Below are 55193 nucleotides of genomic sequence, written 5' to 3' on the forward strand. Positions count from 1 at the left end.
GAGTAAGAGTCCCTGAAATGACATAGGGAGTTTGTTGTTGAGGGGCCTCTGTTGTTTGTGAAGAAAGAGGTTGTTCAGAAAGAGATTCAGGTGTTTCAAGAACTTCTGCTGAAGAATGCATAGGAAAACCTAGGGAATAGTTTTTAAAGCTTTTTGACACTGTTTGCTAAAACGTCTGGTTAATGTCCATTCTCCATCTCTATAAAACTGTTCAAATTCTTGAAATAGAGGGAGACCTTTTAATTTTTCAAAATCTTTTGTGGTATCTTGGTTTAAAATTTCTTTAAGTTCTATGATGCGCAGCAAAGTTAGAAATTGCAATGTTGAGTAATTAGGTGAGACTGAAGAGATTTGTAAGAGCTCTAATGATTTATTTAGGGCTTTTTCATATTGTTGGGCAGCTTGAATTTCAGAAATTTCCTTTAATAGGGTTTGAATAGGATTAGGAAGACAGGATCCTAAACTATTTTGATACGCTAGGCTGGCGTAATATGCTCCCCGTAACGGCTCATTATGTAAATAGAAACATGCAGAAAGAAAGCTAGCATAGGGGTGTGTAGATTTTTCTCCCATGTGATAAGCATGCTCTAAGGTTGGTAGTGCTGTTGCTGGAGGGAGAGAACCTTGGCTTGAAGCAAGCTCTGCAGCTTTCGTCAATAAAAGAATACTAGTCCTTTTCTCTCTAGAATGGGATGTGGTATTTACTATGATTTTTATAGTTAGAAAGATCGCAAGAGAGCACAATAATCCCATAATGCTGGAGTAAGAGCAAACTTTTTTCCATGTAACAGAGGATAATTTTTGCATATTACTAACTATAAAATATCAAATTTTTTAAGTGCATATAGAAAGATTTTTTCTTAAATCTTTAAGATAAAAGGTTTTTATCTTTTTGTATATTGAAAAAAGACTTCCTTTCTACAACGGCTTTTGATAGAAAATTCTTATGATACTATAGTCTCAATCATATAGATCTTTAAAAAAAGAATTTTTATTTTCTCCTACAAGACATTAGGAAAGCTATGAGCATAGAACAAACGACGAATTTAGAAGGCACCACAGATAGCATCATTGAAGTCGCTATTGAATCAATTAGAGTCAGCCCTTTTCAACCTCGTAAAATTTTTTCCGATGAAGAATTAAATGAACTTGTAGTGTCGCTAAAATCTGTTGGATTAATACATCCTCCAGTAGTTAGAGAAATTTGTAATGGAGATCAGATACTGTACTATGAATTGATTGCTGGAGAACGCCGTTGGCGTGCTATGCAAAAGGCCGGTTATAAGACTATCCCTGTAGTGCTGAAGCAAATTATTACAGATAATGTTGCTGCAGAAGCTACATTAATAGAAAATATTCAAAGGGTAAATTTAAACCCTATAGAAATGGCAGAAGCTTTTAAACGGCTTATACATGTTTTTGGTTTAACTCAAGACAAAGTTGCTTGTAAGGTTGGGAAAAAACGCTCTACTATTGCAAACTACCTTCGTCTTTTAACTCTTTCTGAATCTATTCAAAAAAGTGTTTGCCTTGGAGAAATTACTCTAGGGCATGCTAAAGTTATACTGACCCTTGAAGACCCAGTATTGCGAGAGAAACTTAGAGAAGCCATTGTGCAAGAGGGTTTAGCTGTACGAGAAACTGAAGTTTTAGCAAAAGCCTTATTAAAGTGTGATAGTCCTATTAAAGAAATGATGACGCAACATACAAAATCATATCAAAATACTGAGAAATATCACGATTTACAAAAGCATCTTAGCGAACACTGTGGATATAACGTGAAAATAAAACCTTTGGGAGAGGGTATGAGTGTTTCTTTTCATTTGAAAAGTTCACAAGAGCTCGATGCTTTACAATCTTGGTTACTGAGAGAATAATAAATTCTTTTTGGTTTTCTAAATTATTTATACAGAGATAAGCAGCTTTTTATAAGGTATCTTTTAATTCTGAACTATAAATTAACTGACTAGAAGTTCTCTTTTCTGGGGAGTCCGGTAGTTGAGAATTTAACAGCATCTTAGTATAGGAATGCTGTGGATTGAGAAAAATTTGTTCTGTGGGTCCTGCTTCTACAATTTGTCCTTTGTACATGATAAGAACTTCGGAACAAAAGGATCGAACTATAGCCAAATCGTGAGAGATAAACAAATAGGTAAAGCAAAGGCGTTTTTGAAGATTCGAAAGCATATTTAGAATTTGTGCTTGCATGGATAAATCTAGAGCAGAAACAATTTCATCACAGATAATAAGTTGAGGAGCTCCCAAAAGAGCTCTTGCTATAGAGATTCGCTGTTGTTGACCCCCAGAAAGTTGATGGGGATAGCAATATATGTAAGCTTCAGAAAGCCCTACGAGATCCAAAGATTCTGTAATTTTTGAATAGAGTTTTTCTTTAGTAATTAACTTGTGGTAGAGAAGCGAGTGACCTAAGCTATCAAATATTGTTTTTCTAGGGTTTAATGATGCTTGAGGATTTTGAAAAACCATTCGAGTTTGTGAGCGTAGAAGCTTGCGACCATGTTTGGAGTGTATATCAATAGGAAGATCATTAAGATAAATAGATCCTAAAGTTAAAGGAAGTAACCCAGCAAGACTCAAAGCTAGAGTGCTTTTCCCTGATCCTGATTCTCCAATTAATCCAATAACTCGCTCCGGATAAAGAGAAAAAGAAATGTTGTCTATAGCTTTTGTTGCTACAGTTTTTTTGCAGAACCAATGAGAACGTTTATAATAATATTTGGATAGATTGTTCGCTTGAATAAGAGGGGGAAGGGTATTAGTCATAGAGCCAGCACTTTATTTTATGTCCTTCACGAACAGTACTTTCTTTAGGAATTTGCGAGTGACATTTACTGAGTAATCGAGAACATCTGGGGTGATAAGCACAACCTGAAGGGATATTCGTGTAATGAGGGGGCTGACCAGGGATTGGCACGAAGGGTGTTGATGTTAAGTCTTGAAAAGAAGGACGAGAAGCTAAGAGATCCCGAGTATATGGATGAGCAGGATTATAAAATAATTGTGTTACAGAAGCTTTTTCAGCCATACGTCCTGCGTACATAACTAAAACTTCATCAGCAGTTTCTGCAACGACACCCATATTATGGGTAATTATAAGCAAGCTCATGCCTGTTTTATTTTGTAATGCTTTAAGTAGTTGTAGAATTTGATACTGTACAGAGACATCTAAAGCTGTTGTTGGCTCATCTGCTATTAATACCTTAGGAGAGCATAGTAATGCCATGGCAATACATACTCGTTGCAACATTCCTCCAGATAACTGGTGAGGATAAAGCTTGAGACAGTTTTCAGGATTATGAAACCCTGTTTCATTCAAAGCTTGTAAGATTCTAATTTTTTCAGCTTCTTGAGATAGATGCAGGTGTGTCCGGATAATCTCTTGAAATTGTTGTTCAATAGTGAAAACAGGGTTCAATGATCCATGAGGATTTTGAAAAATCATGGCTATCTGAGTTCCTATGATTTGCTTAAACTTAGACTTGGGGGTAGTGAGGAGATCTTTTTCTTGAAAGCGAATCGATCCAGAAATTGAAAATGGAGGGGTTGGCAATAATTGTAAAATTGATTGCGCTGTAACAGATTTCCCAGACCCAGATTCTCCAATAATAGCAAGAGTTTGTCCTTTATGAAGCTGAAAAGATAAAGAATCTACTATAGAGTAAGCTATACGTTGCTTTGTAAAAGTTATAGATAAATTCTCTACTTGTAAAATCGGTTCTCTAGTCATAAGTCGTTTACAAGATCATCAAACCAGGCTATTATTGCTAAAAAGGCTATTCTTATGCAAACTCTTGCGCGTCTATTTGGACAGTCTCCCTTTGCTCCTTTACAGGCTCATTTAGAAATAGTCACATTTTGTGTGCATCAAATGCTCCCTCTTTTTTCCGCTCTCAGAGATGGGCAGCATGGTGTGGTTGCGGAGATTGCAAAAGCAATTTCTGAGAAGGAATATCAAGCAGATTGTATAAAGAATGACATGCGGAATCATCTTCCTGTGGGATTGTTTATGCCTATATCACGAGCTGGTATTTTAGAAATTATTTCAATCCAAGATAGTATTGCAGATACCGCTGAGGATGTCGCAATTTTACTTACAATTCGACGTTTATGTTTTTATTCGTCCATGGAAAAACTTTTCTTTCAGTTTTTAGAAAAAAATTTAGAAGCTTTTGAGTTAACAATGACCTTGCTTCACGAATTTAACAAACTTTTAGAAAGTTCATTTGGAGGAAGAAAAGCAGACAAAGCTCGCTTGCTTGTTGGGCGTATTGCAAAAGCAGAACACGAATCCGATGTCGTGCAAAGAGAGCTTATGCAAGTCATCTTTTCTGACGAGTTTGTAATCCCTGAAAAAGAGTTTTATCTTTGGTTGCAAGTGATTCGAAGAACTGCAGGAATTTCTGATAGTTCTGAAAAGCTTGCTCATCGGATTAATATGACATTAGAAGAAAATTAAGCATGCTGATTCTTATCATTTTTGTGTTTCTGTGTGGTTGTTACACTGCTTGGAATATAGGCGCTAATGATGTCGCAAACGCAGTAGGACCAAGTGTTGGATCGGGAGTTTTGACGTTACGTCAAGCAGTTATTGTCGCTGCTATTTTCGAATTTTTAGGAGCAATTCTTTTAGGAGATCGAGTTGCCGGAACTATAGAAAGCAGTCTCGTATCAGTTTGTAACCTTACTCCAGAAGATTATATTTATGGAATGACAGCAGCCTTATTAGCTACAGGTGTATGGTTACAGCTTGCTTCTTTTTTTGGATGGCCAGTTTCAACAACTCACTCTATTGTAGGTGCTGTTGTTGGGTTTGGCTTAATTTTAGGTAAAGGTTCTATTGTTCACTGGGGATCTATAGGAACAATTTTAATTGGGTGGTTACTTTCTCCTTTAATAGGAGGTGGTGTCGCCTATTTGGTGTTTTCTTTTATTCGTCGACATGTTTTTTATAAAAATGACCCTGTTCGAGCTATGATTCGTGTTGCTCCTTTTCTTGCCGCTCTGGTTATTATGACCTTGGGGGTAATCATTGTATTGGGAGGTGTTATCTCTCGATTTGTATCAAAACCTTGGTCTTTAGGAATCGTTTTTTGCTTGGGGATTGTTGCATACTTAATAACTTTTTATTACGTTCATACTCCTCATTGTTCTTACATTGCCGATATTCCTAAGGAAGGAAGCCTTACTCATCGCTTAAAAGCTTGTGGTGGGGATTATGGTAAAAAATATCTTGTTGTTGAGCGAATTTTTGCATATTTACAGATAATTATCGCATGTTTCATGGCTTTTGCTCATGGTTCAAATGACGTTGCAAATGCAGTGGCACCCGTAACAGGGGTTTTGCGTCATGCTTATCCAAAATTGTATACTTCGTATACTTTGACTATTCTTATGGCTTTTGGTGGTATTGGGTTAGTTCTTGGCTTGGCAGTTTGGGGCTGGAGGGTTATAGAAACTGTTGGCTGTAAAATTACTGAACTTACTCCATCTCGAGGTTTTTCTGTAGGAATCGGCGCAGCTTTAACTATCGCTGCTTCTTCGGCTATGGGCTTGCCCATATCAACGACTCATGTCGTTGTTGGTGCTGTTTTGGGAATAGGCCTTGCTCGGGGAATTCGTGCTATTAACTTAAACATTATCAAAGACATTGTGATGTCTTGGTTCATAACCTTGCCAATAGGGGCTATTCTTTCGATTCTCTTTTTCTTTGCTTTAAGAGCTCTATTTCATTAAAAATACGAGAAACTCTTTTGCACAGGTTCTTGAAGGTATGGACAAGCTAACAGTACAAGATCTTTCCCCTGAAGGAAAAAAAGTCCTCGTACGCGTGGATTTTAATGTCCCAATGAAGGATGGAAAGATATTAGATGATATTCGTATTAAAAGTGCTATGCCCACTATCAATTATCTTCTAAAAAAAGACGCTGCAGTAATTCTTATGAGCCATTTAGGACGACCTAAAGGAGAGGGCTTTGAAGAAAAATATTCTCTTCAACCTGTAAAAGAGGCTTTAGAATCCTATTTGGGTATACATGTTCCATTAGCTCCTGATTGTGTTGGAGAAGTTGCTCGTCAAGCTGTTGCACAGTTATCTTCAGGAAGAGTGTTGTTGTTAGAAAATTTACGTTTTCATCTTGGAGAGGAGCATCCTGAAAAAGATCCTGTATTTGCTGCGGAATTATCATCTTTTGGGGATCTCTATGTTAATGATGCTTTTGGATCTTCTCACAGAAAGCATTCTTCGGTCTATATTGTTCCCCAAGCTTTTCCAGATGGAGCAGCGGCGGGGGTTCTAATGGAAAAGGAGTTGAATTTTTTAGGAAATCATTTGCTTGGAAATCCTAAGCGCCCATTTACTGCGATTCTTGGCGGAGCAAAAGTCTCATCTAAAATTGGGGTAATAGAAGCTCTTATATCTCAGGTTGATACTTTATTGTTAGCTGGAGGTATGGGTTTTACATTTTTGAAGGCTTTAGGAAAATCTTTAGGAAATTCTCTTGTTGAAGAATCTGGAATAGGTTTTGCTAAGCAGGTTTTGAAAATGGCAGAAAAGCATAAGGTTCGTATTGTTTTGCCTCAAGATGTTCGCATCGCAGAGGCATGTACCCCTGGAGTTTCTTATTCCGAGGTTCTCATAGACCAGGGAATCCCTGCTGGCTTGTCAGGCTATGATATTGGTTCTAAAACACTGGCTGAGTTTTCTCGTATTATCGAAGAATCTGAAACTATATTTTGGAATGGTCCTGTTGGGGTTTACGAAGTTTCTCCTTTTGATGAAGGCTCTTTGGGTATAGCTCATGCTCTTGGGAGACATCCTTCTGCTACTACTGTCGTTGGTGGTGGAGATGCTGCTGCAGTTGTTGCTCTAGCTGGTTGTGCCATGAAAATCTCTCATGTTTCCACTGGAGGTGGCGCTTCTTTAGAATTTTTAGAACGGCGTTCTTTACCTGGGATAGAAGTTCTTTCCTCTATAATTCATTAACTTAATCTATAAATTTTCTTTTCTATAAAAAGCTTAAATACGTTCGTGTTTCTCCATAATTTGATGCTTATTTATTATTTTGTAATAGTTGCATTAATAGTTTGAGAATTAGATATTTAAACCATTATTATTTTGTTTATTTATAATTAATTTAAAAAATAAACATTCTCCTTAATTAACTTTTATTTTTAAAATTAAAAAAAGTATTTGGGGGAAAAAATGGTTAATCCTACAGGAGGAAATAATCAAGGACCTTGGGGCGTTGGATCAAACCAGAACCAACAAGATGACTCATCAAGTGTTCAAGGTTCTCAGAGTAGTAGTAGTACTAATGGTCATAGCGTCTCTAGTTCTTCTACGGGTGGATTGGGAGGTTTAGCAAGAAGAATCTCTAGTTTTTTCCAATCACTGTTTAGAGGTGGATCCTCGTCATCTTCTCGACGTTCTAGTGTAAGCTCGTCTTCTTCCTCAGGATCTGCTTCAGCTCATTCATTGACTCCTAAGCGTTCTGCACCTCCACCACCAACTAGCGGAGCTGCTGGTGGTCCATCTCCTTTAGCTCGACCTCCAATTAAGCGTCCTGCGCCGCAACCTCCAACTGGAGGAACTGCGCCTAAACGTCCTGCACCTCCACCACCAACTAGCGGAGCTGCTGGTGGACCATCTCCTTTAGCTCGGCCTCCAATTAAGCGTACTGCGCCACAACCTCCAACTGGAGGACCTGTGCCTAAACGTCCTGCACCTCCGCCTCCAAGTACAGGCAAAGGTATTGTTGATGGGTTAAGAAAAGCTGTTTCTGAGCACGAGGCTTCACGGGCTTCTGGAGCTTCTACTCCCGAGAGACAAACCCCATTAGATAAGATTTCTAATCAATTAAGAGATCAGTGGATGAAGTACGAACGTGAGGATCCTGTAGGATATAAGCTCTCGGGAGTAAATGTCCTTCTGCAGAGCTTAGAACTTTCTCTAAGTGAACAGGTCTTTTTATCTCCGGAAGGAGGTAAAACACCTCAGAATTTTGGTCCTATAAAAGAACAAGGCATAAACCTAATGCGATATGGTCTTAGAAATATTTTGCAACCTGGACCTACGAAGGAATCTAGCTCAACATTGTTGAAGACTCTAGTGAGCGTGATGTTGGAAGGACCTCATTTATCTCCTGGAGAGTCTTTAGAAGATTTTGTTCAAGAGAGATCTGAAGATTTTAATGTTAATGAGGACCCAGATCCTATGCAGGGACGGATGCAGGAGATTATGAATTTTGCTCGGCAAATAGATGGGATGCGAACACAACATCCTGGGCAAATGCCTAGATTGTGGGCATCGCTTACTCGTCAGATGACAGTTCAATTGCGTAGTTATGGGAATAATGTTAAAGCCACCAATAGGGGTAATTATGATGCTCAGCGAGTTGAGATAGAATTTCGTGATAGTATGAATGCTTTAAAGCTTATGGGTGATATGGACAGCAGTGTCCAACTGCAGACTTTAGCTATTTTAGCTAATGATGTAATTGCCGGTAAATATGAGTAAGAAATTCTAGAGAAAAAGATGGGATCCCCCATATCGGGTGATGATAGTGACCCGAGTCCGATTACAGATTCTTTTAGTAGTGAAGCATCTCCTTCTTCTAAAGAAGAAGGAGATGCTGAATTAGACGAAAGGATAACAGAAAGCGCTTCATATGCTATGGAGAAGATAGTTGATTCTGGAATTCCAGAAACGACACCTTCTGAAAGTATGAATAGAGATCTTCTTAATAGGATAGAGTATGAAGAACCTCAAGAAGGGGTGATTACTTCTATATTGATTCGGATTCGTAAAAGTGTCACAAAAGTTCTTAGAAATTTGTTTTTTAGAAAGCCTCAAAAGAGTGAGAGTTTTTCAAATAAAACTCTTACAGAGCTTCTCGAGACTACAAGTTTACCTAAAACATCTTCAACATCAGCTTATTTTGATTCTTTGCAAACTTCTTTAGTCTCTTGTCGTAGTTTTTTTTATCATATATTTCTACGCCTCTTTACTTTTTTACGTCGCGAGCATCCTTCTGCTCCTATAGATCTTTGTGGAACAGATCCTTCAAGTCCTGAAGCTGCTGTCGCTTTTGCTTTAATTTTGCGTTCTGCTTGCAGATGGGTAGCGACAATCGCTGTTAAAGATGGCTGCTTGCCTTTGGAAATAATAGAAGAAGCTGGAGTTTATAATGCCCTTTCTTTAGACAGTATTAATGCAATTGAAGGTATTTCCCAAGGGATTACAGAGTTACTTTATTCTCATACAAGAGTAGATGGTTTGGCTAATATTCGGGGATTAACAAAAATTGTTTGTAATTCTTCTTATGTAGGAGAAATACAATGTTTCTCTGCTATTGAGAATTTGAGTCAATATGATATCTCACACAATTACGGCCAAATTATGGCTATGGCAATACGTATAGACGAGTTCTCTAAAAAGGGGGATAATGAAGCTCTCATTGTAAAGAACCTTCTATATTTAATTCGCCAGGATCGCAGTAAGGAACTCGGAAATTTTGTAATGATGTGGTCTGGAGAATATGCTTCCGAAGTAAATTATGATATTGTTACGGCCATTCTTGAAACAAATCTTCCTGCTTTTGAAGAGGACTTTCGTGCGAATCCTGAAGCTTATCAAAAAAAACTTAACTATGTAATTTGTCAGCTTTTTTGTAACGAGGAGCTATTTTTAATCGCATTGAAAGAGTAATCTCAGGGTGTTTTTCTTTTTTTTAAGAGGTCATATTAAAAAAATGAGATTCTGTTTTTAGAATAAATATAATGCAATAATATTTCCTTCTAGAGAATAAGTCCGAAAAAGCTTTTTAAGCATAAATTCTGTTATGATTTTAGATTTTCAATTTTCAATAGATTACTATCTTCGTATAATAGAACTCGCTATTCGTGATGCTTCTCGAAAGCTTGTTTATGACAGAAAACGACATCTCTTAGATACTTGGCCAGTGTATAAACCTCTTCCAGAGGAATACGATGCTAACATATCTACACTACAAAAAGCTCTCCAAGAACTCTTTGCCTCTTCCTCTATTTCGTATTCTATTTCAGGAAGACTTCTAGCAGTTATAGAGGTTCGATTACGAGAAGAGTCTCTTCAAACACACTGGTTTTATTGGATTTTTCGCCATAATGTCTATTTGCAAAAGAAAGATATCGTAGAAAAACTCATCATGCTTAAAACATTGATTTGTTTTGAGCGTGAACGTCCTTTGGATAAAATTTCTAAAGCAACGAGTAAGGTCTTTGCAAAAAAGGGAAATTTTTCTTGCTGGGAAGATTTTTCTCATGAGGTTCAAATGATGACGCCCGCGCCTCCTTTACAGGATAGTGTAAAGGGAAGTCTTTCTGCAGATACAGAGTCTCAAGATATCATAGAAGCCTTGCTCACAGTTTTTGAAAGTCACTCTTCTTTTCTTCCTATAAGTGTAGAACTTCTGGATCTCTTTTTAGCAGAACGTGCGAAGTCATTTCAGATTTTGTCAGAACATAGTTATAAACTGCTTCATGAATTACAATTGTTGTTTATTTCTAATTACGAAGATTTTCAAACAATTGTTACCGGAATTGTTTCTACCTCTCTTTCTGATTCTCTTGCGAATCCTATTGTAGGTCATCAACTTCTCTCCCCCCAAGGAAAAATTGTTGCTCAGTTTTGGCAAGATTCTCTAAAAAATTCTCCAAGAGATGTTGCCTTATCTCAGAGTTTTCTTTCAGAAGTTGTTCGGAGAGTTGTTGTTAAAAGTTCTTCGCTTCAAGGTGGAGTAACCCCAGAACAGATTGGAAATATTTATAGTGTGCGTGATCGCAGTCTTTCTTTATGGACTAAGATGATGCGGATGTTATTAACACGTTGGTTGTTGGATTTCGATAGAGAAGTATTTTCTATGTTGAGAAGATCTATAGATTATTACAATCCTCAGCCATCTTTTTTTCGACAAATCCTACGTTGTCTAAAGCGAAATCTTTAACTAAAGATTTTATTTTATAGTAAGCTTATATCTTTGTTTTAACAGAAATTGGTATAAAGATGTATCCTTTTAGGAATTATGATTTCCTTTCGTTTATATCACGCATATCAATTGTTACAGCAACTCTTTACGTCTCCGATTTCAGAAGCCGATCGAATTGCATATTATTGTAAGCAGAATCGCGCTTTAGGGTCTAAAGATCGTAAATGGTTACGCGAAATAGTTTTTTCTATTATACGTCACCGTCGTCTTCTTGAATTTTTAATTAATCATTCTGGAGAAGAAATTTCCCCATCCACTTTAGTAGCACTTGTTGATGGAGGAGCCTTGGATGATATAGAAGCTTATAGTGATATTCCATGGCCAATACGTTATTCTATTTCTGATGATCTTGCTCAGGTTCTTACAGAAGATTTTGGAGAGATTGAAGCTCAGAGATTAGCTAAGGTTTGGCTTACAGAGGCTCCTATCACGATTCGTGTGAATACTCAAAAAATTTCTGTTGCAGAATTAAAAAGAAAATTAGGCTATCCCTGCTCGGAAGGGAAAGTTTCAGAAGCCTTGCATTTTAAGCAACGTTATCCTTTGCATAGTACCCAAGCCTTTAAACAAGGATTATTTGAAGTTCAAGATGAGACTTCTCAATATATTGCTCAGAATATTCCTATTACAGAGAAAGATTGTATTTTAGATTTTTGTGCTGGTGCTGGTGGAAAAAGCTTGATTTTTGCACAGAAAGCTAAGCACGTTGTCCTTCACGATAGTCGTAAAGATGCTTTGCAACAGGCAAAGCATCGTTTGTTACGAGCGGGAGCAAGAAACTTCTCTTTATCTATGAAAGAGGATTTACGAGAACATAGCTTTTCTACTGTTGTTGTTGATGCTCCTTGTTCGGGATGCGGTATTTTTCGAAGACACCCTGAAAAGAAATGGCAATTTTCAAAGAGATTATTAAAAAATTATTGTCGGGTGCAGAGAAATATTCTTAAACAAGCAAGTCAATATGTCCGTTTTCATGGGCAACTTGTCTACATTACCTGTTCTATGCTAACAGCTGAGAATGAAAAGCATATTGCTTATATGCAGTTATTGGGATGGAAAAACGAAAAAACCATTTCTTTTCCTTTAGAGATCGGTGAGGGAGATGGTTTTTTCGTTGCTTATTTTCGAAGAGCTTAGTTTTATTATTTTTAAATAGAATTTTTTGTAAGTAGAGTTACTATCCGATGACGAATAACGTGTATGACAATTTCTCGACACTCGTCTGTTTCTTCGGGGAACTTTCGGAATTGAGAGAGGATATGTAAAAGATTTTGGGGATCGTTCCAAATATCTGGTCGTCCTAAAGCATGTATTACTTTCTTAAGAAATTCATTATACTGAAATTCTTTAATATCTTCAGGTTTTTGCCAAAAATTTGATAATTTATATTGAACTTTTTTTTGCAGATACGGCGATTCCAAAATACAACCTTCGGAACTCCATAAAGAACTACTGAAAAGAATGAGAGAACAACACAAAATTTTGCGCATAAATTCCTTCGTGCTTGATATGATAAAGAATCATTCTATGGAAGAAGTCTCTTTTCTTATAAGCTAAAAGAAAATTTTGATCTTAGGAATAGTATGTTGAGGATTTGCGGCGACGTAAGCGGAATCTACGATGATATAATATTCCTAGGATTATGAAGATATAAGTACGGTAAGAAGCTAATGCCCGTCTCCCATAATATGAACATTTTTGTATGAAAGTTGGCTTTAGAGTGTAAGAAGCATAGAGAGGTTGTGTAGATATTTGTTGTTTACATTGGTTACAAAAAATCCACTCTCCTAAGAGGTCTCCTTTCTGAATAGGCAAAGTCTGAGTTGCTTGTTTGAAAGAAACTTCTAGAAAAGGATCTTTTTCAGAAGAGTAAAAGTCATAGTAAATACCCTCTGGTAAAGATACTGAAATATTTCCTAATTTCTTCAAATGAAGAGTATAATTTTCGTTTGGGGGAATAAGATATTTTCTTGATAAGGGTTCATTGAAGAGGGTCTCACATAATGCGATCACATCTTGGTAAAGCTCTCCAACGGGTCCTGAATATCCCGTGACAACAGTCACAATAGTTCGATTGTGTTTTTGTGCTGCCATGACAAGATTTTTCCCTGCATCTTTGGTTGTCCCAGTCTTTCCTCCAAGAGCTGCTGGATAATAGTAGGTAGACCCTTGTAGCATAAGTTTATTAGTTATTGTAAGAGTTCTTTCGGCGCAAAGATTGGTTGCTGCCATTTTATAACTCGTTGTTTTAATAACTTGTTGAAATTTGGGGTTTTTTAGTGCGTGACGCATCATATTTGCCAAATCTTTAGCTGTAGTATAGTGATTTGGGTGGTGTAAGCCATGAGGGTTATTAAAGTGAGTATGAAGACATCCTATTTCTTTGAGAAAAAGGTTTACTTGTTGCATAAATGCTTCTACAGATCCGCAACAGGCTATAGCCAAAGTATTTGCTGCATCATTAGCTGAACTCAGTAATAGAGCATGAAATAAATCCAAACCAAAAACTTCCTCTTTCAGCTGTAGTTGAATGGTTACTCCGTCAGTTTCTAACCAGTGAGGAGGATTACGATATCCTGATTGTTTTTTTGCTTGAGGAGTAATTGACGCTATAGCATCTTGAGTAACAGTGATTAAACGATCTAAAATCTCAGGATGATGTTGTAAGATGAAAAGAGCAGTAGCAACTTTTGTCATGCTAGCGGGATAGATCATTGCATCAAGATTTTTCCCGTAAAGGATTTGTCCTGTCTCTGCGTGAACCATCGCAGCCGAAGATCCCCGAATTTTAGGGAATGAAAGCTCGGCATGTAGAGGAGAAGTGAGCCCTAATCCAAATAGAATTATAAAAAATTTTTTAAGAAAAGTTTTTATCATTTTTCTGTTTTTGATGCTTGGTTACTTAGAACAACATGATTTGTGGAAAAGAGAAAGTTCTTGACGAGTCTTAAAATAAAGAATTACCATAAATCAGAGGAAAAACACCATGAATTTGGATTTTTTAGAAGAATTTTATCGTCAATCGATACTCAACAAAGATATGGCCTTTCCAGAAGGTTATGTAGATATCTCTGAGGTGCTTGCGCATCCTTTTTCTGAGTCTACATCAGATTCTTTTGATCGACAAGTTAACGACTTTATCATTGCAGAATCCGAAGATAAACTCACTTTATTTAATGCAGATTTTGCAATTTGGTTAGTCCCAGAGCTTATTCAGGGAGAAGCAGTAACTCGAGGATATATAGCTCTTCATCAATCTGGAGAGGTATATGCTCCTGAAATGGCTTTCGAAGCTTCCGGGCCTTACAACCAATCTCCACTGATTTTGGAAGCTCTTCAAATTTATTTAAAAAAAATTAAAGATACTGAGGCTATGTTAAAATCAGTTCGTTTTTCTCAAGACTCTTAAAATTTGAATATTCTAATATTTATAAATTTTTAAACTAACGATATTATTATCTTCTTCTCTAGAATAAAAAAATTCATCTACGGAATTTTTAGCTAAAAAAATCCCGAGACCACCAAGCTTTCTTTCTTCTAAAGGTAGATGTTCTTGCATGTCTACAAAGGCTGTTAAAGGATTAAAATAAGGACCATGATCTTTGATAATGACTTCAAAACAGTCCTTTTCTTCATGACAAAATAAGGATATTGTTCCTGGAGAGGGTTCTGCAAGATAAGCATAGGAAATAATATTTACCAATAGTTCTTCACATGCTAACTCAAGTTTTAGAAGTTTTTCTTGTGGATACTTTTTTTGCTTACCTGTTCTTCTTATTAGGTCTAACATATTGTGAAGTTCACTTAATACTGCAGGGAAAATAGTTTCTCCTTCAAAAAAGGTCATAGTATACCTGTTGAACAATTGTCTCTGCTAAACTTATATACAGAGATCTCCAAGCACTTTTTATTGCTTCACTATGCATCTCATATTGACCTAGGGATAATTGACGTGAGTTTGTTGTTCCTAAATCTGGCTCAAAATCAAAGGAAACTGATTCTCTTGATATACATTGATCGATAACAACTTGTCCTGTTTGGCTATGAATAAGTTGTACGTTAGCAGATAAAGATAATCGTCCTTCGTTAGAAACTATGAAATGACTCGGAGTTTTGTCCCCTAGTTTACTTGGGGCATACATAAAACCTATGTTCTCGTCAATAGCATTCAAAACTTCTATTTTGAGAATATATCCTATAGAACTTTTATTTATAGGAAGAGAACGTTTGTTTAATTCATAAGTAAGAGCAGAAGTAAGTTGGCCTTGAGAGTCTTTAGTTATGGGAGCCACGTGTATCCCTTCAGAATACACATTCTGCCCTAGAGAAGAAAATTGTGAATTCTTAAGAACACCATATCCCCAACACGAAGAAAGCAAAGTTAAAAGAAAAACATATGCTAAGCTGACGAGGGTATATCTCATGTACTATCTTTTTAAGAGGAATGTTTGGATATTCTCTCGAGCCGTTTATTACACTTCGCTACTAAAGAGGTCTGAGGATAGCTTTCACGTGCTGTGTTATAATAAATTATAGCTGCTGAAGGTTTCTTTTTCTTCTCATAAAAACGGCCAGTGGCGTACAACCCTGAGGCATAACGCTCACACATTGCCTGAACATTTTTAGCAACCGTTAGGTTTAAAGGGTGGGTAGGATGCTGTTTTTTCATGGTCTCTTCATTAAGGTGAGCTAAGCTTAAATAATGTACGTTATGAGGTTCCTTTTGAGCTTGTTGAAGGTATATCTCTGATAATTTTACAAAAGCTTGAGAAGATAGTGGATGGGAAGGGAACTGTTGAGTAAGCTTTTTTAAAATTTTCTCTGCATTCATGAGATCTTTTTTGATAATGAGCAGAATAGCTTTACTGTATAAAGCTTGTGCTCCTAAGTCTTTGTTAGGGAAAGCTGTTAACACTTCATCATAAATGCGTAAAGCATCTTCATCTGCATTTTCTAACTTCGGAAATCCCTCCATAAGAAAAAGGTGTTTGCGTTTTCCTTGGGAGAAACTTTCTGCAATAGAATATTTCATAGAAAAAAGTTCTTCAGAATACTCAGCATCAGGTTTTTGCAAATAAGCGGAAAACATTTTATCTGCAAGATCAGGTTGGCTCTGTTTAAAGTAACATTCTCCAGCAAGAGCAATAGCTTGAGTATGTAAGGGATCTGTTGGGAAGTGATGCAAGATAATTCCGAAACATAGTAAAGCTTTTCTATAGTTTTTGTTTTGTAAAAACTCTTGTCCTTGAGAGAAATATTCTTCTGCAGAGTATTTTGGAGTGAATTTCTGAGGCGAAAGTTTTCCTAAAAATGGTTCAAAAGAAACCAGACGAGCATCACATCCAAAACTTATAAGAATAAAAAACAACAGTGTTGTAAGGGATTTCATGATGGAGCAATTGGGTAAAAATGAAAAACGCCATCATAAAAAAGAAAAACAGAATTTGTCAAATGCCTTGTTTCTGTTTTATTTGTGATTTATTAAATTTTTATTTGGTAAAACGTTTTTTTATTTTGTAAAATAGATAAAAAGGTGTTTTATGAAAAAAATAATCTTAGGTTTTTTTGTTTTTGTTGGTTTTCTTTTTTCCAGTATTTTTTTATGGGATAATGTTCCCATAGCGCATAAAGCTATGCGATTTGCTGCGGATCAAAGTGCCGGTGTTCTTTCAAAAAGCTATCGTTTCATGCGAAAAATTGCAGGAATTGAAAGATTAGAAGTTTTTGAACGCCATATTTCTGCTGAACAAGCTTTAGCTTTATTTCCAGAGTTTCGAGAAAAAAAAACATTTGTAGAACTTAATTTTATTCCTCATGTTCTCATGCGTGTGCGCTTTTCTAAGGAAGACTTGAGTAAAAGAAATATGGTGAGTCAAGAGGGAGAAATTCTTTGGAGTCTAGTCAATGGAGAAATGGTTTTAAATACTGGAACATGGGCTTGTTCTAAAGGATTTCAAGAATGTCTTTTGCTCAATGCTGACAAACAAGATATTTATGTAATGCAAGCTTTAGCAGGTCTTGGTGGTGCTGCTTCTAAGGATTCTTTGATACAAGCTTTGGCTATGAAAAATCTTAGAGCAGAAAAAGTTATTAAAGAGTGTCACAAGAAAAAATTAGTATTTGCTTCTGGTAGTCACATCAGTACTCATTTTCAACAACTTCATCCTATTAAAGGTTGTATCACAACTTTACATAACCCCCCTGTTTGGTTACAAAAGCCTGTGGGTTCCGTCTTTTTTCCTGCACAATATTCTGAAGATAAAGTATTGCGTTTAGTTCGTATGATTTTTGGGAGTAATTTTTTAATTCTACGTAGTTCTACTGTGTATGTTCCTGTATACAAGGTATTTCTTGTTTCTTCGGACAATAGTGTTCGTATAGAGTATGTTAATGGTGTAACAGGGAAACTTTTCTACGATATCTGATAGGAACTATACTGTAATGACTTGAATAGGAAGATTTTCTATTTTTAATTCATTACAAAGAGCTGAAATATCTTCTGAAACAAAGTATTCTGTATCTGGAGATATAGAAGCTATTCTCTCAAGATCTTTTGTAAAAACTAAAGATAGGGGTCTTGATCCTGGATATTTCTTCACAATCTGCTTTAAGATACAAAGATGACTGTGGTGTAACTTATTCATATTTAAAGATAAGACTAGAGGTGCTGTTGCTTGCATCTTCGGTGGTTTAGAAGTTTCTACAGGTTTTTGTTGCTTATTTTGAATATTATTAGAGGATGTCATATATGAATATTTCTGTACTTGTGTCTTAATCTTATCGAAAATTTCGTCATATTCTCGCAATATTTGATCATTTACTGTTGTAAGATCTGTCATCCAACGACAAGATACTCGTAAAGAATCACTACGTTTATCAATTAGAAGAATCGCATAAATAAGTCGATCTTCTTCTAATAATTCCTGATATTTCGCATACATTTCCGGCCAAATAGGTAATTCATAGGAGTCTATGCCATCACTGACTCGAAGAATAGCAAATTTTTTTTGTCCCTTAGAGGAAAGCTTGGTAGAAACTTTATCTATAACGAAAATAGTTCGTATTACAGAACCATGGGAGAGATTTTCAAATTCTCCAGGAGGAACAACAGACAAACGAGGTAAAATGTCGCGAACGGCATCTATAGGATGCTCTGTAAGATATATTCCTAGAAGTTCTTTTTCTTTTTTAAGAATTTCTTTTTTAGAGCGGAAGACAATATCTTTTGGTATGCCGCTGGAACGCTGATTTTGGTGATGCATAGCTTCTAAAGAGAAAAAAGTCATCACTCCTGTTGCAGCTTCTTTTTTTTCTTTAGACACTGAGTCATAAAGAGACTCCATAGTTGCAAGAACTAAGTCTCGATTTGGTTCGAAGCAATCGAAGCAACCAGCATCAATAAGATTTTCTATATTTTTTTTAGAAACTTTTTTGAAATCCGAGCGTCGAATAAAATCTTGGATGCTTTGATAAGGTCCATGAAGATTTCGTTCTTCTACAATACTCTCAATAAGACCTTTCCCAACTCCTTTGATAGCTCCCATTGCAAAACGAACACCTTCGTCTGTAGCAACAAAGTTGTTGTTAGAAATATTTATATGAGGTGGTAAGATAGAAATATCCATACTCTGGGCTTCTCGGATAAGTTTTCCTACCTTCTCAATGTCGTCAGAATCGCAAGTAAGTAATGCTGCTAACCACTCCTTGGGGTAATTGGCTTTAAGATATGCCGTTGTATAGGTTATAAGGCCGTAGGCAGCAGCATGAGATTTATTAAATCCGTAGGAAGCAAATTTTTCCATCTTATCAAAGATTAACGTTGCAACCTTGGAATCGATATTATTGTTACAAGCTCTTTCACAGAATTTTGAACGTTCTTGAACCATTTGTTGCAAATCTTTTTTCCCCATAGCACGACGCAAGACATCGCCTTCCCCTAAGGAATAGTTTGCTAAGGCTCCTGCAATTTGCATAACCTGTTCTTGATAGACCATGATCCCATAAGTTTCTTTTAGAATTGGCTCCATAAGAGGATGATCGTATTCAATTTGTTCTCTACCGTGTTTACGATTAATAAATGAGGGAATCATATCCATTGGGCCAGGACGATATAGAGCACAAATAGCTATAATTTCTTCAAACAAATCTGGGCGAAGATTTTTTGCCAATTCTTGCATTCCCTTGGATTCCATTTGAAATACGCCCATGGTTTTCCCTTGGTGTAGAAGAGAGAACGTTGTTTTATCATCCAATGGTAAGGTTGCCATAGTTAATTTTTTGTTTGTCTTTCTTTGAATTTCAGACATAGCAAGATGAATGCTTGTCAGAGTCTTTAATCCTAAGAAGTCAACTTTAAGCATACCAACACTCTCTACAGGCTTCATAGAGTATTGTGTGGTAATCATAGATGAATCTTTAGAAATACAAATGGGAATGTGATGTGTAAGAGGATCTCCGCAAATGATGACACCTGCAGCATGAACTCCTGTATTTCTTATAGACCCCTCGAGACGTAATGCCATATCAAGGACTTGTGCAGATTCTTCGTCATCTACATACAGTTGATGTAAGTCGGGATCTGTTTCTAAAGCTTTTGATAAAGTTGTGTTCAGTTCTGGAATATGTTTAGCTATGTAATTTACTTTAGATAAAGGCATATCTAAAGTTCTGCCAACATCTTTGATCGCCATTTTGGCTTTCATAGTTCCAAAAGTAATGATTTGAGCTACGTTATCCTTCCCATGTCTTTCAATGGCATAGTTAATCACATGTTCTCGACCTTCCATACAAATATCAATGTCGATATCAGGATAGGAAATTCGTTCTGGATTGATAAATCTTTCAAAGAATAGATCAAAGCGTATAGGTTCTATTTCTGTAATACCAAGAAGAAATAACATTACAGACCCTGCCCCTGACCCTCTCCCAGGACCGACAGGAATATTATTTGCTTTTGCCCAGTGAATGATATCCCAAACGATTAAAAGGTAGTCGCACATTCCCTTAGGAATGATAATGGACATTTCCATTTCCATTCTTCCTCTTACGAAATCCAAAGGATCTTGATTTGGGAATTTTCTGGCGACATGAGCAAGAGCTTCTGGAGTATATTTTGTCGTTAAACCTTTTTCGCAGAGCTCTCTTAGAAATGCTGAAGAAGCTTCATATCTATCTTGTTCTGTGTAATTTCCTTTTGTCTTTAGAGAATCTGGAACATAGATAGGATAATGCTTTGTTGTGAAATCGAGTTTTAAATTACAACGTTGAGCAACTTGCAGAGTGTTTGTAACGATTTCAGGAATATCTGCAAAGAGTTCCAACATCTGTTGAGGAGATTTAAAATAGAATTCACGACTACTATAAACTTTCCGTTTGGGGTTAGGAATATATGTATTTTGTTTAGCCGTTCTTACTGTTTCTCCAGATTGTATATTCAATAAGATTTCATGAGCTTTCCAGTCTTCGGGATTAATATAATGAATATCATTAGTTGCTACGGAAAGGATTCCTAAGCGTTGACTTACTGCCAGTACAGTAGTATTGATACGCGTTTGTTTATCTATGAAACTATAGTATTCTTGTTTTAGCCACTCTTCATTTAAGTTGGCGATTTTTTCTTCTGACATTTTGTGTAACTGTATTTCAGAAAAATAATCATCTTTGAAGAGTTCTTGATACCAACGAAGTTCTCGTTCCAAAGCATCTTCGGATTCTAAAGCTGCTTCAGATATAGAACTAGACATGCATGAAGATAAACAAATGAGGCCTTCAGAGTATTGTTTTAATAGTTCTTTGTCGATTCTTGGGACGTAGTAAAACCCTTCTACAAAGGCTAAAGAAGTTAACAAACAGAGATTACGGTAACCTTGTTCATTTTTACATAAAAGAATAAGATGATTTGCTACTCGACTTCTCTTTTCTTTTTTCTTATCAAAACGAGAACTTGGTGCTATATAACATTCACAACCAATAATCGGTTTGATTTTTTGTTGAGAACAAGTCTTATAAAAATCAACAGCTCCAAAAAGATTTCCATGATCTGTTAATGCTAACGCGGGAATTTCGTATTCTTTAGCTTTTGCAACAAAGTCTTTGATGGAGCAGGTCGCATCAAGGATAGAATATTGCGAATGGCAATGCAGAGGAATCCAAGACAAAAAAACTCCAGAGCTAACTATACTTTATGTTCTATAGCATTCCATGTTGGTAAAAACAACATGAGAGCAATAAGAGAACAACATAATAAAGCTAAGAAAAATCCTTGCCAACCCCAATCTTGAGCAATTTTTCCTAAAGGATAACCAGCAAAAGCTGCTCCAAAGTAAGCAAACCAACCAGCAAATCCACTAGCAGTTCCTGCAGCTTTTTTATGAGAAAGTTCTGCAGCAGCAAGACCTATCATCATTTGAGGTCCGAATAAGAAAAAGCCAATAACAAAAAGAAATGTTCCATCAAGCCACCACAAAGTAGAAGAACGACTATACCACATTCCTAAAATAGTAAATAAAAGACCGAGTGAAAAAATAACATTCATCGGGCCTCTTTTCCCCTTGGAGATTTTATCAGATAGCCATCCAGCAATAAGCATCCCAAATAGACCTCCAATTTCAAATAAAGATACACAGAAGTTTGCTTTAACAGCGGCGTACTTTTTGACTTCAATGAGGAACAGAGCACTCCAATCATTTACAGCCATTCTAACGACATAAATAAAGAAAGAAGCAAAGGCTAAAAGCCATATCCATTTATTTGTCAGTACATAAGAAAATAGAATTTCTCGTGTAGAAAGTTCTTGTTCGACTTCCTCTGTAGGCTTTTCTTTCTGGAGAACATTTTTTTTGTGGTTTAATTTATATTTCTCTATAGGGGGGAGTCCTAAGGATTGTGGTGTATCTCTTAGACGATTAATTAAAATAAGTCCCATACCAATGCAAAAAATGCCTGGAATAAACATGGCTCCTCGCCAACCACAATAATCGATAGCTAAACCTGTGAGAATTGGAATGAGAGCTCCTCCAATGTTATGAGACGTACTCCATAGACTCCACCAGGTCCCTCGTTCATATTTTGCATACCAGTGTGTTAGCAATCGTGCACATGGTGGCCATCCCCAGCCTTGAAACCATCCATTGACCCCCCACCATAAAGCAAAAAGGAAAATAGAAGAGGACATTCCGAAAAAGATATTTGTAAGTCCCGTGATAATTAAACCTAGAGCCATGAAATATCTGGGATTAGATTGATCTGATACGACACCGCTTACGAATTTGCTAATTCCATAAGAAATATAGAGAGTGCTTCCAATAATACCTAGCTGAGCCTTATCAAATCCCAAATCGGTCATTAATGTTGGCATTGCAAAAGTAAAGCTTTTTCTTGTGAAATAGTAAAAAACGTATCCTATAAACATGCTATAGAAAATACGAGATCTCCAATATTTGTATTTTCTTTTGATTAATTCAGCATCTTCGAGTTCTTTAATATGCTGTGGAGGTTGGAAGAATTTTGTCCAAATATTCATCGAAATTCCAGTTTTAAAATCTTTATATTGCAGAGAAAAAATGCAAAACAATCCTCAGATTAACATAAGGTATGGCAAAAAACAAGAAAGGAATAGAGAGTTAACATGTAGACAAACCTTCTGAGAATATGAATTTTACTTGGTTATTTATGGTCTTTGCAAAATAATAATGAAACGTTTTGGGAAACGAGATCATTAATATTGATTAGAGATCTTAATAGAAGCGCTGTAAACCACAATTAGCAAATGAAATGGTCTAAATTTATTTTGTTAAGCTTGTTTTTGTCTCCAATAGGAGTAAATGTTAACCAGGAGTCAAGACCTTTAATGACGCTTCGGTTTTCCCTAGAAGGGTGCGTATGCATGCTGCAAGATAATTTTCCTATATACGAAATTATAGAACCTATTCATCCAGAATGTCTCGTTTATTACGAAGGGTGGGTTTGATTTTGCTCTTTATCTAAATTTTGGATATTCTAGCTTACTATTAAGAAAAAAGTTCTCAACCTGAAAGTGAAAGACTGTGTGTGACTATAGATTTGCCTAAAGGGGTATTTGATGTATTCCCTTATTTGACTAATTCGAAGCATTTGTGGCGACTTTCTACACTATGGCTAAGTGTAGAGAATGCCATTCGCAAGCTTTGTTCTCTGTACGGATTTAGTGAGATCCGTACACCTGTTTTTGAAAAGACAGAATTGTTTTCTCGTATTGGAGATTATAGTGATATTGTTAAAAAAGAAATGTATTCTTTTTTAGATAAAAAAGGTCGTTCATTAACTTTAAGACCAGAAGGTACTGCGCCTGTTGTGCGTGCCTTTATAGAGCATTTCTCAGATCGTCGTAGCGATAATAAATTTTATTATATTCTTCCAATGTTTCGTTATGAGCGTCAACAGTCTGGAAGATATCGTCAACATCATCAATTTGGTGTCGAGGCTATAGGAGTAAGACATTCTTTAAGAGATGCAGAAATTCTAGCTTTACTTTGGACTTTTTATAAGCAAGTTGGTTTGCAGCACATGCATATACAACTTAATTTTCTAGGTTCTGCTGACACAAGAAAGCGCTATTGTGAGGTTTTGCGAATCTATTTTGAAGAACATTTTAATCTTTTATCAGACTTAAGCAAAGATAGATATAAAACGAATTTATTGCGAATTCTAGATTCAAAAGAACCGGAAGATCAAGAAATAATTCACCACGCTCCCCCTATTTTAGATTATGTTTCTGATACAGATCGAGAGTATTTTGATGAGATTTTACGAGCTTTATCTCTTTTAAATATTCCTTATACAATAAACCCTCGCTTGGTTCGAGGTTTAGATTATTATTCAGATCTAGTTTTTGAAGCTTTCTCAACGTTTCAAGGGCATGTATATGCTCTAGGAGGAGGAGGGCGTTATGATAATTTAATTGCTGAGTCTGGTGGACCTTCAACTCCTGCATGTGGTTTTGGAATTGGATTAGAGCGGGTAATTCAAACTTTATTAGCTCAAGGACAAATTACTATTGATGTTCTCCAGAAATTTCGTTTAATTCCTTTGGAGCTGGAGGCAGATAATTTTTGTTTCATGTGGGCACAAAAATTACGTGATTTGGGAATTCCGACAGAAATCGAATGGTCTCATAAAAAAGTAAAAACCGCTTTGCAAGTTGCTAGTGCTGAGCAAGTTTCCCATGTTTGTTTGGTTGGGAAAAGAGAGTTAAGCTCTCAGCTTTTAACTGTTAAAAATATGTTTTTGCGGCAAGAGTTTTCCGGATCAAAAGAAGAAATAGAGCAGAGGTTGCTATATGAAATACAGAACACATCATTGTAATGAATTATCAATAAATCATGTTGGTAAGTGTGTTCGCCTTGCTGGTTGGGTACATCGTTTTCGAAATCATGGTGGTGTTGTTTTCATTGATTTACGGGATCGTTTTGGGATAACACAAATAGTTTGTCGAGAAAAAGATGATCAAGAACTACATCAGAGGCTGAATGCTGTGCGTTCTGAGTGGGTTCTTGCTGTTGAGGGGAAAGTTTGTTCTCGTTTGTCTGGTATGGAAAACCCTAATATTTCTACTGGAGATATTGAAGTTGAAATTCAGAAATTACAGATTTTATCAAAATCTCAAAATTTGCCTTTTTCTATTTCAGATGAACATATTCAAGTTAACGAAGAGTTACGTTTACAATATCGTTACTTAGATATGCGTCGAGGAGAAATTCTTGATAGATTAACATGTCGTCATAATGTCATGCTTGCTTGCCGCTCCTTTTTGAGTGAATTAGGCTTTATTGAGGTAGTCACTCCTATACTAGGGAAATCTACTCCTGAGGGTGCTAGAGATTATGTTGTTCCCTCAAGAATCTATCCTGGAGAATTTTATGCCTTGCCTCAGTCTCCTCAAATTTTTAAGCAGCTTCTTATGGTCGGAGGATTAGATCGCTATTTTCAAATAGCAACTTGTTTTAGAGACGAAGATTTGCGTGCAGATCGCCAACCTGAATTTGCACAAATTGATATTGAAATGAGTTTTGGGGATACTCAAGATCTGTTCCCGATAATAGAGAAGCTTGTGGCTTCAATATTTGCCGTCAAAGGCATAGAGATTTCTCTACCTTTGCTTAAAATGACTTATAAAGATGCTATGGATTTTTATGGTACGGATAAGCCTGATCTTCGGTTCGATCTTCGTTTAAAAGATTGTCGCAATCATGCTAAAAATTTTTCTTTTTCTATTTTTTTAGATCAGCTTGCTCAAGGAGGGACAATTAAAGGTTTTTGTGTTTCTGGAGGAGCAGATATTTCACGTAAGCAATTGGATAGTTATACAGAGTTTGTAAAACGTTACGGTGCTATGGGGCTTGTCTGGATTAAAAAACAAGAGAGTGGAGTGTCTTCTAATGTTTCAAAATTTGCTTCAGAAGAAGCTTTTGAAGCTATGTTTGATGATTTTGGAGCTCAAAATCAAGATATTTTATTACTTATAGCTGCTCCAGAGTCAGTGGCAAATCAGGCTTTAGATCACCTGCGTCGATTAATTGCTAAAGAGCGTCAGCTTTATGATGAAAATCAGTTTAATTTTGTTTGGATTACAGATTTTCCTTTGTTTACTCTAACAGAAGGCGAGCTTAGTGCTGAGCACCATCCTTTTACAGCTCCTTTAGAAGAAGATATTTCTTTATTAGATTCTAAACCATTATCTGTTCGTTCATCAAGTTATGATTTGGTTCTTAATGGATACGAGATTGCTTCAGGGTCTCAGCGTATTCATAGTGCAGAATTACAAAATAAAATATTTGCTTTACTAAAGTTATCGCCGCAAAGTATAGAAGAAAAATTTGGTTTCTTCATAAAAGCTTTAAGTTTTGGTACACCGCCACATTTAGGTATTGCTTTAGGATTAGATCGACTTATAATGGTGTTAACTCAAACGGAAAGTATTCGAGAAGTTATTGCATTCCCTAAAACTCAAAAAGCTGCTGATCTCATGATGAATGCTCCTGCAGAAATAATGTCTTCCCAATTAAAAGAGTTAAATATTAAGGTAGCTTCTTAAATGAGTTATAGTTGTATTTAGCATACCTCAGATAAGTTCAATGATAGGAGAAAAAATGAGTAAGCGATGGAATTTAATTTTAACAACAGTAGCTATGGCTTTTTCCATCTCTTCTTGTGATCCAAGTTCTACTCGCAGTCAAAAGCCTCGAGTTGAACAAGAGCATGATGATGACGAAGAAGAATTAGTAGAAAACCAGAAGCTATCAAGAACTTTTGGTCATTTGTTAGCGAGACAATTACGAAAATCTGAAGATGTCGTGTTTGATATTTCTGAAGTGGCTAAAGGGTTACAAAGAGAACTAGCTTGTAAAGATGCTCCACTAACAGAAGCAGAATATGAAGAGAAAATGGCAGAAGTTCAAAAAGTGATATTCGAAAGAAAAGCAAAAGAAAATCTTTCTCTTGCAGAGAAGTTTTTAAGAGATAACAGCAAGAATGTTGATGTTGTTGAGGTCCAGCCTAATAAACTACAGTATAAAATTATAAAAGAAGGCACTGGGAAGGCAATTTCTGGTAAACCTGAGACTTTGTTACATTACAAAGGTTCCTTTATTAATGGTCAGATATTTAGTAGTTCTAACGATAGTAAAGAACCTATTTTATTGCCTTTAAATCAAACTATTCCAGGATTTGCTTTAGGAATGCAAGGAATGAAAGAAGGAGAAACCCGAATTCTTTATATTCACCCTGATCTTGCTTATGGAACTTCAGGACAGCTTCCCCCAAATTCTTTGTTAATTTTTGAAATTCATTTGATTCAAGCTAATGAAGAAGGAGTAGCAACAGCGGAAGAAGATCCTTCTATAGCATCATGAAAGTAGTCCTTGTTTCTCCTGATATTCCTCAAAATACAGGAAACATTGGTAGGACCTGCGTAGCTCTTGGAGCTGAGCTAATTTTAGTAAGGCCCCTAGGGTTCTCCTTGCTTGATAAATTTGTTAAGAGAGCAGGAATGGACTATTGGAGTAAGCTAAATTTAAAAGTTGTAGATTCCTTAGAGGATGTTTTGAAAGATTCTTTAGAAGAAAATATTTTTTGTTTTTCTACGAAAGGTTCAAGATATTATGCTGATGCCCCTATGTCTAATGAAGGGGTATTTATTTTTGGTTCAGAGTCAAAAGGTTTGCCTAAACCTGTTTTAGAAAAATATAGAAAACGTTGCTATTTTGTTCCCATGTTTTCTGAAGCAAGATCCTTAAACTTAGCAACAACTGTTGGGATAGTTTTATATGAAGTTGTCAGGCAAAACTTTCTCAGTTTTGCCTTCTCAGATAATTTTAAGCGTGTTTGTTAATCAACTCTATTAAAGTTTCTTTATCTTTTAGACCTACAGTGCGTGCAACCTCTTTCCCATCTTTAAAAAGTATAAGGGTAGGAATTGAACTCACTTCATATTTCTCTGCAGGGCCTGAATTATCATCTATATTGACCTTCCCAATAGTGACGTGAGGTAATTCTGATGCTAGAGATTCTAGTATAGGGGTAAGCATTCTACATGGACCACACCATTCGGCAAAAAAATCTATAAGAACCAATCCTACACTAGTGAATGTATCGAAGTCTTGTGCTGATACTATCTTTACCATAATTTAAAATCCTTCTCGAATGTCGTTTCCCAATGTGCAGCTAAGAAGACTTGAACTTCCATGAGCTAAAGCTCACTAGAACCTGAATCTAGCGCGTCTACCGATTCCGCCATAGCTGCATTTTGCAGAATTGTAGACATAGATAATAAAAAACACAAATGAGAAACTTTTTAAAGAAAAATACATTATTTTTTTTACAAATCAGTGCAATGATACCTTTATGTTCAACATAATTATCGTCTCTGATAATATGACTCGTTTAATGTAAGGCAAATCAAATCGTTTTTGAATTGCTAGGGGTTTCCTTTAGCTTTTGTCGATGGAAGAGTCTTACAGTTGCTCGTATTGTCAAAAAGGAATCGGCATGGAGATTTCTGGAGAAAATAAACAAAAACTTTTACGGTTTTTGGAAACTCAAAAAAAACCAGAATTATTAGCGACTTATTTATTTTATTTAGAATGCGCTATGGGTTTACGTCCTGTTGTGTTTGTTCGTGATAAAATTATTTTCAAGAATGCAGAAGATGCTGTACAGATTCTTGAAAAAGATAAGAAAATTTGGCGTGAAACAGAAATACAAATAAGTTCTGGAAAGCCAGAGGTTAACGAGCATACGAAGCGCATTTACATTTGCCCTTTTACTGGTAAAGTTTTTGCTGATAACGTGTATGCTAATCCTCAAGATGCTATATATGATTGGTTGTCTTCATGCCCTCAAAATATCGAACAGCAGGGTGGAGTGCGTATAAAACGTTTCCTTGTTTCAGATGATCCTAATGTTATTAAAGAATATATAGTTTCTCCTAAAGAGCCTATTGTAAAAACAGTATTTGCTTCTGTTGTTACAGGCAAGTTGTTTCATAATTTATCAGATCTTTTAGAGGATTTTATTTCTGGATATTTGCGACCAATGACTCTAAAAGAAGTACAAAATCAACATAAATTCCAATTAGAAAACTCTTTCTTATCCCTATTACAGGATGCTTTAGAAGAAGAGAAAATAGCCGAATTTATAGAAAGCTTAGCTGATGACACCGCATTTCATGTGTATATTAGTCAATGGGTGGATACAGAAGAGTAACTAATTCCTCTATAGAAACTGTGATGTTTGGAGCCTGGTTAGGTAAGCGCCTTTCTCCAGGAATGGTGTTGCTTTTGTTCGGAGATTACGGAGCAGGAAAAACAGAGTTTGTCCGTGGTGTTGTGCAAGGATTTTTAGGTAGTACGTTCGCTAAAGATGTAGCCAGCCCTTCTTTCTCTCTTCTTCATGTTTATGAAAGCTCTTCTCGTAGAGTATGTCATTACGATTTTTATCGATTAGATAAAGAGTGTTTAATGTCTATATTTCAAGATACAGAAGAAGATGATGTCATATGTATTGAATGGGCAGATCGGATTCAAACTCCTCAGTTTCGCGATTCTATACGTATTTATATAGAAACATTGATGTTAGAGCAAAGGGAAGTTCGTATAGATGCTCCCAAAGCGCTTTTATCATAAAGATTAGGATAAGAAGGAACTATGACATTATTAAAAGATACGATTTTTGTTTGCCTAGATTGTGAAATGACAGGGTTGGATGTAAAAAAGGATCGTATTATTGAATTTGCCGTAGTTCGCTTTACTTTTGACCATATTATTGATTCTATGGAGTTTTTAATTAATCCTGAGAGGGTTGTTTCTGTAGAATCACAGAGAATACACCATATTTCTAATGAAATGCTCAAAGATCAACCAAAGTTCGCAAAAGTTTATCCAAAAATCAAAGCTTTTCTCAAGGAGGGTGATCATATTGTTGGTCATAGTGTTGGTTTTGATTTACAAGTTTTGTCTCAAGAAGCAGAACGCATTAGTGAGGCCTCTCTATCAAAGTATTGCGTTATTGATACTTTGAGGCTTGCAAAAGAATATGGAGATTGTCCTAACAACTCCTTAGAATCTCTTGCAGTACACTTTAATGTCCCATACGATGGGAATCATCGTGCAATGAAGGATGTGGAGATTAATATCAGCATTTTTAAGCACTTGTGTAAGCGTTTTCAAACTATAGAGCAACTAAAACAGGTGTTAGCAAAGCCTATAAAAATGAAGTATATGCCTTTGGGAAAACACAAAGGACGTTGTTTTTCCGAAATTCCTTTAGCCTATTTAATGTGGGCTTCTAAAATGGATTTTGATTCCGATTTATTATTTTCTATTAAACATGAAATAAAACTTCGTCAGAAAGGGACAGGTTTTTCTCAGGTGAATAATCCTTTTATGAGCTTATAAAAGAGCTTTAGTTACTGTTCAAAAGATTTCTATTATAATCTATTTTCTAAATTTCTATTTAGAACCTCTTGATTTTCTTTGAAGTGACCTATACTATCCGACCAAGAGAATTTTTAAAGTTTTTTGAGGAGTGCTTTTGACTCTGAAAAATAAACTCGTATTATCTAGTTGTATTGATGGGCATATCTATAAGATCTTTCCTAACGATCTTAATGCAAATAACACCGTATTTGGTGGTTTATTAATGAGTTTACTAGATCGCTTGGCTTTAGTTGTTGCGGAACGTCATACTGAACGTATTTGTGTTACCGCCTTTGTTGATGCTTTATGTTTTTATGCCCCTGCATATATGGGAGAGAACCTCATTTGCAAGGCTGCTGTGAATAGAACTTGGCGCACTTCCTTGGAAGTTGGTGTTAAAGTTTGGGCAGAAAATATCTATAGACAGGAAAGAAGACACATCACTTCTGCTTATTTTACTTTTGTTGCTATGGATAATGATAATCGACCTACTCTTGTTCACCATATTGTTCCTAAAAGTGCGGAAGAAAAACGACGATATAATGAGGCAGATGTGCGACGACAGGCACGTTTGAAGACAAATAAATAGGAAGCCTTGTGTTTAGAGCCTTTGGATTTTTTGCTTCTTTGGTAATCCTTATTTTAGCTCAACCTGATATCAGTCAGTTTTTTTCTTTATTAGGGTTCGCTTGTGGTTATGGACTTTTATGGTATAGTTTAGAGCCTTTAAAAGGTCTGCATCTTTCTAGGAAAGCTCTCTTTTTTTCCCTTTTTTTCTGGTCTCTAACAGTAGAGGCTTTTCATTTTTCTTGGATGCTATCAGATCTTTATGTAGGGAAATTTATTTATTTAGTTTGGATTTTTTTAATAGGAATTTTAGCTTTTTTATTTTCTTGCTTCTCCTATTTGCTTATTACTGTCATGCGACAGAGAATGCTAAAACTGCTTTGGTGTCTTCCTGGAGTCTGGGTTGCCATGGAAATGATAAGGTTTTATGGCATATGTTCAGGAATGTCTTTAGATTATCTAGGTTTGCCAATGACTGCATGTTCTTACGGAAGGCAGTTTGGTGGTTTTTTTGGTTGGGCAGGACAAAGTTTTGTAATTGTTGCTGTTGGAATAAGTTTTTATTGTGTTTTATTGAGAAAGGCTTTTGCAAAAATATGTTGGTCGATTTCTTTGATTCTTCCTTTCTGCTTGGGAGGTATTCACTATGAATATTTGAAACATAGGGCAGTAGAAAATAATGAAAATTTAAATGTTGCTGTAGTTCAACCTGCAATTTCTCCTGAAGACCCTCCTTTAAAAAATCCTGTTCAAGCATGGCAACGACTTATAGATCTTATTGCAAATATACACAAACCTATAGATGTGCTTATCTTTCCTGAGGTCGCTGTTCCTTTTGATAGTAGTAAAAGGATATACTCTTATGAAGATAGTTTACCAGTACTTGCTCCTTTTGTAATTCCCGATAAAAAAGATGGGTTAACTAATTTTGATTGGGTACAAATTTTATCCCAATATTTTCGTTGCCCAGTTTTAATTGGGATGGAGCGTTGGGAAGAGTCTTCGGAACATATATATTTTTATAACTCTGCAGAGCTTATATCAGAGCAAGAACAGCAAGGATATGATAAACGAGTTTTGGTTCCCGGAGGGGAATATATTCCTGGTGGACGTTTAGGAAAATTTATTTGTAAAAAATTTTTTCCAGAGCAAATGCTGACATGTTTACGTTTGCCAGGAATTCGTTCAGGAATCATAAAAGTTTCTGGTTTGCCTGCTTTGGGAGTGTCTATTTGTTATGAAGAAACATTTGGCTATCTTTTACGGATCTATAAACAACAAGGAGCTCGACTTCTTGTTAATTTAACAAATGATGGATGGTACCCCTCTTCTCGATTGCCTCAAGTCCATTTTTCCCATGGAATTTTACGTAATCAAGAATTGGGAATGCCTTGTGTTCGTGCATGTCAAACAGGAGTAACTGCCGCAGTAGATTCTCTAGGACGTATAGTGAGTCAATTGCCTTATGAAACTCGAAATCAAAAAGCTGTACCGGGAGTTTTACAAGTCTCTATCCCCTTATTTACTTATCAAACTTTATACGCTTATTGTGGAGATTGGATTATGGGGTGTATAGCCTTATGTTTATCAGGATATCTTGGAGTAGGTATCATAGGATATCGCTTGCTTGCTAAAAAAGAAAAAGGATAATATACGAAGACTCTCTGTCAGGTTTTTGCATGTTAGAACGAGCTCAGAAAACGTTAAAGCGCGAGGTTAGTTATTCTGGAGTGGGAATCCACTTTGGTAGATCCGCGAGACTTTCTTTGCTTCCTGCGAAAGCCAATACAGGGATAATTTTCCGTCGTAACACTTCTTCTGGAGAATGGCAGGATATCCCCGCATTGTTACCACATGTATATGACACTGGGCGTAGTACAACCCTATCACAAGGTAGTACAATTATTGCTACTGTAGAGCACCTTATGGCAGCTTTGCGCTCTAGTGATTTAGATAACGTTATCGTTCAGTGTAGTGATGAGGAGATCCCTATAGGAGATGGAAGCTCGAATGTTTTTGTAGATTTGATAGATAAAGCTGGGATTTGCGAATTAGAAGAAAAAATCTCTATTGCTAGACTTTCTCAACCAGTTTATTATCAATATCAAGACATTTTTCTTGCAGCATTTCCATCTGAAGAGCTAAAAATTTCCTACACTTTACATTATCCTCAAAGCCCAACCATAGGGACGCAATATCGCTCTTTAGTAATTACTGAAGCTTCTTTTCGAGAAAGTATAGCTCCTTGTAGAACATTTGCTCTTTATAATGAGTTGTGTTTTTTAATGAATAAGGGTTTGATTGGAGGAGGATGTCTTGAAAATGCTGTAGTTTTTAAAGACGATGGTATTATTAGTCGTGGGCAATTACGATTCCCTGATGAGCCTGTGAGACATAAAATCTTAGATTTAATAGGAGATCTTTCATTGGTTGGACAACCTTTTGTTGCGCATGTGTTTGCTGTGGGATCAGGACATTCTTCGAATGTTGCTTTTGGGAAGGAAATTCTAAAAGCTTTGCAAGTGAGAGAAAGCAAGTGATGAATCAATCAGCAATAAAAATTCGAAAAATATTAGACTTACTTCCACATCGTTATCCTTTTTTGCTTGTGGATAAGGTTGTGTCTTATGACATAAAGAATAAGAGTATAAAAGCTCAAAAAAATGTTTCAATAAATGAACCTTTTTTTGTTGGACATTTTCCAGAAACTCCAATTATGCCTGGGGTATTAATTTTAGAGTCTTTAGCACAAGCTGCCGGTGTATTATTAGGTCTAGTTCTTGAAAATGATAAAAGCAAAAGAATAGCGTTATTTTTGGGAGTACAAAAAGCTAAATTTCGTTTAGCTGTACGACCTGGAGATATACTCTCTTTAAATGCAAAATTTTCTTTAATTTCCTCGAAAGGAGGAAAAGCTATGGCACAAGCGTATGTAGATTCTTCGCTTGCGACAGAAGCAGAGTTGAGCTTTGCTCTAGTAGATAAAGAATCCCTATAGATAACGGAGAAATATGACGAACATTCACCCTTCTGCAATTGTCGAGCCTGGGGCAAAAATTGGAAAGAATGTTGTTGTGGAGCCGTATGCTATGATCAAATCTACAGTAACCTTATGCGATAATGTTACTGTAAAGTCTTACGCCTACATTGATGGGTATACTACCATAGGTAAGGGAACGACAATATGGCCCTCTGCAATGATTGGAAATAAACCTCAAGATTTAAAATATCGTGGGGAAAAAACTTTTGTAATAATTGGTGAATATTGTGAAATTCGCGAATTTGCTATTATTACATCCTCTACATTTGAAGGAACAACAGTTTCTATTGGAGATCATTGTCTAATAATGCCTTGTGCTCATGTTGCTCATAACTGTACCCTTGGGCATCACGTGGTTTTAAGTAATCATGCTCAACTTGCAGGGCATGTTCAAGTTGATGATTATGCGATTATCGGTGGAATGGTTGGCGTTCATCAGTTTGTTCGTATAGGCACTCATGCAATGGTCGGAGCCCTTAGTGGTATTCGTCGAGATATTCCTCCTTACACTATCGGGAGTGGAAACCCTTATCAGCTTGGAGGAATTAATAAAATTGGCTTACAAAGAAGATCTGTTCCTTTTGCAACGCGATTAGCTTTAATAAAAGCTTTTAAACGAGTTTATCGCTCTGAAGGATGTTTTCAAGAGGCTCTAATAGAAGCTCAAGAAGAACTTGGTCATATCCCTGAAGTTTCACATTTTATTGATTTTTGCCAAACCTCTAGTAAACGGGGGATCGAAGGACGTACAGATAAACAAGCTTTACAAGAAGAAAATTTAGAAAAAACGAGAGCTTTAATTGAATCTTAAAGTTGTTTATTTTGGCACTCCTCAATTTGCTGCTACTGTTTTAGAAGGCTTACTTGCTTATGGTATTCAAGTTGTCGGTGTTGTCTCTAGAGTAGACAAGCCTCAAAAAAGATCAGCTCAGCCTGTTCCTTCTCCAGTGAAAATTTCTGCTCTGACACATAATCTGCCTTTACTTCAGCCTATAAAAGTATCAGATCCTGAGTTCATACAGCAGCTAAAAGTTTTCAATGCGGATGTATTTGTTGTTGTTGCTTATGGAGTCATTTTACGTCAGGAAATCTTAGATATTCCTCGTTATGGTTGTTACAATCTCCATGCAGGTCTTCTTCCTGCTTATCGTGGTGCAGCTCCTATACAACGTTGTATAATGGACGGAGTCGTGGAATCTGGGAATACTGTCATTCGTATGGATGCTGGTATGGATACAGGGGATATTGTCAATACAACACATGTCGTTGTAGAAGATGATATGACAGCGGGAGAGCTTGAAGAAGCTCTAGCAGCTCAAGGTCCAGAGGTATTGAAAAAGACTTTAGTTCAACTTGAGTCTGGTAAGCTAATTCTAACTCCTCAAGATTCTACTAAAGCTACGATGGCTCCTAAGCTATCGAAAGAAGAGGGGAGAGTTCCTTGGGGAGAATCTGCAAAAAAGGTTTATGCTCATATTCGTGGTGTTACACCGGCTCCCGGAGCTTGGACTTTATTTTCTGCACGCGAAAAGCCTGAAAAACGTTTAACTATTCATAAGGCGCGTCTTTTTGCTGAATCTGGAGATTTTGGGGCTCCGGGAACAATCTTTGATTCAGGTCAAAAAGAACTGCTCGTAGCATGTTCACAAGGAGCTCTTAGCCTTCTAGAAATTCAACCAGAAGGCAAGAATGTTATGAATTCAAAAATTTTTTTAAATGGATATTCATCATCTAAATTAAAAATAATACTTTAATCTAATTAATTAAAAAAATCTTTTTCTTTTGCCTTCATTTAGTTTTAATGTGTTTTATGATATTATGACTTCTTTTACCCTGTGAAAGGAGGTTTATGACAACAACTATAACTAAATATGCATTAAAGTTGGTGACCGCCTCGAACACATGTCAACAGGTCACAAAAAAATCTGCATCAAGCAATTGTTTTAAACAGTTTTTTACAAATAAAAATAACCGTCTGGCAAAATTTGTTAACATGTCTTCGGGGCTGGACAAAACATTTAAGTGTGGAAAGTCAGTTTCAGAGTTAGCTTTAGGAATCCTTCAGGAGACCGGAGGAAGTGCTGAGGCTATTAAGTTGGCTCAAAATTCTTTAAACCTTACCAAAACGGCTCGAGATGTTATGGCATTAGGGAATGTTTTTAATGGAGCTATCCCTGGTTGTGTAACATCAACTCAAAAATGTTGTAGTCTTCTGAAACAATGTTTCTCTTCTTCTCCCGCATATAAATATCCTACGAACGATGCCTTTGTCCTTCCTAAAGACTTTATGGTTCTTAGAAGTGACTTTGCTTTGGCTGCAGCGAAAGAAGCTTGCAGCGCTGTTGGCGCCCTTACCTTCTCTCTTAGTTTTGGTGTTTTAAAGCCAACTCTTCTTGTAAATAAAATTGCTCCAACTCCTTTCCTTGGCTCGAAAGAAAAAGAAGGCTTAGGTATGGGAGTTTCTACATTGATGGCAGCGAACCATGTATCTGGAGTTCTTGGAGGAGCGCTTTCTATTGTTACAGAGCGGCGTGCCTATTTGCGTGGTAGAGCGTTATTAATGGCTGCCCCAAATAATGAAGAAGAAGGCGTTTCATGTAACGTTGACGATATTGAGAAAGCTTCACAAGCTCTTAGGAGTTCGTATATTGGAGGTATAAAGAAAGCAATTCTTACTATTATAGAAAAAGGATTAGAGTTTATTGCAGATATCCTGAAACTTATTCCATTTCCTATGTCTGCGGCTTGCAATCTTGCCTGTGTTGGAGCTTTAACTACGGGATCTTCACTGCTAGGGATTTATAAAATTTGGCAATCTGCTGGAGCTTCTAAATAATCTAATTTTTCTTTTCAATCTTTCAAACTCACTTCTAAATTTTTTTTAGAAGTGAGTTTGTATTTATCAGCTAACAAGAGTTTTAAAATAACCCTTTTATCTTTGTGTTATTGATCTTAAGATTGTTTTTTTCCATTGTAAAAATCTTCTCTCTCTGATAACCTCTCCCTTTATTTTCTTAAGGAAAAGGTTCCTTTTCTTTTTAGGGAATTCTACGAGTTAAAATACTAAAAAGATTTGTCTGGTTGCCCTGTAAGCAGGCGAATCATTCTTATTAATGGGTAGTTTTATGCAATCTCATATGAGTTTGATGGGAAAGAAAGAAGGCATGCTCCACGTTTTTAATAAAGATGGCAATCTTGTGGCATGCTCAGTGATTAGTATAAAACCTAATGTTGTAACCCAAATTAAAACTATAGAGAAGGATGGTTATACCTCTCTACAAATGGGTGCAGGAGAGGAGTCTCTACCATTACAAACTATTCAAAAACGGTATACTAAACCAAAGCTCGGACATTTGAAAAAATCAGGTGACCGAGTTTTTCGTTTTTTAAAAGAAACGCGTGTTTCTGAAGACGTTGCTAGCTCTGTGTCTTTAGGAGATGCTTTTGGTTTAGAAGTTTTTGAAGGAGTTTCATCTGTTGATATAAGTGGTGTTTCAAAGGGAAAAGGTTTTCAGGGGGTCATGAAGAGATTTGGTTTTCGAGGCGGCCCAGGAACTCATGGTTCTGGATTTCATCGTCATGCTGGTTCTATTGGAATGAGGTCGACTCCAGGTCGATGCTTTCCAGGAAGTAAGCGTCCTAGTCATATGGGAGATGATAATGTGACAGTGAAAAACTTGGAAATTATAAAAATAGATTTAGAAAGAAAAATATTATTAGTTAAGGGTGCAATCCCCGGTTCTAAAGGTTCTGTTGTTGTTGTGAGGCGGTCTTCTAGAGCTTAGCAAGGATGGGAGAATACAGAAGAGGTCTTATGGTGTTATTGTCAAAATTTGATTTTTCAGGGAAAAAGACAGGTGAAATAGAAGTGTCGGACTCTTTTTTTGTTGAAGAAGGAGAAGGGCTTCAATCTGTAAAAGACTACCTTGTTGCAATTAGAGCAAATAAAAGACAGTGGTCTGCGAGTACAAAAAATCGTTCAGAAGTTAGCCATTCGACAAAAAAACCTTTTAAGCAAAAGGGAACAGGGAATGCTCGGCAGGGGTCTTTAGCCTCTCCTCAGTTTCGAGGTGGTGGGATTGTTTTTGGTCCCAAGCCTAAATTCAATCAACACGTTCGAATAAATCGTAAAGAGAAAAGAGCCGCTATACGTCTCTTATTGGCTCAAAAAATTCAATCTCAAAAGTTGGTTGTGGCAGATAATAGTGTTTTCATTGAAAGTTTAAATGCTCCTAAAACCCAAGAGGCTTTGCGTTTTCTTAAAAATTGTGGTGTAGAGTGTCGAGGAATTTTATTTATAGATCATCTTGATCATATAGCCCTCAACCAAAATATTAGATTAAGTTTGCGAAATCTTCCCGCTACACGAGGATTTGTTTATGGCGCTAACCTTAATGGATACGATATAGCAGCAGCTCGCAACATTGTAATGTCTGAAAAAGCTCTGGAAGATCTTTTCAAACATTTTATTTCAGAAACTAAAGATTAAAGGAATTCGGATATGAAAGATCCTTACGATGTGATTAAACGACACTATGTAACGGAAAAGGCTAAAATGCTTGAAGGTCTTAGTCTAGGTTCTGGAGAAGGGAAGAAAAAAGGAAGTTATTGTAAACATCCAAAATTTGTTTTTGTTGTTGCTAGCGATGCATCAAAACCTCTTATTGCAAAGTCTTTAGAGGCTATTTACGCTGATAAAAATGTGAAAGTAAAAAGTGTTAATACGGTGTGTGTAAAACCGCAACCGGCTCGAATTCTTCGAGGTCGTAAAAACCGAAAAGGAAAAACAGCTGGTTTTAAAAAAGCTATTGTAACCTTCCAGTCTGGACATTCCATCTAATTTAAGGAAAAATTATGTTTAAAAAATTTAAGCCAGTAACTCCGGGAACTCGACAGTTAGTTCTTCCCGCTTTTGATGAGTTAACTAAAAGTGGAGAGTTGTCTGGGTCTAGTTCCAAAAAGAGTGTTCGACCATACAAAAAGCTATCCCACTTTAAAAAAAGTACAGGAGGAAGAGATAATTTAGGTCACATTTCCTGTCGTCATCGTGGTGGTGGAGCTAGAAAGCTTCTCCGAGTTGTTGACTTTAAAAGAAATAAAGACGGTATTACCGCTAAAGTCGTGACCGTAGAGTATGATCCTAATCGTTCTGCGTATATTGCTTTGCTGAGTTATGAAGATGGCGAGAAGCGCTATATTTTGGCTCCTAAAGGCCTTAAAAGGGGTGATATGGTGGTTTCTGGAGAGGGAAGTCCTTTCAGGCCGGGGTGCTGTATGAGTTTGAAAAGCATGCCTCTGGGATTAAATGTTCATAATATAGAAATGCGTCCTTCTTCCGGAGGAAAGTTAGTGAGGTCTGCTGGATTGGCCGCACAAATTATTGCAAAGACTCCTGGTTACGTAACTTTAAAAATGCCTTCCGGAGAATTTCGGATGTTAAATGAAAGTTGTCGAGCGACTGTCGGAGAAGTTTCTAACTCTGATCATAATCTGCGAGTTGAAGGGAAAGCTGGAAGAAAGCGTTGGATGGGAGTGCGTCCAACAGTTCGTGGTACGGCTATGAATCCTGTAGATCATCCACATGGCGGAGGTGAAGGCCGACATAATGGTTATATTCCTCGTACACCATGGGGGAAAGTTACTAAAGGATTAAAGACTCGCGATAAGCGTAAAAGTAATAAGTGGATAGTTAAAGATCGAAGAAAGTAGGGATTATTTATGAGTAGGTCGTTAAGAAAAGGTCCTTTTGTTGATCACCATCTATTGAAGAAAGTTCGTACTATGAATTTAGAGGAAAAGAAAACTCCTATTAAAACATGGTCTCGTCGTTCAATGATCATTCCTGAAATGATAGGCCATACATTTGAAGTTCATAATGGGAAAAAGTTTCTCAGTGTTTTTGTTTCAGAAACTATGGTTGGTCATAAGCTGGGGGAATTTTCTCCCACAAGAATATTCAAAAGTCATCCTGTGAAAAGAGGGTAAGTCTAAAAAGAGAGACGTATTATGTTTAAAGCGACTGCCCGTTATATCCGGGTACAACCTCGTAAAGCACGACTAGCTGCCGAGCTTATGAGGAGTTTAAGTGTGCAAAGAGCTCGAGAACAGCTGTTGTTTTCTGAATTAAAAGCTGGAAGATGTTTGAAAAAGGTTCTTGATAGCGCTGTTGCAAACGCTGTGCTTCATGAAAATATAAAATGTGAAGATTTAAGTGTCATAGAAGTACGTGTTGATGCAGGCCCCGTATATAAGCGATCAAAATCAAAAAGTCGGGGAGGGCGTTCCCCCATTTTAAAACGTACTAGCCATTTAACTGTTGTTGTTGGCGAAAAGAAGCGATAGGAGAAAATCATGGGTCAAAAAGGATGCCCTATTGGGTTTCGCACAGGTGTTACAAAGAAGTGGCGCTCTCTTTGGTACGGAAACAAGCAAGAATTTGGTAAATTTCTCATAGAAGACGTTAGAATTCGCGAGTTTTTAAGAAAAAAGCCTTCTTGTCAAGGAGCAGCAGGTTTTGTTGTTCGTCGTATGAGTGGAAAAATTGAAGTAACAATTCAAACGGCTCGTCCCGGTCTCGTCATTGGCAAGAAAGGTGCAGAAGTAGATCTTCTTAAAGAAGAATTAAGAAAACTTACAGGAAAAGAAGTTTGGTTGGAAATCGCAGAGATAAAAAGACCTGAATTAAATGCAAAGCTTGTTGCTGACAATATTGCTCGTCAGATAGAGCGCCGAGTTTCTTTTAGGCGCGCTATGAAAAAAGCGATGCAATCTGTTATGGATGCCGGTGCTATTGGTGTGAAGATTCAGGTTTCAGGAAGATTGGCAGGGGCTGCAATTGCTCGGTCTGAATGGTATAAAAATGGTCGTGTGCCTTTGCATACACTAAGAGCTGATATAGATTATGCTATTGCTTCCGCAGAGACTACATATGGAATTATTGGTGTGAAGGTGTGGATAAATCTTGGGGAAAATACTCCGTCAGCAACTCCTAGTGTTGTTTCTGGAAATACCCCAACAGCGCCTGTAGCTGCATCATAGAGTTGTAAATAAAGGTATGTTTTATGTTAATGCCTAAGCGCACAAAATTTCGCAAACAACAAAAAAGCCAATTCGCAGGCTTAAGTAAAGGCGCTACGTTTGTTGATTTCGGTGATTTTGGAATGCAAACTTTAGAACGAGGTTGGATAACAAGTCGACAAATTGAAGCTTGTAGGATTGCTATTAATAGATATTTAAAGCGTAAAGGAAAGGTTTGGATTCGTATTTTCCCAGATAAAAGTGTGACAAAAAAACCTGCAGAAACTCGTATGGGGAAAGGTAAGGGAGCTCCAGATCATTGGGTTGCTGTTGTTCGTCCCGGACGTATTTTATTTGAAGTTGCCAACGTTTCTAGAGAGGATGCTCAAGATGCTTTACGAAGAGCTGCTGCAAAATTAGGAGTTAAAACACGCTTTGTTAAGCGAGTAGAAAGGGTGTAATATGTCTGCGAAAAAGAAACTTCTTATTGAACTCAGAGAAAAGAGCAATGCTGATTTAGATGAGTTCATTCATGAAAGCAAAAAAGCTCTTTTTAATTTAAGAGCGGAAGCTTTGTTACAGAATAAAGTTGTGAAAGCTCATTTGTTTTCTTTGTATAAAAAAAATATTGCTAGAGCTCTAACAATTAAACAAGAAAGAAAAGGTAAAGTTCATGGCTAACCTACAAAGAGGCTCCAGAAAAACTAAAGTTGGCATTGTTGTTTCTGCTAAGATGGATAAAACAGTTGTTGTGCGAGTGGAGAGAATTTGTTCACATCCTCAATACGCTAAAGTGGTTCGTGATTCGAAGAAGTTTTATGCCCACAATGATTTAGACGGAGTTTCTGAAGGAAGCAAAGTCAAAATTCAAGAAACACGTCCTTTATCTAAGACCAAAAGATGGCGTGTTATTGAATGTATAAATTAGTGACAGATTATCAACACTGTATTGGATAAGTAGATTATGATTCAGCAAGAAACTCAGTTAAAAGTTGCCGATAATACTGGGGCTAAAAAAGTAAAGTGTTTTAAGGTTCTGGGAGGTTCTCGTAGGCGTTATGCTACAGTCGGAGATATTATTGTCTGCTCTATTAGAGAAGTCGAGCCTGACAGCTCTATAAAAAAAGGGGATGTCGTTAAAGCAGTAATCGTGCGAACCCGTCGTGATATCCTTAGAAAAGATGGCTCATCACTAAGATTCGATACTAATAGCTGTGTGATTATCGATGATAAAGGAAACCCTAAAGGAACTCGTATTTTTGGTCCTGTAGCTCGTGAGATTCGTGATAGAGGTTTTATTAAGATCAGTTCTTTGGCTCCAGAGGTAATTTAGGGAAAAACAAGTTATGAAAAAACGTATTTGTGTTGGTGATACAGTTTATGTGTTGTCTGGCAACGATAAAGGAAAAGAAGGAAAAGTTATTTCCCTTCAAAAAGATCGTGCAATCGTTGAAGGAATTAATGTTCGTACAAAAAATATTAAACGCAGTCAGGAAAACCCTAAAGGAAAACGCATCAGTATAGAAGCTTCTATACATATTTCCAATATCCGTTTAAGCATTGATGGAGAACCTGCAAGGCTCCATGTTGAGACTTCTGAAAAAGGAAGGGAGTTATGGCAAAGATGCTCGGATGGTAGTACCAAGCTGTATCGTTTAGTGAAAGAGAGAAAAGGTGTATGAGTAGGCTAAAAAAACTTTATACCGAAGGGATTCGTAAGGATTTGTATAGTCAATTTGGTTATGTAAATTCTATGCAGATTCCTGTGCTAAAGAAGATAGTATTAAGCATGGGACTTGCCGAAGCTTCTAAGGACAAAAATCTTTTTCAATCTCATTTAGAAGAACTCACTGTAATTTCCGGACAAAAGCCTTTGGTAACGAAAGCTCGTAGTTCTATTGCAGGCTTTAAACTTCGTGAAGGGCAGGGAATTGGTGCTAAGGTTACATTGCGCGGAGTGCGTATGTATGAATTTATGGACCGTTTTTGTAATATAGTTTCTCCTAGAATTCGCGATTTTCGAGGGTTTTCTAATAAAGGAGATGGGCGAGGTTGTTATTCCTTGGGGTTAGATGATCAGCAAATCTTTCCTGAGGTGAATTTAGATCGTGTAAAGCGTGCTCAAGGATTAAATATTACCTGGGTAACCACTGCGCAAACAGATGCTGAGTGTATGGCTTTGTTAGAGCTTATGGGTTTGCGATTTAAGAAGGCTCAATAAGGGAGAAATAGTTCGGTATGGGCATGACAAGTGATTCTATAGCAGATTTATTAACACGCATTCGAAACGCTCTAAAAGCAGAGCATGTGTATGTAGATCTTGAGCATAGTAAAATGCGCGAAGCCATTGTGAAGATTCTCAAACAGAAGGGTTTTATTGCTCATCATTTGGTGAAAGAAGAGAATCGTAAACGTGTTATGCGAATATTCTTGCAGTATGACAATGATCGATCATCTGTGATACATCAGCTTAAGCGTGTTTCTAAGCCTTCTAGAAGAGTTTATGTCTCCGCGGCAAAGATTCCTTATGTATTCGGAAATATGGGTATTTCTGTTCTTTCTACTTCTCAAGGAGTAATGGATGGTTCCACCGCTAGAGCTAAAAATATTGGTGGTGAGCTGTTGTGCTTAGTTTGGTAATAGAAAATAAGTATGTTTTATAGGGCGGTAAAAGAATGTCACGCAAAGCTCGAGAACCTATTGTACTTCCTTTAGGGGTAGAAGTTCTCATTCAGAATGATGAAATAATTGTAAAGGGCCCTAAAGGTTCTTTGACACAACGATTAGTTAAGGAAGTCGAAATTGTCTTTCAAGAGAAGGAAATCTTTGTTAAGGCGGCTTCTCATGTTGAGGATAGGCCTAGTTGTATGCAAGGTTTGTATTGGGCTTTGATCTCTAATATGGTGAAAGGTGTTCATCTGGGGTTTGAAAAGCGTTTGGAAATGATAGGTGTTGGTTTCAGAGCTGCTGTTCAAGGATCTGTATTAGATCTTTTAATAGGTGTATCTCATCCTGTAAAAATCTCTATTCCCGCTTCTTTACAAGTCTCTGTTGAGAAAAATACTTTGATTTCTATCAAAGGTATAGACAAACAGCTAGTTGGAGAATTTGCTGCAAGCATTCGTTCTAAGCGTCCTCCAGAACCCTATAAAGGTAAAGGGATTCGTTACGAAAATGAATATGTTCGTCGTAAAGCTGGTAAAGCAGCAAAGACAAGCAAAAAATAAGATATAGGATAGAAGTTTAATTATGGAAAACTCATTATTCCAAAAGTCTTTGAAGAAGACGCGAAGAGCTTTAAGAGTGCGCAAGGTTTTAAGAGGTTCATCTTCAAAACCTCGCTTGTCTGTCGTAAAAACAAATAAGCATATTTATGTACAGCTTATAGATGATTCTCTTGGTAGAACTTTAGCTTCAATTTCTACTTTATCTAAAGAATGTAAAAGTGAAGGCTTAGCGCATAAGAATCAAGAGAACGCTAAAATCTTAGGAAATAAAATTGCAAAATTAGGAAAAGATCTTCAAGTGGGTCGAGTTGTATTCGACCGAGGTTCCTTTAAATATCATGGTATTATTGCTATGGTTGCAGATGGAGCTAGAGAGGGTGGATTACAATTTTAATGAAGGTTTAAATAGATGTCGTTATCAAAGAATTCTCATAAAGAAGATCAATTAGAAGAAAAAGTTCTTGTCGTTAACCGTTGCTCTAAAGTGGTTAAGGGTGGGCGGAAGTTTAGTTTTTCTGCTTTAATTTTGGTCGGAGATGGAAAAGGACGTTTGGGATATGGTTTTGCAAAAGCAAACGAGCTCACAGATGCTATTCGTAAGGGAGGAGAGGCTGCAAGAAAGAATCTAATAGAGATTTTGGCTTTGGAGAACGGCTCCATCCCTCATGAAGTTTTTGTTCATCACGATGGGGCGCAATTGTTGTTAAAGCCGGCAAAATTAGGTACAGGAATTGTTGCAGGTTCCCGTATTCGTTTAATTTTAGAAATGGCTGGAATTAAGGACATTGTAGCTAAGAGTTTGGGTTCAAATAATCCTATGAATCAAGTTAAAGCTGCATTTAAAGCTCTTACAGAACTTTCTATTCGAAAAGAAGTATTAAGAAGAAGGAGAGCTCACAAATGATTAAATTAGAATCTTTACAAGATACATCTCCACGTAAAAAAAGAACCAAATTATTAGGACGAGGCCCTTCTTCTGGTCATGGAAAGACTTCTGGTCGAGGTCATAAAGGAGATGGAAGTCGTTCGGGCTACAAGCGTCGTTTTGGTTATGAAGGAGGCGGAGTCCCTTTGTATAGGAGAGTTCCTACAAGAGGATTTTCCCACACTCGTTTTGATAAGTGTGTAGAAGAGGTTACGACAGAACGTTTGGAATTGGTTTTCCAAGATGGAGAAGAGATTTCTTTAGAAACTTTAAAAGCTAGAAAAGTAATTAATAAAAATGCTGTTCGTGTGAAAATAATTCTTAAAGGAGATTTAACGAAAGCTTTTGTATGGAAAGATGCTGCGGTCATATTGTCTCAGGGAGTTCAAAATCTGCTAAGCGTTGCTTAAAAAAAAGGATATTTGTCCACATATGACAACATTAAAACACATTTTTTCGATTTCTGAGTTAAGACAAAAACTTTTTTATACTTTTATTTTACTTGCTGCATGTCGAGTTGGAGTGTTTATTCCTGTTCCAGGAATAAACGGAGAGCGAGCTGTTGCGTATTTTAAACAACTTTTGGGGTCCGGTCAGAATTTATTCCAATTAGCAGACATATTTTCTGGCGGAGCTTTTGCTCAGATGACTGTCATAGCTCTTGGCGTTGTTCCCTACATTTCAGCTTCTATTATTGTGCAGTTACTTTTAGTTTTTATGCCTTCTCTACAAAGAGAATTTAGAGAATCTCCTGATCAAGGAAAACGAAAAATTGGAAGGCTTACTCGCTTATTCACTGTTGGATTGGCCGTTATACAGTCTCTTTTGTTTGCAAAATTTGCTTTGAGAATGAATTTAACCATCCCAGGTATTGTCTTGCCTACACTTTTAAATCTCCAAGTTTTTGGAATTCCTCTAGTCTTCTATATGACAACTGTTACGGCAATGACTACAGGAACACTATTATTAATGTGGTTAGGAGAGCAAATCTCTGATAAGGGCATAGGAAATGGTATCAGTTTAATCATTGCTTTGGGTATTTTGGCTTCTTTCCCCTCAGTTCTTGGCTCTATTATAAATAAGCTGCATTTAGGATCCCAAGATCCAGCAGATCTCGGTTTGATTTCTATTTTACTGTTGTGTGTAATATTCATTTTTGTTCTTGTGACAACTATTTTGATTATTGAAGGGGTAAGAAAAATCCCTGTACAATATGCCCGTAGGGTTATTGGAAGGAGAGAAGTTCCAGGAGGAGGGTCTTATCTTCCTTTAAAAGTGAATTATGCTGGAGTTATTCCTGTCATTTTTGCTTCATCTTTATTGATGTTTCCCGCAACACTCGGACAGTTTATGTCTTCGGATTCTTCATGGATAAAACGAGTTTCTATGCTGCTGTCTCCAGGTAGTTGGGTTTATTCATTACTTTATGTTTTATTAATTATATTTTTTACCTACTTTTGGACAGCGACACAGTTTCATCCAGAGCAGATAGCTTCTGAGATGAAAAAGAATAATGCGTTTATTCCAGGTATTCGCCAAGGCAAAACAACGCAAAGTTATTTAGAGTACACAATGAATCGCGTAACTCTTTTAGGCGCAGTATTTTTAGCTGTTATAGCTATTCTTCCTTCGATTTTAGGTCGCGTGTTGAGTGTGGATTCTAATGTGAGTTACTTTCTAGGTGGTACTGCGATGCTCATTATTGTTGGAGTAATTTTAGATACCATGAAGCAAGTAGACGCCTTCTTGCTTATGCGACGTTATGATGGTTTTTTGAAAACAGATCGCTCTAAAGGAAGGCGTTGAAAAATAACAATTTTTAACCTAAGATGCTTATACTATTTTAAGGGGAGGCTCCACGTATGCCACGCATCATTGGAATTGATATTCCTGCGAAGAAGAAGTTAAAGATAAGTCTTACATACATTTATGGAGTTGGGCCAGCTCTTTCTAAAGAAATTATTGAAAAATTGTGTTTGAATCCTGAAGCAAAAGCTGCAGATCTAACTGAAGAAGAGGTTGGAAGACTCAACTCTCTTTTGCAATCAGAATATGTTGTTGAAGGAGATTTACGTAGAAGAGTTCAATCTGATATTAAGAGATTAATCTCCATTCATGCTTATCGTGGCCAAAGACATAGGCTTTCTTTGCCAGTTCGAGGGCAGAGAACAAAAACTAATTCACGAACTCGAAAAGGAAAACGTAAAACTGTCGCTGGTAAGAAAAAATAATTTTTAATAGGAGTTGTGTTTTGGTTAAAAATCAAACTCAAGCAAAAAAAAGTGTAAAAAGAAAACAATCAAAAAACGTTCCTTCAGGAGTCGTTCACGTTAAAGCCACTTTTAATAATACAATAGTGTCTATAACAGATCCAGCAGGGAATGTTCTTTCATGGGCTTCTGCAGGAAAAGTTGGTTATTCAGGATCTCGTAAGTCGTCAGCTTTCGCTGCTACAGTTGCAGCACAAGATGCTGCAAAAATTGCTATGAACTCTGGATTAAAAGAAGTTGAAGTTTGCTTAAAAGGTACTGGTGCCGGTAGAGAATCTGCTGTTAGAGCTTTGATTTCTGCTGGTTTAATAGTTTCTGTCATCCGAGACGAAACTCCTGTTCCTCATAATGGGTGTCGTCCAAGAAAAAGGCGCAGAGTATAGTTTTTTAGAGAGGAGAAAGGGATGTCAGATAATTCACAAAATTTACTTTATGATAAATTTGAGTTGCCAGAAGCAGTTAAGATGCTTTCCGTAGAGGGATCTTCGATAGATACTCACGCTCGTTTTATTGCTGAACCTTTAGAAAAAGGTATGGGTCATACTTTAGGTAATGCCTTGAGAAGAGTTCTATTAATTGGTTTAGAAGCTCCTGCGATCATCTCATTTTCTATGACTGGTGTTTTACATGAGTATATGGCTATAGAAGGTGTCGTTGAAGATGTAACAAACATTATCTTAAATTTGAAAAGTGCCCTATTGAAAAAATATCCTATGCAGGATAGTTCTGAAGGAAGAGCAACACAAGTACTTAAATCTAGGATTTCTATAGATGCTTTAGATTTAAGTGCCGCTAATGGACAAAAAGAAGTAATTCTTTCCGATCTCTTGCAAGAAGGAGGTTTTGAAGCTGTTAATCCAAACCAAGTTATTTTTACTGTTACTCAACCTTTACAAGTAGATATCTCCTTGCGAATTGCTTTTGGTCGTGGTTATACAGCTTCCGAAAGGATTGTTCTTGAGGATAAAGGCGTGAATGAAATTGTATTGGATGCAGCGTTCTCTCCTGTAACTTTAGTTAACTATTATGTAGAGGATACTCGTGTCGGTCAAGATACAGATTTTGATCGCTTAATTTTGCAGATGGAGACAGATGGAAGAATTACATCGAAAGAAGCTCTTACATTTGCTACTCAAATCTTAATGAAACACTTTTCTGTGTTCGAAAAAATGGATGAAAAGCGAATTGTTTTCGAAGAAACTGTTTCTGTTGAGAAAGAAAATAAAGATGATGTTCTTCATAAGCTTATTTTAGGAATTAATGAGATAGAGTTGTCTGTAAGATCTACAAACTGCTTGTCCAGTGCTAATATTGAAACTATAGGAGAACTCGTTATTATGCCAGAGCCTCGCCTATTGCAGTTTAGAAATTTTGGCAAGAAGTCTCTATGTGAGATCAAGAATAAGCTTAAAGAAATGAAGTTAGAGTTGGGCATGGACTTAAGTCAATTTGGCATAAGTTTAGATAATGTGAAAGAAAAGATGAAATGGTATGCCGAGAAAATTCGAGCAAAGAGTGCTAAGGGGTAAGTATTATGCAGCATGCAAGAAAAAAATTTCGAGTTGGACGAACTTCTTCACATAATCGTTGTATGTTAGCTAACATGTTGAAGTCTTTGATTCATTTAGAAAGAATAGAAACAACGATTCCAAAAGCTAAAGAATTGCGACGACACGCTGATAAAATGATTACATTAGCAAAAAAAAATACTCTAGCATCGAGACGGTTAGCTATAGGAAGACTTATGATTAGGTATAATAGTCTAACTCCGAAGGAAGCCCGTCAGGCAAAAGAAGGCAACACTTCTTGTTATAATGTCGATCGTTTGGTTGTAAAAAAATTATTCGACGAGTTGGGGACACGTTTTCTAGAGAGAAAAGGTGGTTATACGCGTATTTTGAAACTACAAAATAGAGTTGGTGATAATACTCAAAAGTGTATTATAGAGTTTTTAGTTAACTAAAATTAATATTGCTCCGACTTTGGGAAAAAGATGAAAGTAGTCATTAATGGTTTTGGACGTATTGGACGATTAGTCTTAAGACAAATTTTAAAAAGAAATTCTAATTTAGAAGTCTTAGCTGTTAATGATCTTGTTCCTGGTGATGCTTTAGTTTACTTATTTAAACATGACTCCACTCATGGAAGGTTTTTTGAAAATGTTCGTTATGAAAATGACTGCTTAATTTCTAAAAATCAAAAAATTCGTCTTTTAGCAGAGCGTGATATTCAAAATCTTCCATGGAAAGATCTCGGTGTAGATATCGTTGTTGAGTGTACCGGGCTATTTACAAAAAAAGAAGATGCTGCGAAACATCTAGAATGTGGAGCAAAGCGTGTTGTTGTTTCTGCTCCTGCTAAGGGAGACGTCCCGACTCTCGTTATGGGAGTGAACCACCATACATACAATCCAGAAATTGATACAATTGTTTCCAATGCATCTTGTACGACAAACTGTTTAGCTCCAATCGCTAAAGTTTTATTAGATAATTTTGGAATAGAAGAAGGACTAATGTCAACAATTCACGCTACTACAGCTACTCAGTCTGTAGTTGATGGCCCCTCAAAAAAAGATTGGAGAGGTGGTCGTAGTGCTTTGCAAAATATTATTCCCTCATCGACTGGTGCGGCAAAAGCTGTAACCCTTTGTCTTCCAGAACTAAAAAATAAATTAACTGGAATGGCTTTTCGAGTTCCTGTTGCAGACGTATCTGTTGTGGATCTCACTGTTAGATTGGAAAAATCTACAACGTATGCTGAAATCTGTAGCGCGATGAAACATGCTTCTGAAACAAATTTAAAAGGTATTTTAGATTTTACAGATGAGCAAGTTGTCTCTTCTGATTATATTGGATCAGAATATTCTTCTATTTTTGATTCTCTCGCGGGCATCGCTTTGAATGATCGTTTCTTTAAGTTAGTCGCTTGGTATGATAATGAAATAGGATATGCAACGCGTATAGTGGATTTATTAGAGTATGTAGCAGAAAACTCTAAATAAAAGGTTTATAATCACGTGTATTTTACAAGAGATCCCGTTATAGAAACAGTTATCACTTCTCGAGAAGGATACAAATTATCGATAAGAAACACCAAACATTATTCTCAAGATCCTTTTATTGTTGAAGCAATAGAAGTTATTTCCTTAGGAAGAGTATGTTTTTTCCGTAATTGTGATCACAGCAAGCCATTTATGGTTCCCGCTGGGGATTATGAGGTTATGGAAATTCGAGACGCTAAAATAAATTTAAAAGCTATTGGTTTAGATAAAGGTATTAAAATCGCTGGAGGTAGAGAGGCTTTAATAAAGCTGTCGAAATCTTCTCAAGTAGTTAATAATGTTCCTCCAAATGCAAAACCTTCACAAGATTCTCCTTTAGAAGAGAAAGCTACCGAGATAGTGACCTCTACTGCAGGAAAGAAAGAGAAGAAAGAAAGCCGCAAAGATAAAGACTCCTTTAAAGAAAATGAAAAATGGAAGGAGAAGAAAAAACACGGTTCTCGTAAAAATAGTAAGGAAATAGCCGAGCTAACAGGTTCTTCTCAAGAAATGTTAGGAGCTGTTACCGAAGAGCTTTGGGAAGCTTCTCAAGAAAGTATTTCGAATGAACATAAGAAGTTCTCTTTATTACCTCCTCCAGCTAAATTAATTTCTGAAGTTATTTCACAAACTACTGTAGACCCCGCGATCACTTCAGCAGATCTTAATGAGTCTTTACAGGCTTTAGTTGAAGAAAGTAGTGAAGTGATAAGCGCTTTACTTTCTATGAGCGATACTGAGCATGTTCCTGAAGATTTAGAGCATGAAGAAAACTCTTCCTCAGCTTTCATTTCTCCTGAAACAGAGCTTTAATCTTGATATAACACAGTAGCCCTAAGTTTTGTGATTTGTTCATTTAGCTTTCCTTCTAAAATCATTGATTCAGAAAAAGTTCTGTGTTAATGTCTTTAAAGGAAAGCACCTCATTTTTTGCTTAGATGGTGGAATGGTAGACACTAGGGACTTAAAATCCCTTGGACGTAGGTCCGTGTGGGTTCGAGTCCCACTCTGAGCAAGTTCTTATTTCAAATTTCTTTTAGCCCCTATTTCTTTCACTTCAAAAGATCTGTCAAGTTTAGACGAGTTTTTTTTGTTGTGTGTAAGACAAGAACTCAATAGTGTGCTATAGAAAAAAATGTTTAGATTAACCCTAGAGGTATTCCTTGCGGCTCTTCTCTGCTTTAAAGCTGCATTTATCTTCCTTCTGGTCCTCTAACTCCTCTTCCTCTAATTATTACGATTCGTGCTCTCGCTCCATGCTTTTATTATTATGTCGGTGGAAAGATGCAGATATTATGGAATGGCAACATGTTTGTGATCTACTTTCTAATGTCTGTAGCAAGATGGGTAATAAATTAGTAACTTTGCAAGAATGTATAATAGAAAATATTCCACAACAAGAAGAGAATTCTGATGATGATTGGAAAGCCAAGTATTTAGCTTTAGAAGAAAAAATCATAGCTCAAGAGGAAGCAAAAAATACAGAATTAGAGAAAGTTCAAAGAGAAAATTCTTGGTTACAAAACCGTTTAGTTGAAAAATTACAGCAAACTCGTTTGCAAAGTGATATGATAGATCAGCTTAAAAAGGATTTAATTAATAGTGTGCAACAAACAGAGGTTAGTGAAGGGCGCCGTTTGTGTTATGAACATAAGATAAAATTATTAGAAAAACAGTTAAATTCCTATACTTCTCAATTTTCTTGTACCGATCAGAATTTCTATGATGCCGAATCAAAATATGAAGAAACTTTGGCACTTCTTCAAAAAGAAAAGGAAAATACAGAAAAGACATTACAGAGAGAGATTTTGCAATTGCAAACACAGCTTGCCTTGCTGACTCAAGATATTAATTTTGAAAACTTACCAGAGAGAACTTCTGAAGAAAATTCGTCTCAAAAAAACAAAGAAATTACTTTATTGCAAAATATAATAAAAGAGCAGCACCTTCAGATATGTTCTTTATGCAAACAATTCGGTATAGAAGTTCCTTTGCATATAAAACCTCCTCATTTAAAACAGCTTTTAGTTCAATATTTAGAATACGAAGAAAACACTCACTCTATGAATTGTGAAGAACCATGTCCTTAAAGAGATTTGGTAATTCTTTTAATAAAGAGTTCTCCATAAAAATTTTTCATTCATTGCATTAATGTTTCATGCTTCTTATTGCTGTAATTTTTATATAACTTGGTAACATTATTCTAGATTTCTTTAAGGATAAATCGTGACGCAATTAATCATGGGAATCGATCCCGGAACTATCACTGCCGGGTATGCTATCATTCGTATTGAGCAACGATATCAGTTATATCCTCATAGTTATGGGGTAATTCGTTTGTCTCCAAAAGAATCTCTTTCTCAGCGTTATAAGAAATTATTTTTGGAGATTTCTGAAGTATTAAATAATATTCAACCTAATGCAGTAGTCTTAGAAACACAGTATGTCTCTAAAAATCCTCAAAGTACTATAAAATTGGGAATGGCTAGAGGAGTTATGTTGTTAGCTGCAGCTTTAGAAGATATCCCTATTTTTGAATATACCCCAAATATTGCAAAAAAAGCTGTTGTAGGTAAAGGAAATGCAAGTAAACAACAGGTTCAGATGATGGTTAGTAAGTTATTGAATCTTCCTGATATTCTAAATCCTTGTTATGAAGATATTGCCGATGCATTTGCTTTGGCAATATGTCATACACATGCTCATAGATATGCTCATTTAGGAACACAGTAATGTACGATTATATTCGTGGTATTCTCACCTATGTCCGAAATGGAAATGTAACTGTAGAGTGCCAAGGCTTAGGTTTTAATGTGTCTGTTACAGAACGCTGGGGATTAGAGCTTTTAGGTGCCTTACAGCAAGAGATTATTGTTTATACTCATATCGTGTTAAAAGAGACAGAACATGCTTTCTATGGATTTGTTTCTAGAGAAGAAAGAGATTGCTTTCGTATGCTCATATCCTTCTCAGGAATAGGCCCAAAGCTTGCCATCGCAATTTTGAATTCCCTACCTTTAAAGCAATTATGTGCCGTAGTTCGAGTTGAAGATACCAAAGCTATTGCAGCAGTTCCTGGAATTGGGAAAAAGACTGCAGAAAAACTTATGCTAGATTTGAAACAAAAACTTTCAAATTTATTACCTTTGAATTCTGTTGAAGACGTCTCTTGGCAACCCAAAATCTCTTCATGTGTAGAAGATGGTGTACAAGCTCTAATTTCTTTAGGTTATGCAAAAGCTTCCGCAGATCGTATGATTGCAGAAGCTCTTAAAGAACTTCCAGAAGGAGCTTCTCTAGCAGAAGTCCTTCCTATAGCTTTGAAAAAGAATCTTCTAACCTCGAACAAGGGCTAGACATTTCTTCAGATCATGGTATAATTGTTCTCAAAAAACTATACAACGTTTAAAGAGTTGGTATTCGCAATGGAACAAACATTATCAATTATTAAACCCGATTCTGTAAGTAAAATGCATATTGGAGAAATTATCGCTATCTTTGAAAAATCTGGTTTGCGAGTTGCTGCAATGAAAATGATAGCAATGTCTTCAAAAGAAGCTGAAGGATTTTATGCAGTTCATAAATCTCGACCTTTTTTCCAAGAACTTGTTGATTTTATGATTTCCGGTCCTGTTGTTGTTATGGTGTTGGAAGGACCAAATGCTGTGATGCGTAATAGAGAAATCATGGGAGCTACAAATCCTGCAGAAGCTGCAGCAGATACGATTCGTGCACAATTTGGAGAATCTATAGGGATAAACGCTGTTCATGGTTCCGATAGTCAGGAAAACGCCGTTATCGAAATAGCTTATTTCTTCGCACAAACTGATATTGTAAATGCCCAATCTTAAATATCATTAGAAGTTTCTATAAGTACAGAAGCTTTGCGATGAGGCCGCATGAGAATCTCTTCAAGCTTTGAGCTAGAGAGTATTCGCCATGAGAACTTTGATTGTATCGATAGCCAAAATTGATCAAAAAAATCTTGTTTTTTAGGAAATAAGGGGCGGATTTTCGTTAAAAAATTTTCGTGAGAACGTTGATTCCGATATAGAGGCTGTTTTTTGGGTATAGGTAAGTATTTTAAAAGTTTGTCTTTATTCATATCCCACAGAAATGTAGTGTGATGTACCCAACGGTATTTTTGAATATATTGAGCATTCCCACCAATTTTCTTTTCTTCTAAAGTATAATCATTCTCTCGAACAGAAAAAGTATCGGGAAACATTGGAGCATACAAATTATATGACCAAGTAAGTAATTCTTGTGGATCTATAAAAACTTTATTTGAATTCATGATCCATGAGACCATTAGTGTGTTTTCATCTATAAAAACCGTGCCTCCACCACTATAACGTTTGATAATAGGAACATTATCAGCATGTAGGTTGAATAGATGAAGATCTTGAGCTGGATCCCTAGAAATACCTAAAACAACAGAGTCAGAAACAGATCCATTGATAATACAAAAGTTTTCATCAGAAGCTCGTAAAAGAGCTTCTTCGATTTGTAGTTGCCGAAAGATTGGCGTGCTTCTTAAATCTAAAAAAAAACAATTAGGAAGAAAGGACATGCTTTTTCAAAGCTACCATAAGAACTTGAATATCAGCAGAAGCTATTCCAGAAATTCGTGATGCGGAGCCAAGGGTCCTTGGAGAAAACTTCGCAAATTTTTCCCTTGCTTCTAAGCTTAGACCTGTAACAGTTTTGTAATCGAAATTCTCTGGTATTATTGTCTCTTCGGATTTAGAAAGATTAAGAATTAAAGCACGCTGACGATCTATATAACCAGCATACTTTATTTCCATTTCTAAAGATGCGTTTAATATAGAACCAAAGTCCCGAACATCTTCAGGAAAAATTGTTTTTAAAATGTCATATGATACTTCTGGGCGGCATAAAATTTTTGCTAGGGAGACTACGGAATTTCCATATTTTTTAAATATTTTATGAAGTCGCTGTTTTTCTAATTCTAAAAGCTCTTTTTGATTCTGAAACTCATCATAGCGTTCTTTAGATAAAAGGCCTAGACTATAACCATAATGTGACAAGCGAGAACATGCGTTGTCTTGTCTCAATAAAAGTCGATGCTCTGCTCTGCTTGTAAACATC

At 36.5% G+C, this 55193-nt stretch carries 66 protein-coding genes and 2 tRNA genes (1 of these 68 running past the window's edge); 54 read left to right on the forward strand and 14 right to left on the reverse strand.

Annotated elements, in window-relative coordinates; translation table 11 throughout:
- Positions 1 to 129: 129 nt before the first annotated feature.
- The gene (locus tag JMS40_RS01655) at positions 130 to 807 is read right to left on the reverse strand and encodes a hypothetical protein (RefSeq protein WP_201456547.1); all 678 of its coding nucleotides are present in this window, start codon (positions 805 to 807) and stop codon (positions 130 to 132) included.
- A gap of 215 nt (positions 808 to 1022) precedes the next feature.
- On the opposite strand from JMS40_RS01655, the gene JMS40_RS01660 reads away from it, so the two are divergent.
- The gene (locus tag JMS40_RS01660; protein WP_201456548.1) at positions 1023 to 1877 is read left to right on the forward strand and encodes a ParB/RepB/Spo0J family partition protein; all 855 of its coding nucleotides are present in this window, start codon (positions 1023 to 1025) and stop codon (positions 1875 to 1877) included.
- A 49-nt stretch (positions 1878 to 1926) separates the two neighbouring features.
- Here JMS40_RS01660 and JMS40_RS01665 read toward each other — a convergent pair whose 3' ends face one another.
- Together JMS40_RS01665 and JMS40_RS01670 are read right to left on the reverse strand one after the other, a co-directional pair.
- Positions 1927 to 2784, reverse strand: coding sequence for an ABC transporter ATP-binding protein (locus tag JMS40_RS01665; RefSeq protein WP_201456549.1), 858 nt, complete (start codon positions 2782 to 2784; stop codon positions 1927 to 1929).
- Positions 2777 to 3748, reverse strand: coding sequence for an ABC transporter ATP-binding protein (locus JMS40_RS01670; RefSeq protein WP_201456550.1), 972 nt, complete (start codon positions 3746 to 3748; stop codon positions 2777 to 2779). Before JMS40_RS01670 ends, JMS40_RS01665 begins: the two co-directional genes overlap by 8 nt.
- A 54-nt stretch (positions 3749 to 3802) precedes the next feature.
- Between JMS40_RS01670 and JMS40_RS01675 the strand changes: the two genes are divergently transcribed.
- The 7 genes from JMS40_RS01675 (at position 3803) to JMS40_RS01705 (ending at position 12182) form a co-directional block, all read left to right on the forward strand.
- Positions 3803 to 4477: a TIGR00153 family protein gene (locus JMS40_RS01675; protein ID WP_201456551.1), complete on the forward strand. Its 675-nt coding sequence runs from the start codon at positions 3803 to 3805 to the stop codon at positions 4475 to 4477.
- Positions 4478 to 4479: 2 nt separating this feature from the next.
- Positions 4480 to 5754 (forward strand): inorganic phosphate transporter, encoded by a 1275-nt coding sequence (locus JMS40_RS01680; RefSeq protein ID WP_201456552.1) that lies wholly within the window; start codon positions 4480 to 4482, stop codon positions 5752 to 5754.
- Positions 5755 to 5791: 37 nt separating this feature from the next.
- The gene (gene pgk, locus JMS40_RS01685; protein WP_201456553.1) at positions 5792 to 7003 is read left to right on the forward strand and encodes a phosphoglycerate kinase; all 1212 of its coding nucleotides are present in this window, start codon (positions 5792 to 5794) and stop codon (positions 7001 to 7003) included.
- A gap of 219 nt (positions 7004 to 7222) precedes the next feature.
- The gene (gene semD / locus JMS40_RS01690) at positions 7223 to 8536 is read left to right on the forward strand and encodes a SemD/SinC family type III secretion system effector (RefSeq protein WP_201456554.1); all 1314 of its coding nucleotides are present in this window, start codon (positions 7223 to 7225) and stop codon (positions 8534 to 8536) included.
- A gap of 18 nt (positions 8537 to 8554) precedes the next feature.
- The gene (locus JMS40_RS01695) at positions 8555 to 9727 is read left to right on the forward strand and encodes a hypothetical protein (protein WP_201456555.1); all 1173 of its coding nucleotides are present in this window, start codon (positions 8555 to 8557) and stop codon (positions 9725 to 9727) included.
- Between the two features lie 133 nt (positions 9728 to 9860).
- A complete protein-coding gene (locus JMS40_RS01700) occupies positions 9861 to 11003 on the forward strand; it encodes a hypothetical protein (protein WP_201456556.1) in 1143 nt (380 codons plus the stop codon).
- A 78-nt stretch (positions 11004 to 11081) separates the two neighbouring features.
- Positions 11082 to 12182: an RsmB/NOP family class I SAM-dependent RNA methyltransferase gene (locus JMS40_RS01705; protein WP_201456557.1), complete on the forward strand. Its 1101-nt coding sequence runs from the start codon at positions 11082 to 11084 to the stop codon at positions 12180 to 12182.
- A gap of 11 nt (positions 12183 to 12193) precedes the next feature.
- Here the strand turns inward: JMS40_RS01705 and JMS40_RS04595 are convergent, their stop codons facing one another.
- Positions 12194 to 12535, reverse strand: coding sequence for a hypothetical protein (locus JMS40_RS04595; RefSeq protein ID WP_236558927.1), 342 nt, complete (start codon positions 12533 to 12535; stop codon positions 12194 to 12196).
- An 82-nt stretch (positions 12536 to 12617) separates the two neighbouring features.
- Positions 12618 to 13922 carry a D-alanyl-D-alanine carboxypeptidase family protein gene (locus JMS40_RS01715; RefSeq protein ID WP_201456558.1) on the reverse strand — a complete coding sequence of 435 codons (1305 nt, stop codon included), beginning with the start codon at positions 13920 to 13922 and terminating at the stop codon, positions 12618 to 12620.
- Positions 13923 to 14031: 109 nt separating this feature from the next.
- On the opposite strand from JMS40_RS01715, the gene JMS40_RS01720 reads away from it, so the two are divergent.
- Positions 14032 to 14454, forward strand: a complete 423-nt coding sequence (locus JMS40_RS01720) for a hypothetical protein (protein WP_201456559.1) — start codon at positions 14032 to 14034, stop codon at positions 14452 to 14454.
- A 12-nt stretch (positions 14455 to 14466) separates the two neighbouring features.
- Here JMS40_RS01720 and JMS40_RS01725 read toward each other — a convergent pair whose 3' ends face one another.
- From JMS40_RS01725 to JMS40_RS01735, 3 genes are read right to left on the reverse strand one after another with little or no spacing between them, the layout of a single operon-like run.
- Entirely contained in the window at positions 14467 to 14892 is a 426-nt protein-coding gene (locus JMS40_RS01725; RefSeq protein WP_201456560.1) for an anti-sigma regulatory factor, read from the reverse strand.
- Positions 14879 to 15469 carry an LPS assembly lipoprotein LptE gene (locus JMS40_RS01730; RefSeq protein WP_201456561.1) on the reverse strand — a complete coding sequence of 197 codons (591 nt, stop codon included), beginning with the start codon at positions 15467 to 15469 and terminating at the stop codon, positions 14879 to 14881. Before JMS40_RS01730 ends, JMS40_RS01725 begins: the two co-directional genes overlap by 14 nt.
- Positions 15470 to 15480: 11 nt before the next feature.
- On the reverse strand, positions 15481 to 16434 hold the full coding sequence (locus JMS40_RS01735; protein WP_201456562.1) for a tetratricopeptide repeat protein: 954 nt from the start codon (positions 16432 to 16434) through the stop codon (positions 15481 to 15483).
- A 151-nt stretch (positions 16435 to 16585) separates the two neighbouring features.
- On the opposite strand from JMS40_RS01735, the gene JMS40_RS01740 reads away from it, so the two are divergent.
- On the forward strand, positions 16586 to 17470 hold the full coding sequence (locus JMS40_RS01740; protein WP_201456563.1) for a hypothetical protein: 885 nt from the start codon (positions 16586 to 16588) through the stop codon (positions 17468 to 17470).
- A gap of 6 nt (positions 17471 to 17476) precedes the next feature.
- Here the strand turns inward: JMS40_RS01740 and dnaE are convergent, their stop codons facing one another.
- Both dnaE and pgtP read right to left on the reverse strand, forming a co-directional pair.
- Positions 17477 to 21202, reverse strand: a complete 3726-nt coding sequence (dnaE, locus tag JMS40_RS01745) for a DNA polymerase III subunit alpha (protein WP_201456564.1) — start codon at positions 21200 to 21202, stop codon at positions 17477 to 17479.
- Positions 21203 to 21219: 17 nt separating this feature from the next.
- Positions 21220 to 22566 (reverse strand): MFS transporter, encoded by a 1347-nt coding sequence (gene pgtP, locus JMS40_RS01750; protein WP_201456565.1) that lies wholly within the window; start codon positions 22564 to 22566, stop codon positions 21220 to 21222.
- A 527-nt stretch (positions 22567 to 23093) separates the two neighbouring features.
- Between pgtP and hisS the strand changes: the two genes are divergently transcribed.
- From hisS to JMS40_RS01770, 4 genes are read left to right on the forward strand one after another with little or no spacing between them, the layout of a single operon-like run.
- Entirely contained in the window at positions 23094 to 24386 is a 1293-nt protein-coding gene (gene hisS, locus JMS40_RS01755; RefSeq protein WP_201456566.1) for a histidine--tRNA ligase, read from the forward strand.
- Complete coding sequence (aspS, locus tag JMS40_RS01760) at positions 24361 to 26115, forward strand: aspartate--tRNA ligase (protein WP_201456567.1); 1755 nt, start codon at positions 24361 to 24363, stop codon at positions 26113 to 26115. Before hisS ends, aspS begins: the two co-directional genes overlap by 26 nt.
- A 55-nt stretch (positions 26116 to 26170) precedes the next feature.
- Positions 26171 to 26932 carry an FKBP-type peptidyl-prolyl cis-trans isomerase gene (locus tag JMS40_RS01765; protein ID WP_201456568.1) on the forward strand — a complete coding sequence of 254 codons (762 nt, stop codon included), beginning with the start codon at positions 26171 to 26173 and terminating at the stop codon, positions 26930 to 26932.
- Entirely contained in the window at positions 26929 to 27411 is a 483-nt protein-coding gene (locus JMS40_RS01770) for a tRNA (cytidine(34)-2'-O)-methyltransferase (protein WP_201456569.1), read from the forward strand. The genes JMS40_RS01765 and JMS40_RS01770 overlap by 4 nt, the downstream gene beginning before the upstream one ends.
- Here the strand turns inward: JMS40_RS01770 and trxA are convergent.
- Both trxA and JMS40_RS01780 read right to left on the reverse strand, forming a co-directional pair.
- Positions 27395 to 27703 carry a thioredoxin gene (gene trxA, locus JMS40_RS01775; RefSeq protein WP_201456570.1) on the reverse strand — a complete coding sequence of 103 codons (309 nt, stop codon included), beginning with the start codon at positions 27701 to 27703 and terminating at the stop codon, positions 27395 to 27397. The genes JMS40_RS01770 and trxA overlap by 17 nt on opposite strands.
- A 35-nt stretch (positions 27704 to 27738) precedes the next feature.
- Positions 27739 to 27822, reverse strand: a tRNA-Leu gene (locus JMS40_RS01780).
- A 245-nt stretch (positions 27823 to 28067) separates the two neighbouring features.
- Between JMS40_RS01780 and JMS40_RS01785 the strand changes: the two genes are divergently transcribed.
- The 40 genes from JMS40_RS01785 (at position 28068) to ndk (ending at position 53932) form a co-directional block, all read left to right on the forward strand.
- Positions 28068 to 28784, forward strand: coding sequence for a DUF2709 domain-containing protein (locus JMS40_RS01785; RefSeq protein WP_201456623.1), 717 nt, complete (start codon positions 28068 to 28070; stop codon positions 28782 to 28784).
- Positions 28763 to 29203, forward strand: a complete 441-nt coding sequence (gene tsaE / locus JMS40_RS01790) for a tRNA (adenosine(37)-N6)-threonylcarbamoyltransferase complex ATPase subunit type 1 TsaE (protein WP_201456571.1) — start codon at positions 28763 to 28765, stop codon at positions 29201 to 29203. The genes JMS40_RS01785 and tsaE overlap by 22 nt, the downstream gene beginning before the upstream one ends.
- A gap of 21 nt (positions 29204 to 29224) precedes the next feature.
- Positions 29225 to 29974 (forward strand): putative quorum-sensing-regulated virulence factor, encoded by a 750-nt coding sequence (locus tag JMS40_RS01795; RefSeq protein WP_201456572.1) that lies wholly within the window; start codon positions 29225 to 29227, stop codon positions 29972 to 29974.
- Positions 29975 to 30104: 130 nt separating this feature from the next.
- Entirely contained in the window at positions 30105 to 30584 is a 480-nt protein-coding gene (locus JMS40_RS01800; RefSeq protein ID WP_201456573.1) for an acyl-CoA thioesterase, read from the forward strand.
- Positions 30585 to 30592: 8 nt separating this feature from the next.
- Positions 30593 to 32212 (forward strand): apolipoprotein N-acyltransferase, encoded by a 1620-nt coding sequence (gene lnt / locus JMS40_RS01805; protein WP_201456574.1) that lies wholly within the window; start codon positions 30593 to 30595, stop codon positions 32210 to 32212.
- 29 nt (positions 32213 to 32241) lie between these two features.
- A complete protein-coding gene (lpxC, locus tag JMS40_RS01810) occupies positions 32242 to 33102 on the forward strand; it encodes a UDP-3-O-acyl-N-acetylglucosamine deacetylase (protein WP_201456575.1) in 861 nt (286 codons plus the stop codon).
- Positions 33102 to 33560, forward strand: coding sequence for a 3-hydroxyacyl-ACP dehydratase FabZ (gene fabZ, locus JMS40_RS01815; protein ID WP_201456576.1), 459 nt, complete (start codon positions 33102 to 33104; stop codon positions 33558 to 33560). The genes lpxC and fabZ overlap by 1 nt, the downstream gene beginning before the upstream one ends.
- 13 nt (positions 33561 to 33573) lie before the next feature.
- Positions 33574 to 34413 carry an acyl-ACP--UDP-N-acetylglucosamine O-acyltransferase gene (gene lpxA, locus JMS40_RS01820; protein WP_201456577.1) on the forward strand — a complete coding sequence of 280 codons (840 nt, stop codon included), beginning with the start codon at positions 33574 to 33576 and terminating at the stop codon, positions 34411 to 34413.
- Complete coding sequence (gene fmt / locus JMS40_RS01825; protein ID WP_201456578.1) at positions 34403 to 35356, forward strand: methionyl-tRNA formyltransferase; 954 nt, start codon at positions 34403 to 34405, stop codon at positions 35354 to 35356. Before lpxA ends, fmt begins: the two co-directional genes overlap by 11 nt.
- A gap of 95 nt (positions 35357 to 35451) precedes the next feature.
- The gene (locus JMS40_RS01830; protein WP_201456579.1) at positions 35452 to 36438 is read left to right on the forward strand and encodes a hypothetical protein; all 987 of its coding nucleotides are present in this window, start codon (positions 35452 to 35454) and stop codon (positions 36436 to 36438) included.
- 289 nt (positions 36439 to 36727) lie between these two features.
- A complete protein-coding gene (gene rplC / locus JMS40_RS01835; protein ID WP_201456580.1) occupies positions 36728 to 37387 on the forward strand; it encodes a 50S ribosomal protein L3 in 660 nt (219 codons plus the stop codon).
- A gap of 29 nt (positions 37388 to 37416) precedes the next feature.
- On the forward strand, positions 37417 to 38091 hold the full coding sequence (rplD, locus tag JMS40_RS01840; protein WP_201456624.1) for a 50S ribosomal protein L4: 675 nt from the start codon (positions 37417 to 37419) through the stop codon (positions 38089 to 38091).
- Between the two features lie 12 nt (positions 38092 to 38103).
- A complete protein-coding gene (locus JMS40_RS01845) occupies positions 38104 to 38442 on the forward strand; it encodes a 50S ribosomal protein L23 (protein ID WP_201456581.1) in 339 nt (112 codons plus the stop codon).
- A 14-nt stretch (positions 38443 to 38456) separates the two neighbouring features.
- Positions 38457 to 39311: a 50S ribosomal protein L2 gene (gene rplB, locus JMS40_RS01850; RefSeq protein ID WP_201456582.1), complete on the forward strand. Its 855-nt coding sequence runs from the start codon at positions 38457 to 38459 to the stop codon at positions 39309 to 39311.
- Positions 39312 to 39320: 9 nt separating this feature from the next.
- Positions 39321 to 39587, forward strand: coding sequence for a 30S ribosomal protein S19 (gene rpsS / locus JMS40_RS01855; RefSeq protein WP_201456583.1), 267 nt, complete (start codon positions 39321 to 39323; stop codon positions 39585 to 39587).
- Between the two features lie 21 nt (positions 39588 to 39608).
- Positions 39609 to 39944 (forward strand): 50S ribosomal protein L22, encoded by a 336-nt coding sequence (rplV, locus tag JMS40_RS01860; protein WP_201456584.1) that lies wholly within the window; start codon positions 39609 to 39611, stop codon positions 39942 to 39944.
- 9 nt (positions 39945 to 39953) lie between these two features.
- Positions 39954 to 40640: a 30S ribosomal protein S3 gene (gene rpsC / locus JMS40_RS01865; RefSeq protein WP_201456585.1), complete on the forward strand. Its 687-nt coding sequence runs from the start codon at positions 39954 to 39956 to the stop codon at positions 40638 to 40640.
- 23 nt (positions 40641 to 40663) lie between these two features.
- Positions 40664 to 41080 (forward strand): 50S ribosomal protein L16, encoded by a 417-nt coding sequence (rplP, locus tag JMS40_RS01870; protein ID WP_201456586.1) that lies wholly within the window; start codon positions 40664 to 40666, stop codon positions 41078 to 41080.
- A gap of 1 nt (position 41081) precedes the next feature.
- Positions 41082 to 41300, forward strand: a complete 219-nt coding sequence (gene rpmC, locus JMS40_RS01875) for a 50S ribosomal protein L29 (RefSeq protein WP_201456587.1) — start codon at positions 41082 to 41084, stop codon at positions 41298 to 41300.
- Positions 41293 to 41547, forward strand: coding sequence for a 30S ribosomal protein S17 (gene rpsQ, locus JMS40_RS01880; protein WP_201456588.1), 255 nt, complete (start codon positions 41293 to 41295; stop codon positions 41545 to 41547). The genes rpmC and rpsQ overlap by 8 nt, the downstream gene beginning before the upstream one ends.
- 36 nt (positions 41548 to 41583) lie before the next feature.
- Positions 41584 to 41952: a 50S ribosomal protein L14 gene (gene rplN, locus JMS40_RS01885; protein WP_201456589.1), complete on the forward strand. Its 369-nt coding sequence runs from the start codon at positions 41584 to 41586 to the stop codon at positions 41950 to 41952.
- 13 nt (positions 41953 to 41965) lie between these two features.
- On the forward strand, positions 41966 to 42301 hold the full coding sequence (gene rplX, locus JMS40_RS01890) for a 50S ribosomal protein L24 (RefSeq protein ID WP_201456590.1): 336 nt from the start codon (positions 41966 to 41968) through the stop codon (positions 42299 to 42301).
- A complete protein-coding gene (gene rplE, locus JMS40_RS01895) occupies positions 42298 to 42840 on the forward strand; it encodes a 50S ribosomal protein L5 (RefSeq protein ID WP_201456591.1) in 543 nt (180 codons plus the stop codon). The genes rplX and rplE overlap by 4 nt, the downstream gene beginning before the upstream one ends.
- Before the next feature lie 17 nt (positions 42841 to 42857).
- On the forward strand, positions 42858 to 43259 hold the full coding sequence (gene rpsH, locus JMS40_RS01900) for a 30S ribosomal protein S8 (RefSeq protein ID WP_201456592.1): 402 nt from the start codon (positions 42858 to 42860) through the stop codon (positions 43257 to 43259).
- A gap of 35 nt (positions 43260 to 43294) precedes the next feature.
- Positions 43295 to 43846, forward strand: a complete 552-nt coding sequence (gene rplF, locus JMS40_RS01905) for a 50S ribosomal protein L6 (RefSeq protein ID WP_201456593.1) — start codon at positions 43295 to 43297, stop codon at positions 43844 to 43846.
- A 22-nt stretch (positions 43847 to 43868) separates the two neighbouring features.
- Positions 43869 to 44240 (forward strand): 50S ribosomal protein L18, encoded by a 372-nt coding sequence (gene rplR / locus JMS40_RS01910; RefSeq protein ID WP_201456594.1) that lies wholly within the window; start codon positions 43869 to 43871, stop codon positions 44238 to 44240.
- 15 nt (positions 44241 to 44255) lie between these two features.
- Positions 44256 to 44750 (forward strand): 30S ribosomal protein S5, encoded by a 495-nt coding sequence (gene rpsE / locus JMS40_RS01915; protein WP_201456595.1) that lies wholly within the window; start codon positions 44256 to 44258, stop codon positions 44748 to 44750.
- Positions 44747 to 45181 carry a 50S ribosomal protein L15 gene (gene rplO, locus JMS40_RS01920; RefSeq protein ID WP_201456596.1) on the forward strand — a complete coding sequence of 145 codons (435 nt, stop codon included), beginning with the start codon at positions 44747 to 44749 and terminating at the stop codon, positions 45179 to 45181. The genes rpsE and rplO overlap by 4 nt, the downstream gene beginning before the upstream one ends.
- Positions 45182 to 45203: 22 nt before the next feature.
- Entirely contained in the window at positions 45204 to 46577 is a 1374-nt protein-coding gene (gene secY, locus JMS40_RS01925; RefSeq protein WP_201456597.1) for a preprotein translocase subunit SecY, read from the forward strand.
- Between the two features lie 56 nt (positions 46578 to 46633).
- A complete protein-coding gene (gene rpsM, locus JMS40_RS01930) occupies positions 46634 to 47002 on the forward strand; it encodes a 30S ribosomal protein S13 (protein ID WP_201456598.1) in 369 nt (122 codons plus the stop codon).
- 20 nt (positions 47003 to 47022) lie between these two features.
- Positions 47023 to 47424, forward strand: coding sequence for a 30S ribosomal protein S11 (gene rpsK / locus JMS40_RS01935; RefSeq protein WP_201456599.1), 402 nt, complete (start codon positions 47023 to 47025; stop codon positions 47422 to 47424).
- Between the two features lie 21 nt (positions 47425 to 47445).
- Positions 47446 to 48570 (forward strand): DNA-directed RNA polymerase subunit alpha, encoded by a 1125-nt coding sequence (locus tag JMS40_RS01940; RefSeq protein WP_201456600.1) that lies wholly within the window; start codon positions 47446 to 47448, stop codon positions 48568 to 48570.
- 5 nt (positions 48571 to 48575) lie between these two features.
- Positions 48576 to 49004, forward strand: a complete 429-nt coding sequence (rplQ, locus tag JMS40_RS01945; RefSeq protein ID WP_201456601.1) for a 50S ribosomal protein L17 — start codon at positions 48576 to 48578, stop codon at positions 49002 to 49004.
- A 30-nt stretch (positions 49005 to 49034) separates the two neighbouring features.
- A complete protein-coding gene (gene gap, locus JMS40_RS01950; RefSeq protein ID WP_201456602.1) occupies positions 49035 to 50042 on the forward strand; it encodes a type I glyceraldehyde-3-phosphate dehydrogenase in 1008 nt (335 codons plus the stop codon).
- A 15-nt stretch (positions 50043 to 50057) separates the two neighbouring features.
- Positions 50058 to 50894: a GrgA family transcription factor gene (gene grgA, locus JMS40_RS01955; RefSeq protein WP_201456603.1), complete on the forward strand. Its 837-nt coding sequence runs from the start codon at positions 50058 to 50060 to the stop codon at positions 50892 to 50894.
- A gap of 119 nt (positions 50895 to 51013) precedes the next feature.
- Positions 51014 to 51096: transfer RNA gene (locus JMS40_RS01960), tRNA-Leu, on the forward strand.
- A 280-nt stretch (positions 51097 to 51376) separates the two neighbouring features.
- On the forward strand, positions 51377 to 52171 hold the full coding sequence (locus JMS40_RS01965) for a hypothetical protein (protein ID WP_236558928.1): 795 nt from the start codon (positions 51377 to 51379) through the stop codon (positions 52169 to 52171).
- Positions 52172 to 52307: 136 nt separating this feature from the next.
- Positions 52308 to 52814 carry a crossover junction endodeoxyribonuclease RuvC gene (gene ruvC / locus JMS40_RS01970; RefSeq protein ID WP_201456605.1) on the forward strand — a complete coding sequence of 169 codons (507 nt, stop codon included), beginning with the start codon at positions 52308 to 52310 and terminating at the stop codon, positions 52812 to 52814.
- Positions 52814 to 53437, forward strand: a complete 624-nt coding sequence (gene ruvA / locus JMS40_RS01975) for a Holliday junction branch migration protein RuvA (protein WP_201456606.1) — start codon at positions 52814 to 52816, stop codon at positions 53435 to 53437. The genes ruvC and ruvA overlap by 1 nt, the downstream gene beginning before the upstream one ends.
- Before the next feature lie 69 nt (positions 53438 to 53506).
- Positions 53507 to 53932: a nucleoside-diphosphate kinase gene (gene ndk / locus JMS40_RS01980; protein WP_201456607.1), complete on the forward strand. Its 426-nt coding sequence runs from the start codon at positions 53507 to 53509 to the stop codon at positions 53930 to 53932.
- On the opposite strand, the gene JMS40_RS01985 is transcribed toward ndk, so the two are convergent.
- Positions 53929 to 54654 (reverse strand): lipoate--protein ligase family protein, encoded by a 726-nt coding sequence (locus JMS40_RS01985; RefSeq protein WP_201456608.1) that lies wholly within the window; start codon positions 54652 to 54654, stop codon positions 53929 to 53931. The two genes, ndk and JMS40_RS01985, sit on opposite strands and share 4 nt — an antisense overlap.
- A protein-coding gene (mnmG, locus tag JMS40_RS01990) for a tRNA uridine-5-carboxymethylaminomethyl(34) synthesis enzyme MnmG (protein ID WP_201456609.1) crosses the window boundary here: on the reverse strand, positions 54638 to 55193 show its end. The gene runs 1283 nt beyond the window's last position; the window shows 556 of its 1839 coding nt (coding positions 1284–1839); its start codon lies beyond the right edge, outside the window; its stop codon occupies positions 54638 to 54640. The genes JMS40_RS01985 and mnmG overlap by 17 nt, the downstream gene beginning before the upstream one ends.

The organism is Chlamydia sp. 17-3921 (genome assembly GCF_902705545.1).
In the GTDB taxonomy this organism is placed as follows: domain Bacteria; phylum Chlamydiota; class Chlamydiia; order Chlamydiales; family Chlamydiaceae; genus Chlamydia.

Excerpts from the sequence above, each read along its gene's own strand:
- JMS40_RS01720 (WP_201456559.1), top strand. The coding sequence starts at position 14,032 with ATGAATTTGGATTTTTTAGAAGAATTTTATCGTCAATCGATACTCAAC.
- JMS40_RS01845 (WP_201456581.1), top strand. The coding sequence starts at position 38,104 with ATGAAAGATCCTTACGATGTGATTAAACGACACTATGTAACGGAAAAG.
- pgk (WP_201456553.1), top strand. The coding sequence starts at position 5,792 with ATGGACAAGCTAACAGTACAAGATCTTTCCCCTGAAGGAAAAAAAGTC.
- JMS40_RS01665 (WP_201456549.1), bottom strand. The coding sequence starts at position 2,784 with ATGACTAATACCCTTCCCCCTCTTATTCAAGCGAACAATCTATCCAAA.
- fabZ (WP_201456576.1), top strand. The coding sequence starts at position 33,102 with ATGAATCAATCAGCAATAAAAATTCGAAAAATATTAGACTTACTTCCA.
- rplO (WP_201456596.1), top strand. The coding sequence starts at position 44,747 with ATGATTAAATTAGAATCTTTACAAGATACATCTCCACGTAAAAAAAGA.
- JMS40_RS01715 (WP_201456558.1), bottom strand. The coding sequence starts at position 13,922 with ATGATAAAAACTTTTCTTAAAAAATTTTTTATAATTCTATTTGGATTA.
- trxA (WP_201456570.1), bottom strand. The coding sequence starts at position 27,703 with ATGGTAAAGATAGTATCAGCACAAGACTTCGATACATTCACTAGTGTA.
- rpsH (WP_201456592.1), top strand. The coding sequence starts at position 42,858 with ATGGGCATGACAAGTGATTCTATAGCAGATTTATTAACACGCATTCGA.
- lpxC (WP_201456575.1), top strand. The coding sequence starts at position 32,242 with ATGTTAGAACGAGCTCAGAAAACGTTAAAGCGCGAGGTTAGTTATTCT.
- pgtP (WP_201456565.1), bottom strand. The coding sequence starts at position 22,566 with ATGAATATTTGGACAAAATTCTTCCAACCTCCACAGCATATTAAAGAA.
- JMS40_RS01660 (WP_201456548.1), top strand. The coding sequence starts at position 1,023 with ATGAGCATAGAACAAACGACGAATTTAGAAGGCACCACAGATAGCATC.
- JMS40_RS01655 (WP_201456547.1), bottom strand. The coding sequence starts at position 807 with ATGCAAAAATTATCCTCTGTTACATGGAAAAAAGTTTGCTCTTACTCC.
- rplD (WP_201456624.1), top strand. The coding sequence starts at position 37,417 with ATGGTGTTATTGTCAAAATTTGATTTTTCAGGGAAAAAGACAGGTGAA.
- rplF (WP_201456593.1), top strand. The coding sequence starts at position 43,295 with ATGTCACGCAAAGCTCGAGAACCTATTGTACTTCCTTTAGGGGTAGAA.
- JMS40_RS01680 (WP_201456552.1), top strand. The coding sequence starts at position 4,480 with ATGCTGATTCTTATCATTTTTGTGTTTCTGTGTGGTTGTTACACTGCT.
- lpxA (WP_201456577.1), top strand. The coding sequence starts at position 33,574 with ATGACGAACATTCACCCTTCTGCAATTGTCGAGCCTGGGGCAAAAATT.
- rplX (WP_201456590.1), top strand. The coding sequence starts at position 41,966 with ATGAAAAAACGTATTTGTGTTGGTGATACAGTTTATGTGTTGTCTGGC.
- rplV (WP_201456584.1), top strand. The coding sequence starts at position 39,609 with ATGTTTAAAGCGACTGCCCGTTATATCCGGGTACAACCTCGTAAAGCA.
- JMS40_RS01695 (WP_201456555.1), top strand. The coding sequence starts at position 8,555 with ATGGGATCCCCCATATCGGGTGATGATAGTGACCCGAGTCCGATTACA.
- JMS40_RS01735 (WP_201456562.1), bottom strand. The coding sequence starts at position 16,434 with ATGAAATCCCTTACAACACTGTTGTTTTTTATTCTTATAAGTTTTGGA.
- JMS40_RS01965 (WP_236558928.1), top strand. The coding sequence starts at position 51,377 with ATGGAATGGCAACATGTTTGTGATCTACTTTCTAATGTCTGTAGCAAG.
- rpsS (WP_201456583.1), top strand. The coding sequence starts at position 39,321 with ATGAGTAGGTCGTTAAGAAAAGGTCCTTTTGTTGATCACCATCTATTG.
- rplN (WP_201456589.1), top strand. The coding sequence starts at position 41,584 with ATGATTCAGCAAGAAACTCAGTTAAAAGTTGCCGATAATACTGGGGCT.
- aspS (WP_201456567.1), top strand. The coding sequence starts at position 24,361 with ATGAAATACAGAACACATCATTGTAATGAATTATCAATAAATCATGTT.
- JMS40_RS01670 (WP_201456550.1), bottom strand. The coding sequence starts at position 3,748 with ATGACTAGAGAACCGATTTTACAAGTAGAGAATTTATCTATAACTTTT.
- ndk (WP_201456607.1), top strand. The coding sequence starts at position 53,507 with ATGGAACAAACATTATCAATTATTAAACCCGATTCTGTAAGTAAAATG.
- rpsQ (WP_201456588.1), top strand. The coding sequence starts at position 41,293 with ATGGCTAACCTACAAAGAGGCTCCAGAAAAACTAAAGTTGGCATTGTT.
- JMS40_RS01725 (WP_201456560.1), bottom strand. The coding sequence starts at position 14,892 with ATGACCTTTTTTGAAGGAGAAACTATTTTCCCTGCAGTATTAAGTGAA.
- JMS40_RS01985 (WP_201456608.1), bottom strand. The coding sequence starts at position 54,654 with ATGTCCTTTCTTCCTAATTGTTTTTTTTTAGATTTAAGAAGCACGCCA.
- rplR (WP_201456594.1), top strand. The coding sequence starts at position 43,869 with ATGGAAAACTCATTATTCCAAAAGTCTTTGAAGAAGACGCGAAGAGCT.
- JMS40_RS01740 (WP_201456563.1), top strand. The coding sequence starts at position 16,586 with ATGAAAAAAATAATCTTAGGTTTTTTTGTTTTTGTTGGTTTTCTTTTT.
- rpsM (WP_201456598.1), top strand. The coding sequence starts at position 46,634 with ATGCCACGCATCATTGGAATTGATATTCCTGCGAAGAAGAAGTTAAAG.
- semD (WP_201456554.1), top strand. The coding sequence starts at position 7,223 with ATGGTTAATCCTACAGGAGGAAATAATCAAGGACCTTGGGGCGTTGGA.
- rplP (WP_201456586.1), top strand. The coding sequence starts at position 40,664 with ATGTTAATGCCTAAGCGCACAAAATTTCGCAAACAACAAAAAAGCCAA.
- rplC (WP_201456580.1), top strand. The coding sequence starts at position 36,728 with ATGCAATCTCATATGAGTTTGATGGGAAAGAAAGAAGGCATGCTCCAC.
- JMS40_RS01700 (WP_201456556.1), top strand. The coding sequence starts at position 9,861 with ATGATTTTAGATTTTCAATTTTCAATAGATTACTATCTTCGTATAATA.
- JMS40_RS04595 (WP_236558927.1), bottom strand. The coding sequence starts at position 12,535 with ATGCGCAAAATTTTGTGTTGTTCTCTCATTCTTTTCAGTAGTTCTTTA.
- JMS40_RS01765 (WP_201456568.1), top strand. The coding sequence starts at position 26,171 with ATGAGTAAGCGATGGAATTTAATTTTAACAACAGTAGCTATGGCTTTT.
- rpsC (WP_201456585.1), top strand. The coding sequence starts at position 39,954 with ATGGGTCAAAAAGGATGCCCTATTGGGTTTCGCACAGGTGTTACAAAG.
- secY (WP_201456597.1), top strand. The coding sequence starts at position 45,204 with ATGACAACATTAAAACACATTTTTTCGATTTCTGAGTTAAGACAAAAA.
- JMS40_RS01795 (WP_201456572.1), top strand. The coding sequence starts at position 29,225 with ATGACATTATTAAAAGATACGATTTTTGTTTGCCTAGATTGTGAAATG.
- JMS40_RS01675 (WP_201456551.1), top strand. The coding sequence starts at position 3,803 with ATGCAAACTCTTGCGCGTCTATTTGGACAGTCTCCCTTTGCTCCTTTA.
- rplE (WP_201456591.1), top strand. The coding sequence starts at position 42,298 with ATGAGTAGGCTAAAAAAACTTTATACCGAAGGGATTCGTAAGGATTTG.
- JMS40_RS01770 (WP_201456569.1), top strand. The coding sequence starts at position 26,929 with ATGAAAGTAGTCCTTGTTTCTCCTGATATTCCTCAAAATACAGGAAAC.
- JMS40_RS01730 (WP_201456561.1), bottom strand. The coding sequence starts at position 15,469 with ATGAGATATACCCTCGTCAGCTTAGCATATGTTTTTCTTTTAACTTTG.
- rpsE (WP_201456595.1), top strand. The coding sequence starts at position 44,256 with ATGTCGTTATCAAAGAATTCTCATAAAGAAGATCAATTAGAAGAAAAA.
- rplQ (WP_201456601.1), top strand. The coding sequence starts at position 48,576 with ATGCAGCATGCAAGAAAAAAATTTCGAGTTGGACGAACTTCTTCACAT.
- gap (WP_201456602.1), top strand. The coding sequence starts at position 49,035 with ATGAAAGTAGTCATTAATGGTTTTGGACGTATTGGACGATTAGTCTTA.
- rpmC (WP_201456587.1), top strand. The coding sequence starts at position 41,082 with ATGTCTGCGAAAAAGAAACTTCTTATTGAACTCAGAGAAAAGAGCAAT.
- JMS40_RS01940 (WP_201456600.1), top strand. The coding sequence starts at position 47,446 with ATGTCAGATAATTCACAAAATTTACTTTATGATAAATTTGAGTTGCCA.
- JMS40_RS01830 (WP_201456579.1), top strand. The coding sequence starts at position 35,452 with ATGACAACAACTATAACTAAATATGCATTAAAGTTGGTGACCGCCTCG.
- rplB (WP_201456582.1), top strand. The coding sequence starts at position 38,457 with ATGTTTAAAAAATTTAAGCCAGTAACTCCGGGAACTCGACAGTTAGTT.
- JMS40_RS01785 (WP_201456623.1), top strand. The coding sequence starts at position 28,068 with ATGGAGATTTCTGGAGAAAATAAACAAAAACTTTTACGGTTTTTGGAA.
- JMS40_RS01705 (WP_201456557.1), top strand. The coding sequence starts at position 11,082 with ATGATTTCCTTTCGTTTATATCACGCATATCAATTGTTACAGCAACTC.
- tsaE (WP_201456571.1), top strand. The coding sequence starts at position 28,763 with ATGGGTGGATACAGAAGAGTAACTAATTCCTCTATAGAAACTGTGATG.
- ruvA (WP_201456606.1), top strand. The coding sequence starts at position 52,814 with ATGTACGATTATATTCGTGGTATTCTCACCTATGTCCGAAATGGAAAT.